The following is a 57,671-nucleotide window of genomic DNA, read 5'->3' as shown; positions in this document are numbered from 1 at the left end:
CAAATAAAACTTTATAACCAAATTCCTTCTTATTCTTAGATTTCTTAATTAAGAAAATAATTAGTACTTGGCACAAAATAGCCACATATGATATGCGCGTTAAAGTTAATATAACAAATACAATATTTAATAATAAAACTAACAGATTTAAAGAGTTTTTCCTTTTCAAAAAATTGAATACTAGAATAGGAAATAAGATAACCCCTAAATTCCCAGCACCATTACTAGCCCCTATTACTCCAACAACTCTTTTAACAACTTCTAATCCTTCTGTGTAATTAATACTAGCCCCATTTGAAAATAACAAAAAAGACCGATTAAATATGTATTGAATTACTGATAAAATAGAATTAAATAGAGAGAAAAAGCCTACTACCTGAAAAAATTGCATTGATTGTAAGCTAAAACCCCTAACTTGATTAAAGAAGAATCCCATTAACAAAATGTTACAGTACACAGTCAGATGGAATACAAATAAGTTAATATCAAATATTTGTAATGTTAAAAACTGCAAAGGGAAGCAGGAAATAATTACCAACAAACATACAGCATACGTTGTAATACTGTATGTTTTCCTATCAAAACTAGAAAATGTTTGTTTTTGAATTAACTTATATATTGCTAATGTACAATTCAAAATAACTAAAACAAATAGTAATAACTGTACTCGAATATCTTGAAATTCAACAACAAACATAGTCGGTGAAATATTTAAAGTTATGACCACTAGAATTATAGACATAAAAATAATAATGGTATTTTTTTTATTCTTCCTCATAAGAATTAAACATAAAGAAGAAAAATAAAGAAATAAAAATAGACTTAAAATAAATATTAATTTCATATGTAGTAACCTCATGGATTTAAATTACTTATTACTTAAAATCAGCAATATGTCCCTAAATAATTTGATAAGTTCCTGACATTATTGGAACATTAACAATGCCATTCCTTACTTTTTTAATTGTTTGATTCGGTAATAACAATTTTCTTTTTTCACAACCAGAAATAGACAGGGTTACTTCCCCTAATTCTACGTCTCGATTATTATCCTTGGTTTGTACGAAATAAAAAGTACCTTCAGATGTAGACTTAATTAAAAAATTATCCCTTAAATATACATAACTCGCCAATTCAGTACCTGTACAATACCATACATTCTTATTACGAAGATATCTAAATATGGTTTGTAAACTTTTAGTATCATCAAAAATATTAGGCATTTGTCTTCTTCCATCATCCCTAGAAGGTGCAATATGCTCCTGGATACTAATGACTAATTTCCTCTTTAGTAAATATTCAATTTGTTGTAACCTTTTTTGTACTAAATAGTTTTTCAATAATTTTTTTAATATACCCTTAATAGATATAAAATTGCTATTTAATACACTTGTCAATAAACCACCGTTTACTGTTGATGGTATGTCAATAACATTATTATCTCCAAACTTTTTGATATCATAATTAGATAATAAATTTTTATCCCTTCCAGAAACTTTATCTACTTCTCCCTCCTCTATGCCTCTATTCCAATATCTACACCACCATAAAAAATCTGTTTTATCTATACTAAGATCTGAAAACTCATTACTAGCATAACCACAATATTTTCCACCTAAAGGATTAACACCTATTGCATCTTTGTAGATTCTTTTTCCTTCCTCAACAACATCCACAGCTTTTTCTAAACTCGAAAAAAGTTCCCATTCTTGTTTGAAATCCAAATTAGTTTCTCCCACTTTACCATGAGTAGTTCCATGATATGCAATTTCAAATCTGGGGTTTTGATGAATGTCTCTAAAAAATTTTTTCGTCGCTTCATCATGGTTAATCTTTTTTGATATTGAGGGCGCTACCGGTTCTTTTATCATTCCCACTCTAACACCTACTGGAACAAAGAATGTAGCTTTAACCTCTGGAAATTCCTTTAAAATAACTTCGTTTAAATATCGAAAAGATGATTTTTCTTCGTTTTTCCAATAACCCCAATCTTCACCTAATTCTAATTCCCCACTTTTAGTTGTATCTACCCAAACGTTTGCTAAATCGTCTATCATAAACATAACTGGAGAATCTGAATTATTAAACCACTTACATATTTCAATATTCATCATATCTTCTCCTTATTAAAATATTTAATACTTTAAATTACTTTTCATTTAATCTTTATTATACATTAGCTCAAAAAATTAAATAGTTTTGAATATTATCTATTTCTTTTTTACTATTGACAACAGAAATTCCCTAATTTCTTGAATATTAGTAAATTTGAAAACAATCAATAATAAAACATATACTATACATAGAAATACATTACAAATAAATTCAATGTATAAATTTTGAATTGGAGAAATCAGCATCCAATATACCCCATATAATAAAACGAAAATGGTAAAATATTTATATGGATATAGTAAGCCTAATCCTAAACTATAGTATTTTTCACTAAAATAATAATAAAGAATATTAGCCACTATATAAGATACAATTGTCGCTAAAGCTGCACCATTTATCCCAAGATGAGGAATTAGTAATATATTTAGCACTATATTTATAAGAGCACTAATTACAACAATTAGGGAATTTAACATCATTTTATTTGCTACATGTAAACCTAAAGAATAAAATTGTCCAATTCCCCATATAAAATGAGAAATAGCAATTAATGGAATAATCTTATAAGCCTCTAAATATTCATTTGTAGCTAAAATACTAATCGCTATCTTACCAAATATAGCTAATCCAAAAATACAAAAACAACCTACAATATTGTAGATTCGAAACATATTTTGGATTTTTTGTTGACCGCCTTCTTCTTTATAAACCTTAAATTTATAAGCTGTAAATACTTGAGCAAATGGCGTGATAAAAACTGGATTGATTAACATTCCAATTTTTGAGGATATTGAATACACCGCAACTGCTGAATAATTGATTAATTCTTTAATAAAAAAGCGATCTATCAAATTTAATATCCATGCCGAAATTTGTCCTAACAATAAACCTCCACCATAATACAGTATGTTTTTAAGATATGGTACATGAATAGTAATTTTATAATTTTTAAAGTCTAATATAAACAATACAATAAAAACTAATAGATTCGAAATTAAAGTAGCCTTTAATATACCTATAATTCCATTGCCCAAAATCAAAATATAATATGTGGCTAATAGAAATGTTAAAATTAAGATACTTAATTGTACTATGGCTACCCTAAAAGCTTTAAATTCCATTTCATAATAACTAGTATAAATAGCAATCAAACATGTCAATAAAGAAGTTATTACTATAACTCTAATATAAAGAGTGACCTCATTGTCACCACTAAAAACATAGTCACTTATTAACGGACTAATAAAATATACAAATGAAAAAACAACAATCCCCCATAATACTGAAAAGTTTAATGCTGTATTTTTCAATGTTATTTTATTTTCTACATCATAAAAAAATCTTTTTAATCCCGAATATACCCCAATTGTAATAGCAAGGCCTAACAATTGTTGTATGGTATTTAATAATTCATATTTCCCATAATCATTTTGTGATAAATTACTAGTATATAAAGGGATGAGTAACATATTTATTAGTTGTGTTAGAATTGAAAATATAAAATATACAGTCCCACTAGATATCAACTTATTACTATTTAAACTCATACTTACCACTATTCCTTAACTTAAAATTATTTCTTAACCACACGAGTAAAAGTTTTTTTAAAGTTTAAAATGTGAACATAATAATAAACTAAATTTTTTATAAAGCCTAACCCCTTATAGCTTTTTTCAGAATACAAATTTCCTTTTAATATGTTTACAATAGCTTTTGAATATCCTAGTTTCTTAGCCAACTCTAAACGCGAGTAAACCGAAAATTTATGCACACCTTTACCACGTTTTTCTAAAAAAGTATAATCATCAAATAAATACACTGTATTTTTACTAACTTGAACATCAATATTTATAGTACCATCTCGCGTATCTCCAATGGAGAGGTGGAAATAACCATATAAATCGCCTTCCTTGTCTACTACTACATATGGTATATGTTTATCCTGTTCTGTAATTCTCTTTTTTAGAATTTCATATTTGTAACTACCTACTTGGTTACCATATGACTCAATCATTTTTTTCAAATGATACATTTGCATCGGCATTAATGCGTAAAAATTATATTTTTCCTCATAAGGAACCATATTATAATTATTCAAGTTTAATATATATCCATTGGAAACCGTGAAAAATTTTGTTTTGATTTTTTTAATTATAGTTTTCATACTCCGATTTCTAACTTTATTTACTAAGCTCATCATCTATTACCTTTCATTATTTTCTTAGAATCATATCATTATTCTATCTAGTCATTATCTTTTCTTACTTTAATTAAATGCCTATTATAATGTATAAAGCTTAGCAAAGTATTTCCCTTTTTAGTGTATGTATAGATTTGCTCTACTTCTTTCATAAATTTTAACTTATAAAAATCTGTTCCCGCACCCTCCGAATGTAATTTAATATTCTTCTTAAAGCTATCCTTAATACTTTCTTCTACTGATAGAGTGCCTAATTCTAGATTTCTAAATTCCCTATCATAAGCTGCGTCAAAGCAAAATTTTATATCATTAAAAAATAAATTCAGTCTGTACGCAACACAATCATTGTTAATCCTTCCAAATATAACCTCGCTTGGTAAACTATCGATAATTGTTTTTACAAATTTCTTCTTATCTTCATCTAAATAAATACTACCTTTGCCGTCCTCAAGTTTTGAGCGGGAAATCCTTACAATGTCTTCAAAGTTTTGATTATTTATTCTTTCAATTACTGAATCATAAATTAATCCTTTTTTCTTCATTTTATTAAATGCTGTTCTAATATTTTGCTTTAATTTTTTTGAATATACCTGATTTTTGTATTCATCGAACTCATTGAAATCCTCAATTACCAGATATGGACATCCTGATAAAACTTCTGCATCTTTACTATTCAAATCAAAATTCTCAGTAGATTTTCTAATATATTTAAAGTGTAATAAATCAAATTTATAATTACTATAAACATATCCCATAATATAATCTACATCCTCTTTACTTAAACCTCTACCAATAATATCAATAAAGGTTCCACCCCATTGTTGGCCTATAAATTCTATCATTTTTAATTTAATTCCATATTTTCTATGGACTACTTGTATTAATGGAGCTATTGCGATTAACTCTCCTTCTTTATACAGAAAGATTACAATGATTTCTTTTTTATAACCAAATTGATTATCTTCTCTTGGAAAAAATACCTTTAGAAAGCTTTCTATCCAATAATACGAAGTGGTTATATTTTGATTATTTATTTTTTTTTCAAATTTCAACCACTCATTTTTTTTATTTTGTACATCTTCTAATGAGCTACATACATTAATCTGATACATTTTATCCTCCAAACCTTGCTAATTTAATATTTTTACTTAGAGCTTACCTCTCTATAAATACTGAGCAAGTTCTCTGCATAATCTTGATTATTTATCACACTTATCTCATCAACATACTCATTATAATTTTGAATAACCTTAATTACTTTCTCAAATAAATCATCTACGTTCCGGGATTCAAACAATATCGTACCTGTTGGTCTTTCACAGACTTTGCTTGCTATAGAAGGTACCTTATAATGAATTGCTTCTGTAATTGATACTCCCAAACCATCAGTATTAGTAGGCCTTATAAACAGATTTGTTTTTTGGAGAATAGGATAAAACTCTGTATTTTCTACCTCATAAAACATAATGTGATTTTCCAATTTATATCTTATTATTCTTTCTTTTAACTCTTGATAATACGTTTTTTCAAGTTCTGTCTGACTATCTTTATCTAAAACAGCAAATAGTAAACTCGTTTCTATTCTGTTATCTTTTAATTTCTTCATTAATTCAATAAGCATATCAATTCCATACAAGTCCTCATTTTTATAAAAACGTACACATCCGTTTGCACTAATAAGGAAAGGCGTTCTTTTTATGAAATCCCAAACTGTTTCTGGTATGCTAAGGATATCTTTCTTATCCTCTTGCGGATGGATATATCCTGGAACTGTAATTACTTTTTGATGTTTTATTCCAAATTGAATTAGGTCATTTGTAATTGAATTATTTACACAAATAATTTTTTCAAGTTTATTTAGACTTTTTAATAATAAATATCTAGTAATAAAATTAGAACTCTTTAATTGATCAGTTAGACTTTCTCCATGTACTGTTAATATAATTTTTTTTCCAAAAAAATTATATACTCCTAAAAGAATACGAATTTTTATATCTATGGAATGAAAGTGGAACACATCAGCCTTTAAAAAAGGAAGCCTACACATAAAAAATTTATAATTTTTTATAGGATAAATATCATCTTCTTCTCTTCCCCAATTTGCTTCATTGTATACTGCACTTTCTATCTCTCTTTCATCTAAAAACTTTTTTGTCCTTTTTATATGAACAGAAATCCCACCTATAGGGGGTGGGACTGTACCAATTATATTAATTTTCATAATATAAGCTCTCCTTTTAGTTCTTTTTAAGAGCTAGTTATTTCTCTATACTGTTTCTAAACAGCGATTTTGAAAATCTACTATGCGTTTATCTCTAATTATTCCTTTGTCTATAATTAAAGCTCCTAATAATACTTTATTTTCTATATCTTCAACAATAAAATCTATATATTTACAAATCTCTAAACTTAAAGATCTAGAAACAGTTTTATAAAACATAGTTGGAGTGTGATCTACTACATAATGTAAAACCCCATCAATTTCATAGACAGGATTACTTATACTAGTTGGAACACTTGTCTCTACAGCTTTATGTGCATCGCAACTAATATCAATAATCATTGCTCCTTTTTTCATGCGTTTTAAATCTTCCTTATAAATAATATGATCTGTACGATCAACATCCCAAAGAATTGCGTTTACTAACACATCATATTTACCAAGTTCTTCCTGGAATAAAACTTCTGTTCTTCTATCATACATTACAACATCAGCCCCAAGAGCAACTAGCGTTTTATATGCACCTCTTCCTATGTTTCCGCGTCCTAAAATAGCAACCTTTGTCTCGTATGGTAATTTCCCATATAAATTATAAGCGTGTAAAACTGCAGCTTCCCCAGCTATCTCATTATTTCGCCAAAAAACGTGTCTTCCACTTTCAAACATATCTTCCCAAGCAATTGCAGTTAGTTTATTATTTATAAATTGATCTGTTATATCTTTATTTTGAACTGCATGTATCCATCCAAAAACAAGCTGTCCTTCCCTTAAATCTTCTAGATATCCAGCGTCACCAGCTTTAGGATCACATATAACATCCCTAGACATAACAATATCTCTTTCAACTACATTAACTCCCATATCAATATACTGTTTATCTGTAATTCCTAAAATTTCTCCGTATCCCTTTTCAACATATATCATATCTTTATTACTAATGTTTACTATATCTTCAGGCACTAAAGCTCTTCTTTTTTCATTTTTTTTATCACTTATAGGAAATCCAATTGTTTTTTTCAATGTTTAGTCCCTCACTTTATATTAGAGATAATAAATCTATGTTTTTGGTTTAACGGCCTATCTATATGGTTTACTATTCTTACTTCAATATTAATATTAGTATCTATTCTTTTTTGAAGTTCATTACTAAAACGAATCCCCTCAGCTTCTGTATAATATTGGTTTGGTACAATAAGTACTTCCAATTGATTATAATCTTTTTGTACTAACTGTAAATCCCTAAAGTTTTCAACATGACGAATGGCAAATTCCAACATAGTTGGTGAATAATGCTTCCCATCCTCAGTCACTAAAAAGTCCCCTGATCGCCCATCAATTTCTTTTACACTGACATATGGTTTACCACATTTACATTTACAGTCGCTTCCAGATATTGTTGCAATATCTGATGTTTTATAACGAATAAGTGGAAAAGCATAGTTATTAAAACCTGTCCCCACAATTTCGGCCATTTCATTTTCTTGATTGACTGAGGATCCATTGTTATCTAAAAATTCCACAATACCATATTCAGGTAAAACATGGTACCTGCTACATATTGGGCAATATTCCATTAAAGCTAGACGTTCATTATGCCCATAATAATCAATTACTTGAGTATTAAAAGCCTTTTTTATTTCTTCTCTTTGAAAATCGTACATTTTTTCTGAGGAACAAAAAACAGCTTTAAACTTTCCTATTTTTCCTGACAGTTCATTTCTATTAATATATTTAGATAAGAGATAAATCAATGAAGGGTATGCTTGTATAAAAGAGGGTTCATATTTTGAAATGACACCTAATATCCCCTCCATTTTTTCTTCATCTAAATTTCTAGTATTTATAGATATTACTTTATTATAAGGACTATATTTATATAATTGTTCACTATCATTTGCATCTCCTCTTAACACTAAGCATAATTGCCCTTCATAACCATACTTCTTCCATATACGATTAAAAAATGCAGCTTCTCTATTGTTTGTAGTATCTGTATTGTAGAAATGCATTGGGCTAGAAGTCGTGCCACCTGTATTAATAGACTTAATTTTACTTATATCAATATTTTTAGCTATAAATTTTTCTCTATTTTCTTTAACCACGGACTTATCTATAATAGGGATTTTCTTCAAATCTCCAACATCCCTAATATCTTTTACACTAATCCCATATTGATTAAACATTTGAGTATAGAAAGGAACATTTTCATAAGCATGCTTAATTAATAACTGTAATTGTGTATTTTGAAATTCGGCTATCTTTGTAGCATCCCACGAAGAAGAAGATTCTAAGAATCTTACATACTCTTTATACTCTTTGCTTTCTCTCAACTTTTGAGGAATTAATGCAGCCATATATAATAGCGGTAATTTAAATGGGTACGGTAATTTTTTTATAGTATTCTTCAAACTAATCATCCTTATAATTTTTAAATACTAAAGATGTCTCTAGGTGAGAGGCAGAAGTTTTCACCACTAACTTTATACTTTCCTTTTTCCTCCCATAACCATCAGAAACAAAAATAGCTTCATGATCTATTTTCATATTTTTATTTACTTGTAAGACTCCATAAACATGTTTTTTTGAAATATGTACCTTGTTTCCTTCAAATTTGACCTTAACTTCAGGATCTAGAATGAAATTAAATTTACACTGGTCAAAAGTTTTTTCACCTATTACATTATCCTTGATATTTATCTTATTTCCCTCTAAATATATAGCCCTCTCATGAATTACCCCACATTTTTTTAAATACCCTCTATGCTGACCTACAAATTTACTATCTTTAAAATAATTACCTTTTGAGAAACTTTGTTCTGCCATCTCAAATAAATGATATTTCTCAAAATCATTTTGTTCATATGGTGGGATTTCAAGCGTATTATGCACACTCGTGCTTCTAAATAAGTTTCGCATTTTATAATCAGCTGTATACGTAAATGTGCCTGAATCAATAAAAATATCTTCGCCAGTAACGCTTAAAGTAAAGCTTAACTGATCATTATGGCTATGTGCTCCCTGTCCTCTAAACGATAATTCCCCGCATCGAATACAGCAATATACATCCTCATTCCGTAAGATGTAATATCCACCACTGCTAAATGCTTTAGATTCCAATAAGAACTGCTGCTCGATATCAGTCCAGCTTCCCGTACACCATAGGGCATCCTCCCTATAGTCTAAACCAAAATACCGAAAATCATCCCTATTGAAAAATTCACCTGCAATTGCTAGTAAATGTCGAAAGTCATTTTTATTCCAGGAACCATAGTTAGAAAAAATAATAAGTCTTCCGTCATCCGCATCCCCAATTAACGGACTTTTTCCATTAGGTTGATTTAAATACATTAAGAAATCACACATTTTTTCTAAACGCTCAACATACTTTTCAGAAAAGTTAATACTATTTTCCTTACATAATATAGTTGTAATTAAAAATAATTCGGTTACCAATCTATGATACGAGGTGGAGGCTTCATAATTTGTCCCATCTTCATTTACTTGTACAAACATCTCTTTTTCTAGTTCAGCTACTCCATACGCTAACCACTTCTCGGGAGTATTACTATTAAAGACTGAGGAGAGACTAAACTGCTTGAAATATAACCCTAACCAGACTAATCCTACTATATTAGATAAATAATGATTACCAGTATGTTCACCTTTATTCTCTAAATTTTTATAAATAAACTTTCCGTGCATATATAAACTCTTATTGAAAACTTCCCAAAAATCCTTATCTATTTCTCTCGAATCTCTGAAAAGACAATAACCAACTATCCAATTTACAGCCCTAATTGCTACGTCCATTGTACATGTCCAATTCACAGACATCTCAACAGGATTCTTCTCTATCCAATCTATTATCTGTTCTTTAAACTCAACTGCATATTTTTCATCTTCCATTACCCAATATGCTTTCCCTAGTGTAAAAACATGCTGGAATCTTGATAACTCCCATGGCACCTTGACATCAGCTTGATTCTGCAAGTCAATTATTTTAATTTCTTTATAAAACTGATTATCCCAAATAAATCCTGTTTTAAAGTCCTTATTCCATAATATATTCTTCCCTAATTGAGCATCACCAGAACCTAATAAATTAAAGGTATGATTATATATTTTTTCAGCATCCCCAATAAGTTCTGCCTCTCCACCCAATTTTTTTAATTTGCTCATATAATTTAATTTATCTCTTGTTTCAAATAAAAAATTACATAGTGGTTGGAAATTCTTAAAAGCTTCTTGTTCCACATCTATTAAATTTTTCGCAACAACTAATTTACGTCCTTTATAATATATAGCCTCATACGATTTTTGAGCTATCTTGCGAGCAATTATATGGGCTGGTTTTCTCCTTAACTTGCGTACTCTCTGTAAGAACCTTGACATTCTTGCCCTCCAAAATAGTTTATAAATTATTTAATAAATCCTTTTGTATCGATTACAACTTTTTCCTTTAATTGATCGAAGTCAATTGAACCAAAAATTTCATGATCCACTAATACTAAAATAATATCTGACTGCATTACAGCATCCTCAATTGTAAGAAGTGAAATATTCTCATCTTTCAAGGATTTCGGTAATTCATTTACGTGTGGTTCAACAGCAATTACCTTACCAATATTTAGCCCCGCTAATTTTTTCACAATTTCTAACGCTGGACTTTCACGTAAGTCATCAATATTTGCTTTAAACGCTAATCCCAAACAAGCAATGACTGGATTTTTAAATCTATCTGCTTTCTCTTTTACTTTTTCAACTACATACATTGGTTTATAATCATTAACATTTCTCGCAGTATGTATAAGTTTAGCTTCTTCCGGCGCAGCATCTACAATAAACCAAGGATCTACAGCAATACAATGTCCCCCTACACCTGGGCCAGGCTGTAAAATATTCACACGAGGGTGACGATTTGCTAAACGAATTAATTCCCAAACATTAATATTTAACTTGTCACATATTAAGGATAGCTCGTTTGCAAAAGCAATATTTACATCACGGAATGAATTCTCAGTCAATTTCGCCATTTCTGCTGTTCTAGCATTCGTATCTAAAATTTTCCCTTTTACAAATTGTTTATAAAATTCAACCGTACGTTTGGTAGATTCTTTATCCAACCCACCAATAATACGATCGTTTTCTACTAGTTCCTTTAAAATATGCCCTGGTAATACACGTTCTGGGCAATGAGCCACATAAACTCTTCCTTTATCACTATGCATCTCTTCAGAAGTTGTTAAGTCCGAACGCTCCTCTAAAATCCATTCTGCAACTTTTTCGGTTGTGCCGATTGGACTTGTTGATTCAAGAATAATAATATCTCCATTTTTTATAACAGGAGCAATTGTTTTTGCAGCGGCCTCTACATATGCTAAATCTGGTTTATGACCATCTTTAAATGGTGTCGGCACTGCCAAAATGAAAATATCTGCTTCTTCAGGCTGTAATGAAGCTTTTAATTTCCCACTTTGTACCGCTGCTTTAACTAAAATATCTAAATCTGGTTCATAAATATGTACTTTTCCACTATTAATCATTTCAACTGCATTTTTATTTACATCAACACCATGCACTTGAAATCCTTTTGTTGCTAGTAAACTTGCAGTAGGTAAACCAATATATCCCAATCCCATTACACATATCTTTTTATCCATTTTCTTTGACCTCTTTTCTGTCATTAACTACTAAGATGCACCATTAGACCTAATCATAATTTGAATTGTTTTCAAAATAATCTTCAAATCATAGGATAGGCTTCTCTTATTAATATATTCTAAATCTAACTCTACCATTTCTTTAAAACCTACACTATTTCTCTCAGTTACCTGCCACAATCCTGCACATCCAGGAGTAACAAATAATCTTTGTTTATCATACTGTGTATATTCCTCCACTTCTCTTGGAAGTGGTGGACGTGGACCAACTAGACTCATTTCACCTTTTAATACATTTAATAGTTGTGGTAACTCATCAAGACTTGTTTTTCGTATAAATTTACCGATTCTTGTGACACGAGGATCTTCCTTCATTTTAAACATTGCACCAGACACTTCATTATATTTTAATAAATCTTGTAATTTTTCTTCCGCATCTGTTACCATTGAACGAAACTTGTACATATAAAATTCTTTTCCGTTTTTGCCAACACGAACTTGCTTAAAAAACACAGGGCCTTTTGAATCTTCATATTTAATTAAAAATGCTATAACAATAAAAATTGGCGATAATACTATTAATCCACATAATGCCCCAATAAAATCCATACAACGCTTAGATACTAAATATACTTTACGGCTATTTACCTTTTCGAAATCAATTTCTTCATTTTTTTCTTTTGCTACATCTCTACTCGAGACTTTTGCCAGATCCAATCCTTCTCACCTCACATTTATACATGTACACTTTCCTTCATTGCGAGTGCACGTATATAATCTATTAACTCTTCTTTCAATTCAGTCTGCTGTAATGCTACTTCAATGGTTGTTTTAATAAATCCAAGTTTTTCTCCCACATCATAACGTGTTCCTTCAAAATCATAAGCAAACACTCTCTGAATTTCATTTAAACGTTGAATCGCATCTGTTAACTGAATTTCCCCACCAGCACCTGTTTGTTGATTTTCAAGAAACATAAAGATTTCTGGTGTTAATACGTAGCGTCCCATAATTGCTAAATTTGATGGTGCAGTTCCTTGAGCTGGCTTCTCCACAAATTGACGTACTTGATAACGGCGATCGCTTTGTTCAATCGGATCGATAATACCATAGCGATGTGTTTCGTTTTCAGGCACTGTTTGTACACCAATAACTGACGACTGTGTACCTTCATATTGATCCATTAATTGACGTAAACATGGTGTTTTTGCTTGCACAATATCATCACCAAGTAATACTGCAAATGGTTCATTTCCAATAAATTTACGTGCACACCATACTGCGTGTCCCAGCCCTTTTGGTTCCTTTTGTCTTATGTAATGAATATTAATTTTTGAAGAAGCTTGTACTTTTTCTAGCATCTCATGCTTCCCTTTTTCTAAAAGGCTTTGTTCTAATTCGAAAGAATGATCAAAATGATCTTCAATGGCACGTTTACCTTTTCCAGTAACAATAATAATATCTTCAATTCCTGATTCTATCGCTTCTTCTACTATGTATTGAATCGTCGGTTTATCGACAATTGGTAACATTTCTTTCGGCATCGCTTTTGTCGCTGGTAAAAATCTTGTCCCAAGACCAGCAGCTGGGATTATCGCCTTTCTTACTTTTTTCAATTATATTCCCCCTTACATCCTTTTATCTATATGTAACAATAACAAAAACCCTACCTATAAAGTTATTTTTATAACTCTATAGGTAGAGTTTCTATTAGAAATAAATTATGGGCATCTAACCCATCCTCACGTCATACTCCCGACGACAAGCGTCTAAGGTAGGTTCGAAAATAAATTTTCTACCCACAGCACGACCGAGTGCCCCCATTGATAACGGTTAGGAGACATCACCAATTCTTTATTTAAAAAATACCAAACAATTTTTTACGACGAATTTGTTCTGGATCTTCTTTATAAATTGCCTTCCCGCTAATTAATAAGTACGGATTTTCTTTCAAATCACTCATAACATTCATTCCGAATTCTTTCTCAATTAGTTCATAGCTTTCCGCTAAATGAAATCCTCTCGATGTCGTGTTATGTGCATCTGAAGCGACCATATGCGTTAAATTATGTTCTACAAGTTGAAGTGAAAACTTTTTAATTTTTTTACCGAATTTCCCAAGCAAACTCCCTGCTGTCACTTGTGTTAATGCACCTTTATTTACAAGGTTATATAACTTATCTGGCCGCTCGATTAACTCGGCATTACGTTCTGGATGAACGATAATTGGAATCATTCCTTTTACACGTAATTCGTATAATAATTGTTCGGCATAACGTGGTACGTGATTCGATGGAAATTCAATGAATATATATTTATTTGTTTCATTTAAAGTAACGATTTTATCAGCTTCATAGTCTTCTAATAAATCGCCATATAACCTGACCTCTTGCCCAGGTAAAATAGTAAGTGGAATATTATGTTGTTGTAGTTCATCATTTAGTTGTTTTACGTGATGAATAATTGAGGTACGTTCATTTATATATTTACCATTTTGATGATGTGGTGTTGCGACAATAGTATGTATTCCTTCTGACACGGCTTGTTGTGCCATTGCTAAACTATCTGTTACTGTCTGTGCACCGTCATCGATACCAGGTAAAATGTGACAATGTAAATCTATCATTTGTTTCATCCTCCCTCTCTCCTATAAAGATCTTTTTTCCCTTGAATATGAGATATTGCTCATATTCAAGGGAAAAAAGGAGATATGTTTTTACCATATCTCACTTTAAAATTAGTTTGCACCGTAGTAATAATATAAGCCTTCTTCACGTTCACGATCATTCAGAACAACACCCAACAATTTACCTTTAGCCGATTCTAACAATCCTTTTGCTTTTACCGCTGTTTCTTTCTCTGTTGATTCACTACGAACAACAAGAATAGAAGCATCACATACATTTGCCATAATTTGCGCATCCGTTACAGCTAAAATTGGCGGCATATCAAAAATAACTAAATCGTACATACTGTATGCTTGTCCAAGAAGTTCTTTCATTGATTTTGAGCCTAACAATTCGGCCGGGTTTGGTGGGATCGGACCACAAGCTAAAAAGTGTAGATTGTCTACAGATGTCGTCTGTACACATTTTTCTAAACGTTCACTATGTGTTAGTACATTCGTAAGTCCAAAAATGTTGTCTACTTGGAACATTTGATGCATTGCTGGTTTACGCATATCTGCATCAATTAATAATACTTTTTTTCCTTGTTGAGCAAACACAACTGCCATATTCGCTGTCGTTGTCGTTTTCCCTTCACTCGGGTTTGCAGACGTGACCATTAATGAATGTAAATTCGTATCAACAGCTGCAAATTCAATATTCGTTCGAATATTACGATATTGTTCTGAAATTGGTGATTTCGGTTGTTGATGAGCAATTAATTGACGGCGTTGACGATGATTCTTTTTCTTTTTAAATAAATTAAGAGCCAATTGTTTGTCCCCTCACTTTTCTTGATGATGGAGCGTGCGATTTCACGTTCATTGTTTCTTCATCCATACGAGCTACAATCCCTAATACTGGTAACCCAAGTAAGTTTTCTACATCTTCTTCTTTTTTCACTGTGTTATCTAAATATTCTAGTAAGAACGCAAGACCAACTGAAGCCATTAAACCAACAACGAAAGCAATTGCCACATTTAACATTGGACGCGGTTTAATTGGAGATTGATTTTCTGCAACTTCTGCTTTAGATAATACTGTTACGTTATCAACGCTCATAATTTTTGCAACTTCACCTTTAAATACATCTGCAGTTGCATTTGCAATATCACGGGCTAGCTTTGGATCCTTATCTTCAACTGTTAAAGAGATTACTTGTGAATCTTTTTCATTCGCAACATTAATCTTTCCTGTTAAAGCTTGCGCTGTCATATTTAAATTTAATTTTTCATTTACTTGATCTAAGATTACTGGACTTTTAATAATAACCTTATATGTATTCGTTAATTGAATATTTGATTGTATTTCCCCTAATTGAATTGAAGAACCCTCTTGCTTCTTCTGGTTAACAAGAATTTGCGTCGAAGATTGATAGATTGGTGTCATAAAGAAAAAGCTAACGATAGCACTTACAATAGCTGCACCAAAGGCAATTACGAGGATCATTGCTAAACGTTTTTTTAAGATATGAAATAAATCTTTTAGACTAATTGTTTCTTCCATAAGTTCCTCCAACTTTCTAAAATTTACACATAGGAAAAATTATAACATATAAATCTTACATTTTTTATTTTTAATAATTCAGTTCTATATTTGTTCACACGAAACAAGTTTAATCTTACAAAATAATCTTAAATATGACAACACATTCCAATGATTTCCCAAAAATTTTATCATATCATGCTTTTTACATTGTATAACTTGATAAATAATTTTCAGAAAACAAAAAAGCCAACATTTTTTTGTTGGCTTTTTCATATTTTAGTAATAACCATACTGCTCTTTTTCTTCTCTTTTATCATTCAAAACAACACCTAGTAGTTTTCCTGATGCTTTATCTAATATTTGTTTCGCTTTTACGATTTTATCTTTTTCTGTCTTTTCACTTCGTACAACGAGTACGATTCCATCACATTTATTCGCAAGTATTTGTGCATCCGTAACCGCAAGGACAGGTGGTGTGTCGATTAATATAATATCAAACATGTTATATGCTTCTAGCAACACTTCGTCCATTGTCCGGCTCCCTAATAGTTCTGCTGGGTTTGGCGGGATTGGACCTGCTGCCATTAAGTATACGTTCTCTATATCTGTTTTTTGAATGCATTGCATAAGTTTTGCTTGTCCTGATAATAAGTTCGTTAACCCATTTGAATTATGAATGGCAAATAAGTTTTGTATCGTCGGCTTACGCAAATCAGCTCCAATTAATAAAACTTTCTTTCCTTGTTGTCCGAAAACAACTGCTAAGTTTGCGATTGTTGTTGTTTTCCCATCACCTGGATCGGCTGAAGTAACAATAATAGAACGAACATGATTATCTATAGATGTAAACTCAATGTTTGTGCGAATGTTGCGGTATTGTTCTGTAATACGCGATTTAGGCTCTTTATGTGTAATTAATTGTCGTAATGGTTTTCTTTTCTTTCTCCCGAACATATTCATAATCTCCTTTTGTGAAATGCGACATTTCCCTTTTCTCTCTTATGCTCGATTTCATACGTCTAATTAATATTCTTGCTGAGTTCCCCACATTTCATCATAATCAATAACCTTCTACTTTGTCTTATTTAAGTACCTTAACAATATGACAATGCCCTTATTTCTTTATTACCTTTATCACTTATCCTATTTTCTAGATAAATAATAAAGTAAGTATATGGTAATTACCATCTATTTACAAGATATTTTCTGATTAGTTTGTATATTATCGTTTCATCGTTATATAGCAGAAATTAAAAAATCCCCTTGTCTTTTCACAAGGAGATTTTTTAGTACTATCTATTCTTTTTTATCACCAATCGCAAATGTAATTTCTGCCTCACATGCAACTTCACCATCTACTGTTGCGATTGCTTTTCCTTTTCCAATTGGGCCGCGTACGCGTGTCATTTCTACTTCTAGACGAAGCTGATCACCTGGGCGTACTTGTTTTTTGAAACGGCAATTGTCGATACCTGCAAAGAAAGCAAGTCTTCCGCGGTTTTCTTCTTTCTTTAATACTGCAACTGCTCCGACTTGTGCTAATGCTTCTACAATAAGTACACCAGGCATAACTGCATAGTCAGGGAAGTGTCCGTTAAAGAATTCTTCGTTTGCGGATACATTTTTAATCCCAACCGCTCTTTTGCCTTCATCTACTTCTAATATTTTATCAACAAGTAAAAATGGATAGCGGTGAGGAATGATTTCTTTAATTTGTTCTATATTTAGCATGTAACAATCGCCCCTTTCGTAATATTGGTCTTACCACTTGGACATATTGCTATTATCCCATTTTGTTTATTGTTTGTCATTACAAAGTAACATTTTATATTTAGCACAACTTCCTAAAAAAAAATGCACACACTCTATTCCATTAAAATAGTTGCACATTTTTGCAACTGACACGGAGGTAGAAAAGAGTGTATGCCCAAATTAGGGAAAGGCAATATGTATTGAAACATTATTTGCCTTAATGTCGTATTCGACTCATTATATTATAAACGTTTTCAAATAAGGAAATATTAAATTTAACCATATATATGAATATTTTACCTGTTTCCTTCATATTTCTCTATTTTCCTTCCATTTTCGCAAAAAAACAAAATAAAAAAATATAAAAACGAAAAAAGAACTAAGGCATTAGCCTTAGTTCTTTCAAATTATCTCAAAGCACGCTTTGGTAATCTGTCGATATTCTCTAACATAATACCTGTACCAACCGCAACGCAGTGCATTGGGTTTTCAGCAATTAATACCGGTACTTTTAGTTCTTCTGCTAGAAGCATGTCAATACCGTGTAGTAAAGCTCCACCGCCTGTTAGAATAACACCGCGGTCGATGATATCTGCAGATAATTCTGGTGGTGTGCGCTCTAATACGCCTTTTGCAGCTTGTACAATAACAGCTGCATTTTCTTTTAATGCTTCTGTAATTTCTTCAGAGCATACTGTAATTGTACGTGGTAAGCCTGTTACCATGTCACGTCCGCGAATTTCAAGCTCTTCGCTACGTGCACCTGGGAATACTGTACCAACTTTAATTTTAATATCTTCTGAAGTACGTTCTCCAATTAATAGCTTATACTTACGTTTAATATAGTTTAAGATCTCCATATCAAACTTATCGCCAGCCATTTTGATAGAGGAAGAGGTAACAATATCACCCATAGATAGTACAGCGATATCTGTTGTACCTCCACCAATATCAACAACCATGTTACCGCTTGGTTGGAAGATTTCCATACCAGCACCAACTGCGGCTACTTTTGGTTCTTCTTCTAAAAATACTGTTTTACCACCTGAACGTTCAGCAGCTTCACGAATTGCTTTTTGTTCTACTGATGTAATATTTGTTGGACAACAAATTAAAATACGAGGTTTTGAAAAGAAGCTCTTTACGTCCAATTTGTTAATGAAATACTTTAACATTGCTTCTGTAATTTCGAAATCTGCGATTACACCATCTTTAAGCGGACGAATTGCTACAATATTACCAGGCGTACGTCCCACCATACTTCTCGCTTCTTCACCGACTGCTAATACTTTACCACTATTACGATCAATTGCCACAACAGATGGCTCATTTAATACAATACCCTTACCTTTAACATGAATTAATACGTTAGCCGTACCTAGGTCAATTCCGATATCTCGCGCAAACATTCCCGTTTTTTCCTCCTCGATATTCAAAATCAGGTTACACCCGAATTCTTTTCACCTAATTTCTGATTTTATCATAAATTTAACAGAAACGTAATATTCGCAAAAAGAATTCTTCTGAAAAATATTACCGAATGTGAACGGAATGTTTGCTACTGTAACATTATTGACGTACAGGCTTCTCTACATCTTCTTTTCTATACTTTTGTTTTGTTGCTTCTCCCCCTCTTAAATGACGAATAGACTTATGATAATCAAGAATTTCTTTCACTTCATTTGCGAGCTCTGGATTAATTTCTGGTAGACGTTCTGTTAAATCTTTATGGACTGTACTCTTTGATACCCCAAATTCCTTTGCAATGACACGCACTGTCTTTCTTGTCTCCACGATATACTTACCAATCTTGATAGTTCTCTCTTTGATGTAATCGTGCACACCACTCGCCTCCCTAATTTGGATGTGAGAAGGGTGAAATGAGCCTCGCTGCATACGACTAAGAAGTAAGTGTGAGTGCTGTTTGTAAGCGTTAAACATTCTTGGATTTATAATGAAATGATTCACGATTTCTCACCTCAAACACTCTCTTTGCTTTGGTTTATACCATTGTATTGCCCGCACTACTGATATATGCTACATGTTCACTATTTTTGCGGACTAAGTTAAGAAAAATTACATTTTTTTGTGAGAAATACGTTAACAGTGACTATTTTGGCGAAAAAAAATGACACCTTATATATAAGGCATCATTCTTCTCTTTCAAACTCTTCTTCTAATAATTGATGGTGGGGAACCTCTTTCTTACCGGCAATATAATAATATAAAGTGAATAAAACAAACAATAAAATAATAGCAGTCGACAGAACAAATAAAAATGACACAGTATCCCCTCCCTTTTGTAATATATATTCGAGAATCTCGTCATTTTTCCTTGTTATTGCAACTTTTTTCTCGAAATTGAGTATTTTTATATGGAAATAAAAAAATCAGCTCCCCTAGTGGGAACTGATTTTTTCACTTTCTTATTCTTGTGAAGAAGAATCGTTAGATGATTCTGTAGAACCATTTGTTGATTTTTCTTCTTTCTTCGGTTCTTCTTTTTTGTCACTAGTTGAACCGCTTGTTGATTTCTCTTCTTTTTGAGATTTGTCTTCTGTTTTACTTTCTGGTTTCGTGCTCGTTGACTTTTCTTCTTTTTGAGATTTGTCATCAGCTTTTTTACCAGAAGCGTTCGTTGCCTTTGCAGCACCTGCATCAGCTTTAATTTCTGTTACTGATTTATTTAAGTAACGTTCAGGGTTCACAGCCACATTGTCTTTACGTACTTCAAAGTGAACGTGAGAACCTGCCTCTTTATTCATTGCACTTAGACCGGATGTTCCTAATACTTCACCTTGTGCAACTCTTGCACCTTTTTCTACTTTCACACTGCCTAAGCTTTGATAAGATACCGCTACACCATTTCCACTATCAACTGTTACAACATAACCAAGAAGTGAATCTTTTTCAGCTTTCGTTACTGTACCACTTAAAGCAGCAGCAACATTGAATTCTTTTCCATTCTTCGCAGCAATGTCAATTCCTTTGTTTGGGGAATATGTGTTGTTATAAAAGACAAGTGCTTTTTCTTGTTCCGCCTCAGTTGCTGCATCTTCATAGAATTTCTTCTGTACGACTACTTCCGCATTCGCGGCAGCTGGCATTTTCACTACTTCTGAAGATTTTGTTACTGGTACTGCTGGATCTTCCGATTGTGTATACGGTGTTGCTTGATCGTGGTTTGGAGTCTTCTTCGGATTAGCTCCTTGGAACCATAGCGCAACCATTAAGATTACCGCTGCACAAGCAATGTATAGTGCCGGAAACACCCATCTTTTTTGAAATAAATGTACTACCTTTTGCGACTTTTTATTATTTCTTCCTCGCATTCCATCATCACCTCAGCAATCATTTTGAACAATATTCACGTATCCTATACAACGTATAACTAATTACTTTTCGACAAAATCTGTAAAAATATGTATAAGAACTGTAAAATTTCCGAGGAAATGATAGAAAAAAGAAAAAACTGAGCACTTTTGGCTCAGTTTTTAATCTAATTGTTTCTTTTTATATACGATTAAACATACAAAGAGCGATATAATAAGCCAAACTGCAACATTTAATACATGCCCACTAATACTACTAAATCCCGCCCCACCTACTAAACTGTTAAGTGCTTTCACAATATGAGATGTTGGAAGATATCCAATCATCGTCTTAATTACTTTATTTTCAACCATCGGCTCAAACTGTACAGCCAAATACATCGTCATTAATATCGGCATTCCAATTATTGATGTTTGTGGTACAGATGCAGCTAACAATCCAATCATTGTTCCAATCACAATAAATAGAATTGTTCCACATAAGAAAATAAATCCTAGCAATAATAGATTTCCACTAAATTGATCCAAAATAAATAAGTTCACAATACAAATGCCCAATGTCAAACATACTGTTAATATACTTTTTCCAAGTAGAACTTCAACCGAAGATGCCGGTGATAGCATTAATACACGCAATGTATGTTTTTCTTTTTCTTCTGCAATTACCATAGATTGAACAAAGCCTGCGACAAATAGGAAGGCCGTTATAGTAGTAATGCCTAACATTTCCTTTCCCGCTCCAAATCTGCTAAACAAAAATGAAAGTATAATTGGTAAAAATGCCATTAACAACACTTGTGAATTTGTCTTAAAATCTTGTACTTCTTTTCTAAAAATAGCTGATACACGTCTCATTGAAAATGTCATTATAATCCCCTCCCAGTAACTTCAATAAAGATATCGCCTAAAGTTGGTTCGTGTGAATGAATGGATAGTAATTCTCCTTTGTTCATCCATTCTGAAATACGTTTTGCACCTAATTCATCTTTTTGTACCGTTTCTTTCTTCTTATCCTTTAACACGACTTGTATTTGATCTTTCGCGTATTGTAAGCGAAGGTTCTCCGGTGTATCAAGTGCTACAATCTCTCCGCCACACAGGAAGGCAATGCGGTTACAAAGCGTTTCTGCTTCGTCCATGTTGTGAGTCGTTAAGAAAATCGTCGTTCCTTCTTTATTTAAGTCTTTTAAGATTTTATGAATATTTTGTACGTTTACTGGATCAAGTGCAGATGTTGGTTCGTCTAAGAAGAGGATATCTGGTTTATGAAGGATTGCTCTCGCTAGTGTGACGCGTTGCTTCATTCCCTTTGATAATTTTTTTACTGGTGTTTTTTTATCATCTAATAAATTCACTTGTGCTAGTACTTCATCGATTCGTTCTTTTTTGCAATCGTATAAGTCACAAAATAATAGTAAGTTATCATAAATGCTAAGTCTTTCATATAAGCCGCTGTTATCTGTTAAAATACCAATTCGTTTGTAATCGATGCTACTTGGTCCTGTAATATCTTTCCCTAATACTCTTACCGTTCCAACACTATGAAGCAATTGAGAAGTTAAAATTTTTACTATTGTCGTCTTACCAGATCCACTCGGTCCAAGGAATCCGAATATCTCTCCTTGCTTCACCTCAATATTTACATTTCGAAGTGCCGTTTTTTCGTTGAAACTTTTCATTACATCTTTCATTTCAATTGCCAATGTCATTTCTTCATCCCCTTTGTTTTTCTTCTTTATAGATGAAAGTCGCTTTAGCGCTTTTCGTTCGTTTGTTTCGCTTTTCTTGACTCAATCATATGAAAAACAAAGGATAAGCGCATTAAAATACCGGTAAAAGGAGTATTTTTACCGGTGAATGAATCGCATGTTGAGCTTATTGGAGCACTTTTATAGTCCAATAACACCTTTTAATTCATCCATTCGTCCTTTTGAAAGCGGGATTGAACTTTTTCTTTCGTCATCCAAAATTAAACTGAAACTATTACGAGTCCACGTAATCACTTCTCGTACTCTTTGTAAATTTACAAGGTACGAGCGATGACATCTAAAGAAACCAAAACCTGTTAACCTTGCTTCTAGTTCACCTAATGTTAAAGCGCATACGAAATCTCCTTCACGAACGTGAATATGTGTTACTCCGTTTTGTGTTTCAATGAAATGGATTTCCATCGGATCAAGTAAAATGATTTTATCGTTCACTTTCGCAGGTATTCTTTCTAACTTCATTTGCGGAATTATTTGAACAACCTTTTCTTCATCCACCTCTTCCACTTCTTCTTGTTCGATTTCTACTTTTTTCACACCATCATTGTTTAATATGTATACATCTTCTGTTAAAGAAAGGGCATCCGATAGGAATGATGACGTAATAAATATTGCCTTTCCTTGTTCTTTCATTTTCATAATTGCTTTTCGAATAATAACCGTACTCTCTATATCTACATTTTGCTCCGGTTCTTCCAAAATGATTAAATCCGGATTATGAATCATCATTCGTCCAATATGAAGACGACGCTTCTCTGAAAATGATAGTTTTTCTATTTTAACGTTTAGCTTATCTAGGAGACCAACAGACTGCACAACTTCTTCTATACTTATCTTTGATTCATAAAGCCCTATTAAAAACTTAAAGTATTCCTTCACCTTCAAACGATCATATGCTTCATCCTTCAAAAAACAAAAGCCTATGCGGGAATAATTTTTCTTTCCAATTGCTTCCCCTTCAAACAGTACGTTGCCAGTTGAAGCTTCTTCTTCACCAATAATAATGCGGTGTAACACTTTAGCTGTATGATTATTGCATTGCAAAACAATACATTGTCCTTTTTCAACCTTTAGCTCCATTTCCGGTAACTGGTTCGCCTTCCCTAACTGTTTCAGCTCTAGTAACGCCATTTCATTTCCCCCAAATGCCTTTTTATCCTATTATATCAAACAGTTAATGGAAAATTATGATATTTTAAACAAAAAAATAGGTGCCAGAGTTCTGACACCTATTTCTTCACCATCAGTTTTCCTTCATAATCATTCATCGTCTTTATTTCAACGCCTTTATAGTAATGAGCGACGATATCTGTATATTTCTTTCCTTCCGCTGCCATGCCGTTCGCCCCGTATTGACTCATACCAACGCCGTGACCGAAGCCTTTTGTCGTAACGATGATTTTATCTCCTTGTTGTTTCCACGTGAAATCAGAAGAACGTAAATCTAACTTTTCACGAACTTCTTTTCCTGTTAATGTTTTTCCTTGAAAAGCTACATCCTTTACGCGCTTTCCTTCCGTAAGGTCTTTAATATTTCCAACCTTCCCGTCTGCTAATACTTTCACACCGAGACGTTTTTGAAAATCAGCTACTGTAAATGTTTGCTCGCTCGTAAACTTTGGAGAGGCTTGATCCCACGGACTATCTACACTTTTCAAGTACGGATAATCATTTCCCCAATAGTCAGCTGCATTTTCTGTTCGGCCATTACTCGTTGAAAAGAAGGATGCTGAAATTGGTTTTCCATCATACGTTAAAACTTGTCCTGCTGTTTTCGAAACGGCTTCTTCGATTTTCTTCAAATTATTTTCGTAGTTATTACCCCATTGCTTCTTCAATTCATCTTTGCTTTTGTACACTTGATCTTTCACCGTATCTGTCACGTCCGCATTATTTTTCTTTCCTCCGCTTAGCATACGTTGTACTACAAATGTTCTCGCTGCTAATGCCTGCGCCTTTAGTGCCTCTATTTCAAAACTGGCATTCATCTCAGAAGCTACTACACCTGTCACATACTCCTCCATAGGTAATGTTTCTACCTTCTTCTGTTTTTCGCGATATACAGCAACTTGAACAGCTGTATCTACTTTTCCTGGAGCTGGTATGCTTTCTAACGCTGGAGGAGTTTTAGAGGCCGTTTCTTCCCCTACTTTTGCTTTCGCAAATGGAATAACAAGGGCTGCAGGTACAATGATAACGAGCGCTATTAAGAGCGCTACTGTAATAAAAAGTGGCTTTGAAAATTTCATCCTATTTTCCCCCAATATAAAAGCTTTACTCCATTCATTCTTATGGAACAACTCTTTCTTTTAGAACATACTTAAGGGGAAGAGTATAAAACAGAAATTTTCTAAATATTTTTACTGGTACGTGCATAAGTATAGAATTTATTGACTATAACAGTAATAACCAAAAAAATAGCCCCTATGTCAAAAGACATAGAGACTATTTCAATTAAGCGTGAAGATCAGAAACTTCTTGTTCTTTCACTTCTTCTACTTTTTCGTTTACACGTTCAATAGTTGCACCTAATGCAGCTAATTTCTTATGGAAGTTTACATAGCCACGGTCAAGATGTTTTAACTCAGTTACACGAGTATAACCTTCTGATACTAAACCAGCTAAGATTAATGCAGCTGCAGCACGTAAATCAGTTGCTGCTACTTCAGCACCTTGTAAGCTGTTTGGACCGTTCATAATAACAGAACGACCTTCAATTTTAATATCAGCATTCATACGACGGAATTCTTCAACGTGCATAAAGCGGTTTTCGAATACCGTTTCTGTAATCATGCTTGTTCCATCAGCTTGTAGTAATAATGCCATCATTTGTGATTGCATGTCTGTTGGGAAACCTGGGTGAGGCATAGTTTTAATATCAACCGCTTTTAACTTATCTGGGCCGATAACACGTACACCTTCGTTTTCCTCAATAATTTTAACACCCATTTCTTCCATTTTCGCTGTAATTGAGCGTAAATGTTCAGGTACAGCATTTTCAATTAAGATGTCTCCACCAGTAATTGCTGCTGCAACCATGAATGTTCCCGCTTCAATACGGTCAGGAATAATAGAGTGGTTTGCACCATATAATTTATCAACGCCTTCGATACGAATCGTTCCAGTTCCAGCTCCGCGTACTTTCGCTCCCATCGCATTTAAGAAGTTAGCTAAGTCAACGATTTCTGGTTCTTTCGCTGCGTTTTCAAGAATTGTTGTCCCTTTTGCTAATGTAGCTGCAGACATAATGTTTTCTGTCGCGCCTACGCTTGGGAAGTCTAAGTAGATTTTAGCTCCTTTTAGTTCTCCCTCAACATATGCCTCAACAAAACCGTTACCAACCTGTACTTTTGCTCCCATTGCTTCGAAGCCTTTTAAATGTTGGTCAATTGGACGTGAACCAATTGCACATCCACCAGGAAGTGCAATACGAGCACGACCGTTACGTGCTAATAATGGTCCCATTACTTGAACAGATGCACGCATTTTACGTACATATTCAAATGGTGCTTCAATGTTTAGTTCTTTAGAAGAATCGATTGTTACTTGATTATTTTCAAATACGACTTCAGCATTTAAATGACGTAATACCTCATTAATTGTGTATACATCAGACAAAACTGGTACTTCAGATAGTACATTCTTTCCATCACTCGCTAATAGGGCTGCAGCGATTATAGGTAATACAGCATTTTTTGCGCCCTCAACACGCACTGTGCCGTTTAACCGCTTTCCGCCACGGACGATGATCTTTTCCAAATTATTCCCCTCCGTGTCCTTTTTTCAGTATCTATTCACTCAATACTCAGAAGTTATGATCGGTGTGCCAACCACAATTGTATCTTTGTTGTCTGTAGAACGTATTGCTATTTGCACATTTATTTTCTCTCTATTTGTTGAAAGAGCGTCATCCCACTTTTTATTGTATGCGGAGACTGACACAAATGCTCTTTCTTCTACTTGTTCGATCGCTCTTGCTGAAAGATCTTTCAAAACCTGATTGGTTTTATTTTGCAAAACACCTTCAATCTTATCATTCAGTACACCTTGAACACAAGTGTAAATTATAGGTTTTTCACTAAAAATTTTATTCATGTTTTGAACATACTTCGGGTCCCATTTCGCCCCACTCACTTCAAAGATAATGAAAGTGTTTTCTTTAGTATTTTCTTTACTCCAAGTTACTACTACTCGTTCTTCATAAGAAGAAAGCTTTTTATAGGATGTAGCTTTATATCCATCTGGAGATTGCTCTACTTCCCACTTTTGAATATTTGCCTTTTCCTTCACATCGTTTAACAACTTTTGAAACGTATGTATGTTAGAAATTGTTTTTGTTTCTCTCGCTAACCATGACCATTTTTCTACTTTAGCATCATTTTTCTCTAAAGCCTTGATCATGCTCTCCATTTTCTGTTCATCGCTTATCGGTTTCATCTCTCTATATCCAACCAAAAATAAAACAACACTAAGTGCAACAATAAGAATGGCTTTAAGCTTCAATTTCATCCCCTCCTATCCCCATTGTTAACGGAGATTTGAGGTTCTATACACTTACTTTACTAAATACGTTAAACTCTTCGAATAGCCTAAATAATCAAGGAAAAAGTTACTTACAGATGTCCCAATTGCAATTGTAATTAAGATGAGTAATACTCGCGTCTGCAGCACTTTTCCGGACTTCATTAAACGCTCAATGTGAATGCCTTGTAAGGCCCACCACGTAATGGTAATAAACAATAAATGCGAAACAATGGCAATCAGTGCTTGTTGCCCTAAAAGTTGTGCCAAAAAATCGACCCCTTTTTACTCAGCTACTACTTATGAAAGAATATAAAAACGATACCATAATAAGTAGGAGCTACACTTTTTCAAATGCACATAGACATCTTACATTTTACATTTTACATCGTGATTTTCTTTCCAAAAACGTATATCTACATTACAAGTTAACACAAAATAAAAAGCGCAGAGTACTGACTCCACACCTTTTATTTTCACTATTGTACCACGTTCCCTAAGAAGAAGAAATCTTTCATTAATGGAAAATATTCATAAAAGAAATTGTACCCAATCATCGGCATAATCCCTAGTATTACAATCGAAATTGCACAAAGACTCATAACAACCTTTATATTTAACGGTAACCGTATTCTCTCTTCTGTCTCTCCTGTGCGGAAAAACATTTGTTGTAAAATACGGAAATAATATACGAATGAAACAACCGTCGTACCCATCATAATCGAAGCTAGTACGTAATGTGCTGGCTCTACATGAAGCGCGCCTAAAAAGATATTAATCTTTCCAATGAAGCCAGCCGTTCCTGGTATCCCAGCCAACGATAAAATAAAGATTGTCATCATAATCGCTGTAAATGGCGACCTTTTATATAAACCTGTGAAAATCGTTATATTTTCCTCATCATTTTGTAAGATTAAGCCGTGGATGATAGCAAATGCACCTATATTCATAAGCATGTATGCCAGCATATAAAACCACATGCTATCCATCGTAAATGGTGATAATGCCACAAGTGGAACGAGTAAATACCCTGCATGAGCAATGCCCGAATAAGCAAATAAACGCTTTATATTGTATTGTTTTAACGCGACTACATTCCCAACAATCATCGTAATACTTGCTAGCACCGCAATATATATACTCATATGCCCATATAAAGATTGCATATCTCCTTGTATTAATACACTTGCAAAAACCATAAGGAACAAACGAATAATGAGTAGGAAACCAGCAATTTTAGAAATCGTTCCAAGAAAAGCAGTAACTGGTGTAGCCGCTCCTTCATACACATCAGGTGCCCACATATGAAACGGCACTGTGGCAATTTTAAATGAGAGACCAACTAGCAATAAAAGAAATGCGAGAGCTAACAATAACTGAATACCACTAGCGAGTTCCCCAGTGAGTACCTTTTGCATATCTACAATGTTAGTTGAACCTGTAATACCGTATAAATAACTCATTCCGAAGAGCGTAATCGCCGTTCCAATTCCTCCGCTAATGACGTATTTCATTGCCGCTTCATTTGATGCACGGCTCTTTTTTTGTATTCCTACTAAAATATAGGAAGAAAGTGAAAGTAACTCCAAACCAACGAAAAGGGTAATGAAATCAACACTAGAAGCCATGAACATCGCACCAAGAAGTGCAATTAAAAATAAGTAATAATATTCACCCTTATCTTCAATTGGATTCTTCTTATCATCGCTCATTGCGGTGCATAAAATGAGGGCTGAGGCACCTAATAGCAATGTTTTAAACCCTTTTGAAAATCCATCTAACACAAACGATCCATCTAAAATATCTCCTGCCGGTTCGCTATATAGCGTAATTAATGACACGATTGCTAATACGATAGCAGCAATCGCACCAAGAGCTACATATCTATGGTTCAGCTTAAAAAACAAATCACATATGGAAAGGAGGATGGCGGCGCCGAGAATAATAAATTCTGGCACCATTAGATACCACGATAAGCTAAGTAACGTATTCATATCCATCCTATTTCACCCCCAATGTTTTCAATGTATTTTGAAGCGGATCCCCTAGTATCTCTGGCATAACTCCAATTGCAATAATACAAAAGATAAGTAGTAAAACAGGGACATACTCCCATCCGTGTATATCAGATTTTGCTTCCCACTCTTTCTTTCCAAATGTCACTTGAAGTGTCGCCCTTAATACATATACAGCGGTTAAAATGATGCCAATCACACCGACTGCAGCAATGACGGGCTCTCCTTGAAATAAACCGAGAAAGGCAAGAAATTCACTAACAAACCCAGACATCCCTGGTAATCCAAGCGATGCCATTCCTCCTGCTAAAAAGAATCCGCTAAGTATCGGTACACTTTTCGCAAGTCCGCCTAGCACCGTAATATCCGAAGTTCCAAATCGTTGTTCTATAACACCCAGTAGAAAGAATAGCAAGGCTGCAATTAAACCATGTGATACAACTTGGAATAGCGCTCCTTGTGTACCAGGTGCATTAAGTGACGCAAGCCCCATTAACACAATTCCCATATGCGAAATACTAGAGTAAGCCAGTACTTTCCTAAAGTCCGTTTGGATGAGCGCTAAAAAGGCACCGTATAGTAGATTAATTACGCCTAATATCGCAATTAGCGTTGCAACATCGTGAAAATATTCCGGGAATAGCCCTTTCCCGAAGCGAATAATACCGTACGCTCCAATCTTCAGCAAAACACCCGCATGAAGCATAACTACAGCTGGATGCGCTTCTATGTGTACATTGACCATCCAGCGGTGCAACGGAAAAACAGGTAGTTTAATTGCAAAAGCAATCATTATGGCAATAAATACACTAAGCTGCAAACTACTTGGGATGACGAGTGCTCCCTCTGCGTTTACGCTTCTTAATATCTCTTTCAGCTCCACAATATTTGTTGTACCTGTTTTCGCGAACAAAATTGAGAAAACAATGAGCAAAATAGCTGAGCCAATACCGTTATATATTAAATAACTATACGCAGCCTTTTCACTCGACAATTTTCCCCACTTTCCAATTAATAAGAACATTGGTGGCAACGTAATTTCAAAGAAGATAAAAAACAACATTAAGTTTTGAGCAGCAAAGACGCCGAGCATTCCTATTTCTAGCATGAGTAATAGCATATAAAATGCTTTTAAATTTCTTTTAATAGAAAAGGCTGCAATTGCTGCAAGCATCGCTAGAAGAGCCGTCAATACCATCATGACAAGCGACAAACCATCAATACCGAGCTCGTAATAAATAGAAAACCACCTTTTATCTACCGCTGTAAAATCTCCGAACTTAATCCATTTCACCTTTTCATCAAATAGTGACAAATTCTTTCCAGAAGCATATGTACAAGCGAGGACGATAGCGATTCCAAATGGAAGTGCCGTCCCAAATAAGCCAAGCGCTCGCACTGTACGCAATTCCTTTTTCGGTGTTAATACAAGCAATAAAATTCCTAAAAGCGGGGAAAAAATGAAGAACGTTAACAACAAATCATTCATCGTAAATCCCCTCCCGTATAGAGCAAAATAATGACGAGTACAGCGAGCGAAACCGCCGTTACAGTACCGTACACTTGTACATTCCCGTTTTGAAGTTTCGATCCAAGATTACTTGTGCCTTTCACTACACTTGCAATTAAAACTGCAATTCCTTCAACTACATACACTTCAAATAAGCGAAGCACATGAGCGATTCCTTTCGTAATAGGAATCACCGTCATGTTGTATAGTTCATCCACATAATATTTTTCTTTCAAAAGATTATAAAGCGATGTTTCCGTACCCCCAGCCCAATTTCTGGAAATTGATTTCTTGCCATATATGAAATATGCAAGAGCAATTCCCGCAAATGAAACGAGTGTCGCAACAATCATAATCCAAACTGGTCCATGCGCTTCTTCAACCTTAAACCCTACATCTTTCGTCAACCAATCTCCGAGAAACGTCCCAAACCATGGTGTATTTATATATCCTGCCACTACTGCGAGAACGCCGAGAACAATCATTGGATACGTCATAACGCGAGGCGATTCATGCACTTCTTCCTTCGTCTTCGTTTCTCTAGTAAAGACAAGAAAGTATAGGCGGAACATATAGAACGCTGTTAAAAACGCCGCAATTACCGCTAAAGTAAATAAAACGTAATTGCCATTCATCCACGTCGCCGCTAAAATTTCATCTTTGCTGAAAAAACCGGAAAGGAGCGGAACACCGCTAATGGCAAGAGTACCTATTAAAAATAGCGTACCAGTTACTTTCATCTTCTTCTGTAAACCGCCCATTTTATTAATGTTTTGCGTATGCACAGCATGAATTACACTTCCTGCCGCCAAAAATAGTAGTGCTTTAAAAAAAGCGTGTGTCGTTAAATGGAATATACCAGCTACATAACCGGCAGAACCTAACGCGAGCATCATGTACCCGAGCTGGCTAACTGTAGAATAAGCAAGCACCCTCTTTATATCTGTTTGCACAAGACCGATAGAGGCCGCAAAGATTGCAGTGAAAGCTCCAACGATTGCCACTGTCTGCATCGCCACTGTACTTGCTGAAAACAGAGGAAACATCGTCGCTACTAAATATACGCCAGCTGCGACCATCGTCGCCGCGTGAATAAGTGCCGAAACGGGCGTTGGCCCCTCCATTGCATCTGGCAACCACGTATAAAGCGGGAACTGACCTGATTTCCCCATCGCCCCGATAAAAATTAATATCGCTGTTATTGTAATCATGTAAGGAGGTAGATCCCCTGTATAAATCGCCCTAAATATTGCGTCATATTCAAAACTACCTGCGTACCAAAAAATTAAAATCATCCCGATAAATAAACCAACATCCCCAATACGGGTCATAATAAAAGCCTTTTTTGCAGCAGCCTTTGCTTCTTCTTTAAAGAAATAAAAACCGATAAGTAAAAATGAACCAAGACCAACTAATTCCCAAAATATATAAAGTTGTAATAAATTCGTTGATATAACAAGCCCTAACATCGCAAATGTAAAGAGTCCTAAATATGCGTAAAAGGTTGGTAATCGTTCATCACCTTTCATATAACCTTTCGAATACACATGTACAAGTAGACTCACAAGCGTCACGATAAATAACATTAAAGCTCCTAATGCAGTCACTTCAAAGCCGAATGATATATCCACATCTCCAGCTCTAAGCCACACCCACTTATGCTTCACGCTTGCTTCTGAAAATCTTTCTATTAACACAAGTACCGCAAGTATAAAGGAGAGAAAGACGAAAAAAATACTAAGTACGCTGCTTCCTTCTCTAATTTTCTTCCCGAATATAATAAGTAACAAAAACGAAACGAGTGGGAAAAGCGGTATGAGCCATGCATAATCGATCATTGTTTCCTTCCCCCTTTTTCGGTCACAATGCTATCCTTTAAGCGTATCCATTTCATCCACCTGAACTGTCGTACGATTACGATATAAAGCAATTAAAATGGCGAGTCCTACCGCCGCTTCCGCTGCCGCTACAGCCATCGTAAACAGTGAGAAAATTTGACCTGTTAAATTCGGAAATAAGCCTAATTTACTAAACGCCACTAAGTTTAAATTGGCAGCATTCAGCATTAATTCGATACAAACTAATACGATTACTGTATTCCGCTTTGTTAAAGCTCCAAATAGACCGATGCAAAACAAAATAATCGCAAGTGTTAAATATGCAGAAGCTGGAACGCTACTCATTGGATTCCTCCTCTTTCTCGTCCTTTTTCGCAAGTATAATCGCGCCAACGAGTGCTACAAGTAAAATAACTGAAGTTAGTTCAAATGGGATAATATATTTTGAATAGAGAAGCGTACCGATTTGAAGTGTGTTGTTTTCATGGAGAGGTAAACTTCCTTGTGTGCTTTCATTTGCAAAATCAACATTATTAACAGCGAAATACATAACTGCTCCAAATGCTACAACTGCAAAGAAGATAATCCATTTTCGAAGAGTAAGACGCGATTCATTTTCCGCGTTATGTTTCGTTAACATAATGCCGAAAATCATAATAATTGTGATTGCACCAGAGTAAAGTAAAATTTGTGCAACGCCTATAAATTCGGCTGATAAAAGAAAATACAAACCTGCAATGCTGAGGAATGTTAGAACGAGAGCTAGCATCATGTGCATAACTTTCGTTAAGTTCAACATAAGAACACCGCCGATAATTGCAGACAAGGATAGTATAAAGAATGCTACAAACTCGCCATTCATGCCTTATTCTCCTTCCTGACGTTTTCGTCGTTTTCGTCAAGCCACTGCAAATTTTTAAATAAATCATCACGTGAATATTCCGCGAGTTCAAAGTTATTTGTCATGACAATTGCCTCTGTCGGACAAACTTCTGTACATAAGTCACAAAGAATACAAATTTCAAAATTAATATCGTACGTGTCGATAATTTTCCCTTTTTTCGTAGGATCCGGATGTTTCTTTCCTGTTAACTGAATACAGTCTGTCGGACAAATGTTAGAGCATTGATTACAAACAATACATTTCTCCGGATAAAATTTTTGAATCCCCCGAAAACGGTCTGGCAACGGCAACGGTTGATTTGGATAATCATACGTTACCTTCTTCTTACTCAAATTACTTAATGTATATTTTAACCCTTTAAATAGTCCTTTCATCTCTTACTGGCACCCCCCTCATAGATTAGAAGAATAACTCCTTAATCAATGCCGTTAAGAAAATATTTGCAAGTGCAATCGGCAATAATACTTTCCATCCAAATTCCATTAACTGGTCACCTCTTATACGCGGAAACGTAACGCGGAACCAAATTAATAGAAAGACTACACTGCTAAATTTCAAAGCAAACCATACGGCACCTGGGATAAATCCAAGAAACATGACTGGATTCCATCCTCCTAAAAAGAGCACTGTAATTAACGATGCCATCCCGAAGAAATATACGTACTCTGAAAGCATGAAAAACGCCCAGCGAAACCCTGAGTATTCCGTATGATATCCAGAAACAAGTTCTGACTCCGCTTCTGGCAAATCGAACGGCGTCCTATTTAACTCTGCAACTGCTGCGATTAAGAAAACGACGAAGCCAATTGGCTGTACGAAAATGTACCAAACCTTCTCCTGCGCCGCTACAATCTCATTTAAATTCAGGCTACCAGCTAACAAAACGATACCAATTACACTCATTACGAGCGGAATCTCATAAGAAATCATTTGCGCCGCCGCACGCATCCCTCCTAAAAGGGAATATTTATTATTCGATGCCCATCCCCCAGTTACAACACCTATCGTCGTAATACCGGAAACAGCAATATAATAAAGTAACCCGACTCCAATATCTGCAAATTGAAATTTATCAGTGAACGGGATAACTGCAAGCACCATAAATGCTGGTGCAAATGCAATGACAGGCGCTAATATAAACAGCGGTTTATCTGCTGCTTTCGGAATACTATCTTCTTTCAATAATAGTTTTAAAACATCAGCTACCGTTTGCAGTAAACCGAATCGGCCTCCAACCTGGTTTGGTCCAATCCGCCCTTGCATAAACCCCATCACTTTCCGTTCTGCCAAAATTCCATATGTAACGAAGCCAAGGACTGCAAATAGTAGAAGTACCGCTAATCCGAAAAAAATGAAGAAATTCGTCCAGCTTGAAGGTGATTGTAAGAGCGTCTCAATCATTAGCCATCAACCTCCCCAAGTACAATATCAACTCCACCTAAAATCGTAATTAAATTAGCGATGTTTTCACCTTTTAATAACTTCGGTAAAATTTGCAAGTTATAAAAAGATGGCCTACGAAACTTCAAACGGTACGGCTCTTTCTTTCCGTCACTAGCGATATAACAACCAATCTCTCCGCGCGGCGATTCGATACGTACAAACGCTTCTCCCTTAGGTGCCTTAATAATTTTCGGTACTTTTGCCAGCACAGCTCCATCTTTCGGGAACTGCTGAACCGCTTGCTCAACAATCTTTAAAGACTCCTCGATTTCTTGCATTCGGCAAACGTAGCGATCCCAAGCATCTCCCACGCTTCCAACAGGAATATCAAAATCAAAACGATCATAAATCGAATACGGCTCATCTTTGCGGAGATCCCAGTTTACTCCAGTGCACCGCAAATTTGCTCCGCTTAAAGAATACGAAATCGCTTCTTCCGCGCTATATATACCAACGCCTTTCACACGATTTAAGAAAATCTCATTACCGCTAACAAGATCATGATAACCTGCCAGTTGCTCTCTCATATACGGAACAAACTCTTCCACCTTTTCAATCCAACCATCTGGCGCATCCCACTTCACACCACCAACTCTCATATAGTTAAAAGTAAGCCGTGCCCCGCATAATTCATTTAATAAATTTATAATCATCTCTCGTTCACGAAACGCGTACAGAAACGGGCTGACCGCTCCTATATCAAGAAGATTCGTCCCCCAACAAACGAGATGGCTCGCAATTCTTCCTAGCTCCATCGCAAGTACTCGCAAGTATTCGGCACGCTCCGGAATTTCAAGCCCCATCATCGTCTCTACAGCATGGCAAATGACGTAATTATTCGTCATGGCTGATAAATAGTCCATTCGATCTGTATAAGGGATAATTTGCGTATACTGTAAGCTCTCAGCAATCTTTTCCGTCCCGCGATGCAAATACCCAATAACCGGTGTAGCTTCTTTAATAATTTCCCCGTCAATCTTAATTACGAGCCTGAACACACCATGTGTACTCGGATGCTGAGGTCCTACATTCAAAAGCATCTCTTCCGTGCGGATCATAGCTACACCTCCACATCATACGGTTCATAGTCTTTTCTAAGCGGATATCCTACCCAATCATCTGGCATTAAAATACGCGTTAAATTCGGATGCCCTTTAAATACAATACCGAGCAAATCGTACGCTTCTCTCTCCGGCCAGTCAGCCCCTTTCCAAAGCGCTGTCACAGATTCGACTTGCGGCGCTTCCCGGTCTAGCTTTACCTTCACCGCTACCGATTGTTTCTTACCATATGAAAACAAATGAACATACACTTCCATATGTGTCACAAAATCCGTCGCATGTAGCTCTGACATATAATCAAAAGCAAGTCCCTCATGGAATCGCAGTAACTCCATCACTTCATAATATTTTTCGGGATCCACCACAAGAGTTGGCACATCCTTTGACAGTTTATTAATATAGGAATCTACTAATGCACCCTCTCCTAACTTCTCCCTAATAGCCTCAACATACTGATTTAAATACGGCTGATTTACGGACAGTTCTTCCTGCTTCGGCTCATCCTCTTTCTTACCTTCAGCCCCCTTTGTCTTCGCTCTTGCAGCCGCTGCTGCTTTCGCTTTTGCCGCTGCAATTGCCTTTGCCTTTTCATCTCCCGAATCCCCATCACCTTGCGAGGCTTTCTGCTTCGCCAATGCTGCCGCTTTTGCCTTGGCCGCTGCCACCGCCTTCGCTTTTTCTTCTTCCGTTACTTCCTCGGTTCCTTCTCTTTTCTGCTTCGCTAACACCGCCGCTTTTGCCTTGGCCGCTGCCGCTGCCTTCGCTTTTTCTTCTTCCGTTACTTCTTCTGTTCCTTCTCTTTTCTGCTTCGCTAACGCCGCCGCTTTTGCTTTGGCAGCCGCTGCTGCCTTCGCCTTCGCTTTTTCTTCTTCCGTTACTTCTTCTGTTCCTTCTCTTTTCTGCTTCGCTAACGCTGCCGCTTTTGCCTTGGCCGCTGCCACCGCCTTCGCCTTGCCTTTCGCTTTTTCTTCTTCCGTTACTTCTTCTGTTCCTTCTCTTTTCTGCTTCGCTAACGCCGCCGCTTTTGCTTTGGCAGCTGCTGCTGCACGTCGTTTTGCTTCTTCTATAGTAATATCATTATTTTTTGGTAGCGCTTTCTCTTTTTCTTGACCTTCTTCCTCAAGCTTACTTATTTCCGCCTCGTGTTTCGCTACAAGGCGTTTTCTCGCCTCTTCTTTTGCACGCCTAGCTGCTTCTTTTTTCAACTCCTCTAAATCTTTATTTGGATTACTCATTTATTCGTCACCTGCTTCCCGGTCTTTGCTTCGTAACGAATTTTTTCTTTTAATTTATTAATTCCATAAATTAAAGCAGCTGGATTTGGGGGACAACCAGGAATATACACATCAACTGGTACAATTTGGTCTACACCTTTTACAACAGCATATGAATTTACATACGGACCACCTGCTGTCGCACAAGATCCCATCGCAATAACCCATTTCGGTTCGGGCATTTGATCATATAAGCGCCGAACAATAGGAGCCATCTTCTTCGTTACCGTTCCCGATACAATCATGACGTCCGATTGCCTTGGTGAAGTCCGAAAAAATGACCCAAATCGATCTAAATCATAATGTGATGAGCCTACTCCCATCATTTCAATTGCACAGCACGCCAGTCCGAATGTCATCGGCCATAAAGAATTGCTCCTCGCCCATCCTTTCAACTGTTCCAATGTAGAAAAAAAGATATTTCGTTCTAATTCTGCTCGTTCATTTGGATGTAATTCCTCAAAATTTATAACCATTGTAACACCTTCTTTTTCCAAGCATACGCTAATCCAACTAGCAACATTACAACAAAGATGAGCATTTCAATTAATGCAAATAAACCTAGCTTGTCATACGCAACAGCCCAAGGATATAAAAATAAAGTTTCTACATCAAAGATCACAAACAATAAAGCGAAAATATAATAACGAGCATGAAACCGAATGTTTGCATCATGAAAAGGCTCAATTCCACTCTCATACGTCGTCGCCTTTGCTGCACTTGGTTTATTTGGGCGCAGCATCCTGCCTAATATAAGAGCCACTACCGGCAGCAATATACCTAATAGCAAGAAAATCAAAACGATCATATAACTATTTTCATATACACTTGCCATTGTGAAACCCTCCCCCCTAAATTAAGAACAAGTTCACATAGTAAACAATATGTCCTAGTTGCAGTAATTATTATTTTTAAATTTTTCTAAATAATTCAACTATTCTAATCATTATAGCAAACTTCAAATTCCTATGTCGATATGTTAGGAGACAGAAACAAGAATTATTAAAATCTATCTTTACAACTTGCTATAATTGTGCAAAATAAATATAAAACTTATATATGCTTTTCAAGAAACCGTAGGTGATATAAATGAAAAAACAAACACATGTAAGTATTCTTATAAGCATTGTATTGCTGTCTATAACGCTTCACTATGTAGCGATGCCTTTTCTGTATGAATACTCATTTCCTTTTCAGCTATTAATCGGAACGAGTACCCTATTAATTGATATTATCGCTTGTAGTTATATACTTTATTTTTCAAACATGAAAGAAGGGCTATCTCGTTTATTTTGGATCATATTATCTGTTGGAGCTCTCTCTTATTTTATCGGTGATATAGTCGTTGCCTATCAGCGTTTAATTGTAAAAGACTTCTATACGTTCGTTGATCCATCTGACTTTTTTTACTTACTTTTTTTAGTTAGCTTTACGTTTGCCTTTCTATACGAAATCATTTACAACCGAGATTTATTAGAAAAACTTTTTATGCTATGTGATATTTGTATTATCGTTACAGCCCAATTTACTTTAAGTTACTACTTACTTATTGAACGAACTATTCACATCTTTACAACATCCTATATCGACATATTTGTTCAACTTACCTATCCAATGGCTGATTTACTCTTTCTCTTAATAGGAATCAACCTTTTATTTAAACCACTATCCTTATTACCTAAAAAGGTCGGTGCACTTCTTGGCAGTGCTTTAATTTTATATGCTACTACAGATGCGATTTATGCTTATATAAAATACTTCATACCAGAGTATTCTATGTTTACAGTTACTCCTTTCTATCAAGTAACCTTAGCACTAGTAGCAATCGCCTGTATTCTCCATACAAAAGAGCCTGAAAAACAAGAACAAGTACTACTAACACCTAAAATTGGTGAATCAATCCGATTATCATTACCGTATATTTCGGTAGTAATGCTTATTGTTTTTATATTAGTTGAATACGTTTTTGCGCCTATTATAGTAATCGGACTTATAATAACTTTCTCTTTCGTTCTCATACGTCATAGTTTAGTTCGAAAACAAAATAAAATATTATTGCTAGCTCAAATGCAATTCAACTCAGAACTCGAGAAACAAATTAAACTACGTACAGAAGATTTAGTAGAACAGAAAAATGAACTTTATCATAATCAACAAATGTTTAAATCTTTATACGAGCATCATCCAGATCCAATCTTCACATTAGATTTGTACGGCAATTTTCTCAAAGTAAATAACGCTGGTACTACTTTACTCGGTTATCAAACGAATGAATTATTAAACCAGCCTTACTACTCACTCATATACGAAGAAGATTTAGAAGAAATGATTAACGCCTTTCATCGTGTGAAAAAGGGATATTCTATCTCTTTAGAAATACGGGCATACCATAAAAACAGAGATATTTACTACTTGCACGTTACCGCCGTACCGATCTTTTTAAAGGAGAAAATTTCTGGGGTTTATTTAATGATTAAAGATATTACGGAAAGCAAACAACAACAAGAACAAATCAACTTCCTAGCATACCATGATACTTTAACAGAGCTTGCAAATCGTCGTGCATTTCATCAACATTTAGAACAAGCAATTGCACGAGCAAAAATATCGAAAAAGCCTTTTGCTGTTATGTTTCTCGACCTAGACCGTTTTAAAGTTATTAATGATACCCTCGGTCATCGAGTAGGAGACCTATTACTCATCGCAGTAGCAAAAAGGCTCGAAAAAATAGCAACATCAAATATGAAACTCGCACGGCTAGCTGGGGATGAGTTCACAATCCTTATCGAGAATTACAAAAAAAAGCCAGATGTCCAAAAAATAGCTGATAGGATTGTGGCGGCCATGAATGAGCCATTTGAAATCGAAAATCAACATTTACAAATCTCACCGAGCATCGGAATTGCAATATATCCTGAAGCAGGTGAAGATCCGCTATCCATTTTGCAGCATGCTGATATGGCCATGTACGAAGCAAAGAATAAAGGAAAAAACGGTAGCTCTCTTTACACGAAAGAACTATATAAAAAAATGGAACGAAAAGCTCGAATTGAAAAAGATTTGCCAATCGCTTTAGTAAACAAAGAATTTTATCTCGTTTATCAACCACAAATTGATACGACAACAAATAAAATTATCGGTGCTGAAGCTTTAATACGTTGGAAACACCCACTATTAGGTGACATTTCACCATGTGAGTTTATTCCAATTGTAGAAGAGACGCCACAAGTAGTCCCACTTGGACATTGGGTATTACAAGAAGCTTGTCTCCAATTAAAAATATGGCATACCTTTGGCTACCAAAATTTAAAAATAAGTGTTAATCTATCCGCAAAAGAGTTCCGGCAAGATCAATTAATCGAAAGCATTTCACAAATATTAAACGACGTGCAAGTCGATCCAAAATATGTAACCCTTGAGTTAACAGAAAGAATTGCAATGATTGACGAGAAAGAAACGTTATTAAGACTGAAGCAATTAAAAGAGTACGGTATCCAAACTTCCATTGATGACTTCGGTACTGGGTATTCTTCTCTTGCTTATTTATCAATTTTTCCAATCGACACATTAAAAGTACCGAGAGAATTTACACAATTAGCTGATCATCGTCCTGAAGAACGAGCCATCGTTTCTACAATACTTTCCCTCGCAAATACTTTAAATCTTTCAGTCGTTGCCGAAGGAATTGAAACCGAAAAACAACTTAAGTTTCTGCAAAAACATAACTGTAAATATATGCAAGGTTACTATTTCAGTAAACCACTTACTAGTAATGAGTTTATAAAGTTTCTACAAAAAACCCCCAGTATGAACAAATAATTCATACCGGGGGTTTTTTAGTGCTAAATATTTTTCTCATAATATTCTTCTGCGATCTCTTCGTAAAAAGCTGCAGATGTTGTATAGAAATATGGAATTAACCATAAGAATCCAATCCCTAATGTAATACAACTTAATATAAACCAGCCAATAAAACTTAAACATAAAATGAAATACTCCATCTTATGTCCATCCATCATACGACGACTTTCTGTAATAGCCTGGTTCAGTGAATACTCAGGATGATCGTTTATAATAAAGTATGTCATCGCATAAGAAAATGATTTAATAATACCTGGAATAATGAACAATAACATCCATAAGAAAAGATAAAGATTTACTAATAAATATAATAAAAATGATTTTAGAAATCTCTTTCCCTCTGAAAACCAAACGAATACATTACCAATACTAGCTTGCTTTTCACGAAGGATATTTAAACCAAGATAATATCCACCTAAAGTTAACGGTCCAGTAACAAAAAATGTAAGAATATTCGTTGAAAGTGAACCATTTGTTTTTTGCCAACCGAAAATTAAAGAAAATCCCCAATCAACACTAAAACTAAAAGCCGTGATAAGAATTGAAATGAGTAGTGTAGCTCCAACAGCTAATCCCCATTTTCCCTCTAATGAATCTAGTGCTTCTCCTTTTAAATCACTAATCATGCGTAGCCTCGCCTCCTATACACAATAATTCTATTAGTATAGCATGTTCCTATTGAAATTCACCTTTTGAAATATAGCGATAAAAGTGTGCTGTCGTCGTACTCATATACGGACTAAGCCAAAGAAATCCTATTCCAAAAGTAAAAAGCGCTAAAATAGCCCATCCTATGAAGCTCAGCCATAAAAGAAACAAATCTAACTTATGACCCTTCATAAGATTCTTACTTTCCTTCATCGCCTGCGAAACACTATATTCTGGATTTTCAATCATCACATAATACGTCAGTGCATAAGAAAAATACATCACAATCATACCAACAATTGAAATTGCTAATAGTACGAAGAAAGCTATTGCAAATGACGTATTCCCTTCTTCACCTAACAATGCAAATAAGCCTATTAACAGCATCGGAATCCATGTACCTGTATATAACAAAATAGCAAGCATTGCCCACATTGTTTTCATCATTCTTTTAAAGCCACGAAATCCTTCAAATAAGTAATCTACTTTAGCATCTTCTCGTTTACTAATCTGTAAAAATACATTTGTATAACCATATGACGTAATCCCATACGATGCGTTACTCAAAATTATCATAATGAAATAAAAAATCCCAAAGGTAATACCTGCTCCAATTGACATCGTTTCCTCTTCAAATGATCCAGTTAAGCTTGCAACTGAGAGAAATATAATAATTCCTGGAATTAATAGTATAAGCATTGCAGCCATCGAAACGACATAACTTAAAATAAAATATAAAATTGTTGATCCAACACCTAGTCCCCATTTTCCCTTTAAAGAGTACAATGCTTCTCGCTTCATTTCACCAATCATTGATTCATCCCCTTTATGAAATATAAATTGTTGTACACTTCTACTTATACAAGCATCAATATAATTATACCAGTTTTGTAAAATTATCCATAAAACAAACAAAAAAAAATCCGTAAAGGCAAAGCCCTTACGGATTTTTTTACTTCATATCGGAAACGTTTAAACGGTTCACGGCACGTTGTAATGCCATTTCTGCACGTTTAAAGTCAACATGTGCTTGTTTATCTTGCAGACGTTGCTCAGCGCGACGCTTCGCTTCATTTGCGCGATGGATATCGATATGGTTTGCTTCTTCAGCAGATGATGATAATACAGTCACTTTATCTGGACGAACTTCGATAAAGCCACCGCTTACTGCTACATAATCAGTGTGTCCACCATTTTTCAGACGAACTGCACTAATTTTTAATGGTGCAACAGTTGGAATGTGACCTGGTAAGATCCCCATTTCCCCACTCTCTGCTTTTACACTTACCATTTCTACTTCTTTTTCGTAAACCGGTCCATCAGGAGTTACAATACTGACTGGAAATGTCTTCATACTTCGTCCCTCCTAAGGCCTTACGCCATCATTTTCTTCGCGTTTTCAATAACTTCTTCAATGCCACCTACTAAGCGGAATGCATCTTCTGGAAGGTCATCATATTTTCCTTCTAGAATTTCTTTGAAACCACTAACTGTATTTTTTACAGGTACGTAAGAACCTTTTTGACCTGTAAACTGCTCAGCTACGTGGAAGTTTTGAGATAAGAAGAATTGAATACGACGAGCACGATGTACAACTAACTTATCTTCTTCAGATAACTCATCCATACCTAAGATAGCGATGATATCTTGAAGCTCTTTATAACGTTGTAAAGTTTGCTGTACTTGACGAGCTACTTCATAATGTTCTTCTCCTACAATTTCTGGAGAAAGTGCACGAGATGTAGATGCTAATGGATCTACGGCTGGGTAAATACCCATTTGTGTTAAACGACGCTCTAAGTTTGTTGTTGCATCTAAGTGAGCGAACGTTGTAGCTGGTGCTGGGTCAGTATAGTCATCGGCTGGTACATATACCGCTTGGATAGACGTGATAGACCCTTTATTTGTAGATGTAATACGCTCTTGTAATTGACCCATTTCTGTTGCAAGTGTTGGTTGGTAACCTACCGCAGATGGCATACGACCAAGAAGGGCAGATACTTCAGAACCCGCTTGCGTGAAACGGAAGATGTTATCGATGAACAGAAGTACGTCTTGTCCTTGCTCATCACGGAAATGCTCAGCCATTGTTAAACCTGTTAATGCAACACGTTGACGTGCTCCAGGTGGCTCGTTCATTTGTCCGAATACCATCGCAGTTTTCTTGATTACGCCAGAATCGCTCATTTCGTGGTATAAGTCATTACCCTCACGAGTACGCTCACCTACACCAGCGAATACAGAGATACCACCGTGCTCTTGTGCGATGTTGTTAATTAATTCCTGAATTAATACTGTTTTACCTACGCCGGCACCACCGAATAGGCCGATCTTACCACCCTTAATGTAAGGAGCAAGTAAGTCTACTACTTTAATACCAGTTTCAAGAATTTCTACTTTAGTAGATAATTCTTCGAATGCAGGTGCTTGACGGTGAATTGGATCACGATGTACATCTGCAGGAACCTCACCATCTAAGTCAATTGCATCACCTAATACGTTAAATACGCGACCAAGTGTTACATCACCAACTGGTACAGAGATTGGTTTACCAGTATCTTCTACTTCTGTGCCACGAACAAGTCCATCTGTGGAAGACATTGCAACTGTACGAACTGTATCATCACCTAAATGAAGTGCAACTTCAAATGTTAAGTTAATACTTCCGTTTTCGTTGCTTTGTTTTACCGTAAGGGCGTTGTAGATTTCTGGTAGCTTTCCGCCATCAAACTTAACGTCTACAACCGGACCCATGATTTGCGTAACGCGCCCTTTATTCATCGGGTTCCCTCCTAGCTTTCTTTTAATTAGCCAACTTTCTACGAGCAGCTAGCTTTTAATTTTTTATTGGTTTATAGCTTACGCGACTCTTTTGACAGAGCCGCTTCCACTTTTTAATACTATTCTAACGCTGCTGCTCCACCAACGATTTCCGTAATTTCTTGCGTAATCGCTGCCTGACGCGCACGGTTGAATGAAAGTGTAAGTGAATCGATAACTTCCATTGCGTTGTCTGTAGCACTCTTCATTGCTGTCATACGCGCTGCGTGTTCACTTGCTTTACCATCTAGTAATGCACCGTACACTAAGCTTTCTGCGTATTGTGGCAATAGTACTTTTAAAATTTCTTCTTCAGAAGGTTCGAATTCATAAGCTGTCGTTGGTTTGTCAGACGCCACATCAGTAAGCGGTAAAATTTTATTTTCCGTTACCTCTTGTGAAATTTTACTTACGTAATGGTTGTAGTAAATGTACAGCTCATCATAAGCACCATCTGCGAACATCGCAATTGCTCGAGAAGCAAGGTCTTTAATATCAGTAAATGATGGATGGTCAGATAATCCAACTACTTCATCAATAATGTTAAAGCCGCGACGTTTTAAATAATCACGTCCTAGTCGTCCAAGCACAATAATAGAATATTGGTTTGAATCCATATTATGACGTTCACGAATTACGTTACTTACTGTACGTAATACGTTACTGTTATAACCACCTGCTAGTCCGCGATCAGACGTAATAACGATGTATCCTGTACGCTTTACAGGACGCGCATTTAGCATTGGATGATTAATCCCTTTGCTTCCTTGCGCAATGCTCGCTACTACTTCTTGAATCTTTTCCATATACGGAACGAAAGATTTAGCATTTTGCTCTGCACGGTTTAACTTAGATGCAGATACCATCTCCATCGCTTTCGTAATTTGACTCGTTTTCTTTGTCGAGTTAATCTTCGCTTTTATATCGCGTAAAGATGCCACAGGTTTTCACCACCTTTTTTCCGGAAGTTGGCACGATTAGTAAGAATCCTCTTCCTAATCTACGTTGCAAGATATTCTTGCTCATGATTGAAGGAAAAGAATAGGTGCACCTACTCTTTTCCTTTACATGACCTTTAGCAATCTCAGAGCCCGAGATGCCTTTTATATATACTATCTAGCTCCAGCGGCTTGAATGCTCGGTGGCTTCACTTCTTCCTACGAGGCAAACACCGCCTCTTCGTCAGAAGCTCCATCCCCCTCACATTCAGAACGAGCCGCTTCCGCTTTTATTATTCAGAAGCTACAAATACTTTTTTAAATCCATTGATTGCTGCTGCAAATTTGTCGTCATCCGCAAGTTTCTTAGTTGTGCGGATTTCTTCTAATAAGTCAGTCGCATTAGAATCTAACCAAGCATGGAATTCTTCTTCAAAACGAGTGATATCTACTACTGGGATATCATCTAGGAATCCACGTGTTAAAGCGTAAAGAATGATAACTTGTTTCTCTACACGTAATGGTTTGTGTAATCCTTGTTTTAATACCTCAACAGTACGAGCACCACGGTTTAATTTCGCTTGAGTTGCTTTATCAAGGTCAGAACCGAACTGAGCGAACGCTTCTAACTCACGGTAAGATGCAAGGTCAAGACGAAGTGTACCTGATACTTTACTCATCGCTTTAATCTGAGCAGATCCACCTACACGAGATACAGAAGTACCCGCATCGATCGCTGGACGTACGCCAGAGAAGAATAGATCAGATTGTAAGAAGATTTGTCCATCCGTAATAGAAATTACGTTTGTTGGGATGTATGCAGATACGTCCCCTGCTTGTGTTTCGATGAAAGGTAGTGCAGTTAAAGAACCGCCGCCTCTTGCATCACTTAATTTTGCTGCACGCTCTAATAAGCGAGAATGTAAGTAGAATACATCCCCTGGGTAAGCTTCACGACCTGGAGGACGACGTAATAGTAATGACAGCTCACGGTAAGCCGCTGCTTGTTTTGATAAGTCATCATATACTACTAATACGTGTTTACCATTGTACATGAACTCTTCACCCATTGTTACACCAGCGTAAGGAGCTAGGTATAATAATGGAGCTGGTTGAGAAGCAGATGCAGTTACAACGATTGTGTACTCTAATGCACCGTGCTTACGTAGTGTTTCTACTACGTTACGTACAGTTGATTCTTTTTGTCCAATTGCTACGTAGATACAAATCATGTCTTCATCTTTTTGGTTAATGATTGTATCAAGTGCAACTGCTGTTTTACCAGTTTGACGGTCACCGATGATTAACTCACGTTGACCACGACCAATTGGTACAAGGGCATCGATCGCTTTAATACCTGTTTGAAGTGGCTCATGAACAGATTTACGATCCATTACACCTGGTGCTGGACTTTCGATTGGACGAGTGTTTGTTGTATTGATTGGGCCTAAACCATCAACTGGTTGACCTAATGGGTTTACAACACGACCAATTAGTTCTTTTCCTACTGGTACTTGCATGATGCGACCAGTACGACGAACTTCGTCACCTTCACGGATTTCTGTGTAAGGTCCTAAAATGATAATACCTACGTTGTTTTCCTCTAAGTTTTGTGCTAGTCCCATAACGCCGTTAGAGAACTCTACAAGTTCACCAGCCATAACGTTATCAAGACCATGAGCACGCGCGATACCGTCACCAACTTGGATAACTGTACCAACATCACTAACTTCGATTTCAGACTGATAGTTCTCGATTTGTTGCTTTATCAGTGCGCTAATTTCTTCAGCTCTGATGCTCATGTGCTTCACCCCTATCTATTCTTCATTAATTCACGCTGAATACGTGCTAATTTTCCTTGTAAACTTCCGTCATAAATGCGATTTCCAATACGTACTTTAATTCCGCCTAGTAAATCTTCATCTACAACATTTTTCACGCGAATTGCATCTTTTCCCGTTCTCTTTGCAAATGCTTCAGCAATGTTAAGCTTCTCTTCTTCTGATAGAAGACGAGTAGAATATACAGTTGCATCCGCTACGTTACGTTCTTCATTAGCAAGAACAACATATTCATCTGCAATTTCAGGTAAGATATCAATGCGTTTGTTATCAATTAAAATATATAACGTATTTAAAATAGATTCAGAAACAGATCCGAATACGTTTGCAAGAAACGTTTTCTTTTGTTCCTTTGAAATGTTCGGTTGCGTTAAAAAGCTATGTAGTTCTCCGTTCTTTACATAAACGTTTTGTACAAGGCGTAATTCCTCTTCAAACATTTCTAATACGTGTTTTTCTTTAGCAATTTTAAAAAGAGCGACAGCATAACGTTTTGCTACAATCCCATTGCTCATCGCGCTTCTCCTACTTCTTTAATATAATCGCGAATTAACTTCACTTGATCTTCTTCTTTTAATTCTTTTTCAATTACTTTAGAAGCAATTTGAACAGATAAAGAAGCAACTTGTTCTTGTAAAGCAGCAATTGCTTGCTCTTTTTCGCGTTGAATTTCTTGTACAGCAGATGCTTTAATTGATTCTGCTTCTTCTTTCGCAGCAGCAACAATAACATCTTTCTGATCTACAGCTTGTTTTTTCGCTCTTTCAATTAACTCTTGTGCTTCAACACGTGATTGTTTTAACATTTCACGTTGTTCTTCTACTAACTTCTTCGCTTCAGCGTTACTTCTTTCTGCAGCGTCGATTTCATTAGTAACATGCTCTTCACGTTCTTTCATAATCCCCATTAAAGGACCCCACGCAAATTTGCGTAGCATCACTAACAGAAGTAAGAAAATGAACAATGTATAAGCAATCGTTCCAAATGGAATGGCAGCCCCTAATAATAAAGTTGGCACAAGGATTCACTCCCTTCAAAATATCTAGATTGATCATATGAAAAAAAAAGACATACGTTTCGTTCATAAAGCAATGGCGAAGAAAGTTCGGAAAAACACTCTTCGCCATCTATGTAAGGGGAGTCTCCCTTATTTGTTCATTACGATGAATGCAATAACTACACCGATGATTGGAAGTGCCTCAACTAAAGCAACCCCGATGAACATAATTGTTTGAAGTGCGCCTTTTAATTCTGGTTGACGAGCAACACCTTCGATTGTACGTGATACGATAAGACCGTTACCAATACCTGCACCTAATGCTGATAAACCAATTGCAATTGCAGCTGCGATTACACCTAAACTCATTTAATTTGTCCTCCTTTGTATTATAAAAAAATAAATTTTTTCTTACTTAAATTATATTAATGGTCATGGCTTACTTTATGAGCCATATAAACCATCGTTAACATAACGAAAATAAATGCTTGGATTGATCCAACGAATACACTGAATCCCATCCATGCTAACATTGGTACAAGCGCACCTACTGCCCCAAGGACTGATGCTCCGCCCAACTTAGCAAGTAATCCTAATAAGATCTCACCTGCATAAATGTTACCAAATAAACGAAGACCTAACGTTAATGTGTTAGCAAACTCCTCAATAACCTTTAATGGGAATAAGAATTTCATAGGTTGGAAATAACCTTTTACGTACTCTTTCGTACCCTTCATCTTAATTCCATAATAATGGGTGAGGGTAACTACCATCACGGCTAATGTTAATGTAACTGCTGGATCAGACGTTGGTGATCTCCACCATGCAATATGTTCGCCAGCTTCAGTTGCTGAATACATGAATGGTAAACCAAGGAAGTTCGATACGATGATAAACATGATAAGCGTAACGCCAAGCGTTAAGAAACGTCCACCTGTTTTCCAGTCCATCGTACTATTGATAATCCCTTTCACGAAGTCAAACACCCATTCCATGAAGTTTTGCATCCCGGTTGGGCGAAGAGCTAAGCTGCGAGTTCCGATAACAGCGATTAAGAAAACAATAACTGCTGCTACAGTAACCATCATAACTGATGACAAATCGAACGTTAAACCTAGAAATTCAACTAATTTACCGTGTTCCACTAGTAATTCACCTCTCTTCCCTGCTCTTATACTCTAAATAAAGAAAATCTATGATCATGACAAGGTATCCTGTCAGCAATCCTACACCTAGGCCCCACATCGCGATTAACTCTTGATATTTGGCTGCAAATAAAATTAATAACCCAATCGTGGCGAATCTTGAATATGTACTTACCGCTGTTGCCTTGAACTTCACGTTTTCTCCATTTGTTACGCGATCTAGCAGCTTGTCTGTTCTACGTGCAATGATGCGCAAACTAAGAAAACTGAAAATCGTACCGATAATCAGTCCAAGAAATACATCCTTGTAAGAGGTAAATCCCCATCCTAGCACTAGAAGCGCAAGCAAGTAGTACATATATTTCTTTTGTCTTTGGACAAGTCCATGTACGTCTATCATCATTGCTCTCCCGAATAGTAATGTCGAATGAGTCGAATCATTGCGTATACCCCTGTTCCTAGTCCGAGTAATAACCCTATAATAAGAAACAACGGAAACGTTCCAACCTTATTATCAATCCACTGCCCACCAAAGATTCCAACAAGAATAGAACCGACTAACTGAGCGAGAATACCTGACATTAAAGCATAAGCTTTTATATGGCTGCGATCGTTTTTTTGCAAGGATTCATCCCTCCAATATGTAACCCTCATTCACGATGTGTTAATAATAACTCATTTTTTTGCATAAATCCTATACAAAACAAAAAGTTTACATTTTCGTCACGGAATAGATGTAATTTTGTCACTGAAAGCCCTACCATCTATCCCCGTTGTTAGCATACAATAGGGTATTAACAGTGTCAACGAGAAATCGTAAAAAATCTAAAAATTTGAGTATTAGGCATTTCCTCCCAAAAATGAAAACGTTCCCCTTCTAAATACTGGTTACATATATGCAATTTCTAACAGTTTTCTCTTTATAATAGAAGGAAATGTTCACAAGTTTGTCACTATTATATTTTCGAGATATAACGCTTTTCTTCCATAATATAGTGTTCCTCAGACGTAAGACTTCTATATTATATGTGAGGTGTATGCAACTTATGTTGTATATACGATGTATATTTATCCTCTCCCCCTCCCCTACTTGCTTACAGCAAAAAAAGACGAGCTGGGGAATCTCCCCTGCTCGTCAGTTGTCTTACTTCGTTCCGAATAAACGGTCACCAGCATCACCAAGACCTGGTACTACATATCCGTGGTCATTTAATTTCTCATCTAATGCTGCTACATAAATATCAACATCAGGATGTTCTTCTTGTACTACTTTTACCCCTTCTGGAGCTGCAACGATACACATTAATTTAATTTGTTTCGCACCGCGCTTTTTCAGAGAGTTAATTGCTTCAGCCGCAGAACCACCTGTTGCTAGCATCGGATCTAGTACGATAAAGTCACGCTCTTCTACATCCGTTGGAAGTTTCACATAGTATTCTACCGGTTGCAATGTTTTAGGGTCACGGTATAAACCAACGTGTCCTACTTTTGCTGCTGGAATTAATTTCAGAATTCCATCAACCATTCCTAAACCTGCACGTAAAATCGGAATTAAACCAAGTTTTTTACCAGCGATCACTTTTGTTGTCGCTTTGCTTACAGGTGTTTCAATTTCAATGTCCTTAAGTGGAAGGTCGCGAGTAATTTCGAAAGCCATTAAGCTTGCTACTTCGTCCACTAATTCACGAAAATCTTTCGTACCTGTATTCTTATCGCGAATATATGTAATCTTATGTTGAATTAACGGGTGATCAAATACATACAGTTTTCCCATGTGAATCTCTCCTTTAGATGATATTCATGCGTTTGCACGCTTTTTTACACTATTTACGATTGTAAAGAAAACGCTACTAATATTCAAGGGCAAATTTGGCAAAATCATGATTTTACGATGAATCTATCTAGTATCTTTACCAATTATGGGAGCTGTATCCTTCATTATATCGCCAAAATTTATTCATCATTTGTATACATACTTTAAAAATAATATATGTCCACAAAAAAGACCGCCAAAACAATTAAGTCTCGGCAGTCTTCTTCAATCTATTATAGATTTGGATACATTGGGAATTTGCTAGTTAACGCTTCTACACGCTTACGTACTTCTTCTAATGCAGCTTCATTGTCATGATTTTTTAATGTATAGGCAATAAGTGACGCAATTTCATCCATTTCTTCTAAACCGAAACCACGAGATGTTACAGCTGCTGTACCGATACGTACACCACTTGTTACAAATGGGCTTGCTGTTTCAAATGGAATTGTATTTTTGTTCACTGTAATACCAACTTCATCTAATACGTGCTCTGCTACTTTACCTGTGATTTCTAAGTTACGAACATCAATCAAGATTAAGTGATTGTCTGTTCCGCCAGAAACAAGTGTAAGTCCTTCTTTTTGGAGACCTTCAGCTAAGCGGTTCGCATTGTTAATGATATTTTGTGCATATGTTTTGAAATCATCTTGAAGTGCCTCACCAAATGCAACAGCTTTCGCAGCGATTACGTGCATAAGTGGACCACCTTGAATACCAGGGAAGATTGATTTATCAATTTGTTTTGCAAATTGCTCTTCACATAAAATCATACCACCACGCGGGCCACGTAACGTTTTATGTGTTGTCGTTGTAACGAAATGTGCATGTGGTACTGGATTTGGATGTAAACCAGCAGCTACTAAACCAGCGATATGTGCCATATCAACCATTAAATAAGCGCCCACTTCATCTGCAATCTCACGGAATCGCTTGAAATCGATAACACGAGGGTATGCACTTGCACCTGCAACGATTAATTTTGGTTTATGTTCTTTCGCTTTTGCTAATACATCATCGTAATTAATACGGTGAGAGTCAGCATCCACGCCATATTCTACGAAATTATATTGTACTCCACTGAAGTTAACAGGGCTTCCGTGTGTTAAGTGACCACCATGAGATAAATTCATACCAAGTACTGTATCGCCTTGCTCTAAAATCGTGAAGTATACTGCCATGTTCGCTTGTGCACCAGAGTGTGGTTGAACATTGACGTGCTCTGCGCCGAAAATTTCTTTCACACGATCACGTGCGATATCTTCTACTACGTCTACGTGTTCACAGCCACCATAGTAACGTTTTCCAGGATATCCTTCAGCATACTTATTCGTTAAAACAGAACCTTGTGCCTCCATTACTGCTTCACTTACGAAGTTTTCCGAAGCAATTAACTCAATCTTTGAACGCTGTCTTCCTAGTTCTGCCTCAATTGCAGCAAATACCTTTTCATCTTGACGTTTTAAATGATCCACCAAAATCCCCCTTTTCTGAACGAATTACATCGATTCCCAATAGTTTTTTCTCATTTATTCAGAAAAAACGAAAATTCAGGTTGTAATTCTTTCGAACCTTCATGTTTTCAACTACATTCTAACATGACTTTCTATATCATAAAAGAAAAAAAAGACCGAAAATCGGTCTTTTCTTTCTTCTATTATAAAGTCAGACAACATACCTTTTATCTTATGATAAACAGTTACTATATGACTTCCTAATTTCTCATATTTAACGGCAAGTGGTAGTCTCTTCCGCTGCCGCATAGACAGCACGTGCCCCACCAATTAGTTTTCCACGTGTTTTGGCCATCGTTACATGCGCACTTCCAATTTCCTTCACACTTGTACGAACCGGAACAGCTACATGCTTTAAATGCATACCGATAAATGTATCACCAATATCCATTCCTGCATCAGCTTTAATAAACTCAACTACTACCGGATCTTTCAAATTGTGATACGCGTATGTCCCCAATGCACCACCTGCTGATCTAACAGGCGTAACTGTTACAATTTCAAATTGATATTTTATCGCTACTTCTCTCTCAACTACTAAAGCACGGTTTAAATGCTCACAACATTGAAACGCTAATTCAATACCTGTTTGCTCTTGAAATTGTTTTAACTCAGAGAAAATCGCCTCTGCTACTTCCATCGTTCCTGATGTTCCAATTCTTTCGCCTAGCACTTCGCTCGTGCTACAACCCACTACAAAAATTTGACCGCTTTGTAATGAAGCTTGTTCTTGGAAATCAGAAAGCAACATTTGTAGCTGTTCTCTTACCTTTACGATTTCTGTCATTACGCCTCTTCCTTTCACAGGTTGGTTCACCAAATTATATTGCACACTACTGATAGTTAGAATCTATTACTTTGTTTCGTATGTTTTAATTTTTCCTACGCGGTTTTCGTGACGACCACCTTCATAGTCAGTTGTTAACCAGATTTTCGCAATATCACGCGCTAGACCAGCACCAATTACACGCTCGCCCATTGCTAGCATGTTAGTGTCATTATGCTCTCTCGTTGCTTTCGCGCTGAAAGTATCATGAACTAACGCACAACGGATACCATTCACTTTGTTTGCTGCGATTGACATACCAATGCCTGTCCCACAAACTAAAATACCACGATCTACTTGACCATTCGCTACCATTTCAGCTGCTGGAAACGCAAAGTCAGGGTAATCAACAGAACCAGCTTCACATTCGCAACCTAAATCAATATATTCAATATTTAACTCTTCTAATAAACTTACAAGTTCTTTGCGGATATTCATACCGCCGTGATCAGATGCTATTACTACTTTCATTTTTACCCCTCCAAAATTTCAATCCATTATCTTCATTTCTCACTCGATCCTTTAATGGGACGAAGTGATCTCCAATATCGTATTATACACGAAACATCAACCTTCTGAATGGTTTTTCAGTAAAGTTTGTACAAGTTTTTCCATCTCTTCTAACGTTTCTTTATAAATAGAAAGTGATCCGCCAAATGGATCTGAAATATCCTTACTTATTCCCTCAGCTACTCCATATAATGTATCTACTTTCTCTTCGACACTCGGATAATGCCCAAGGACAATTTGCTTATGGTTTTCCGTCATTGTTACTACAATATCTGCCCAACCAATCAAAGTTTCGTTTACCTGCTGCGCGGCATGATCGATTGCAATTCCCTTTTCAGCTAAAGCTTCCTTCGCATGTACCGATGCATCGCTCCCAGGATAGGCGAAAACACCAGCAGATTGCACTTCAAACTTATCTCCTCCGTGATGACGAAGCAACGCCTCAGCCATTGGACTACGACATGTATTGCCAGTACAAACAAATAACACTCGTTTCATTCAAACCCACCCCTATATTCCATCTCTTATCACTCATCATAACTTACATTAGAATAGAACAAAAGAAATGTGAATATACAAAAGGCGCATTTCTCTTATATTTTTTCTAAGAAAAATGCGCCTTATCCACATATATGTGAAGCCCTATTTCCAAGTGCCTAGAGTATTTTAACATACCTGCTGAACATACAACAAAAATAAGGAATCCATTTCATACGAAACGGATTCCTCTTATATAGCAATTATTTCATTGTAACTTTCATTACTTCTGTTGAACCTTTTGTAGCTGCTACGCCTACAGTTGTCTTAATAGACTCAGCTGCATCTGTGTTTGTAATAACAATTGGAGTAATTGTGCTTTTCGCTTTTTCACGGATTAATTCTAGGTCGAATGAGATTAATTTATCTCCAGCTTTTACAGCTTGGCCTTCAGAAACGTGAGCTTCGAAACCTTCGCCTTCCATTTTTACAGTTTCTAATCCAACGTGGATTAAAATTTCTGTACCGTTTTTCGCTTTAATTCCGATAGCATGTTTTGTGTGGAATAATTGTACGATTTCACCATCAACTGGAGATACAACTACACCTTCAGTAGGATCGATTGCAACACCGTCACCCATCATACGACCAGCAAATACTGGATCTGGTACTTCTTCAATATTTTTCACTGCTCCAGTTAATGGAGCTACGATTGTTTCTTCATTTGTTTTTGAACCAAGACCGAATAATTTTTTAAACATAGGATAGTCCTCCTTATAATTTACCTAAAAGTTTATAGGGCAATCCCTAGTAAAGCTCGGGATACATGTAAGACTTCATACTTCGAATATTATACTGTAAAAACGCTTTCGAAATAAATTACGTCATTACTAATAGACTCTTATTGTAGCGCTTCACAAAATTCCAGTCAATTCTGATTGTCTGAATAACAATTAGAAGTTAACTTCTATTTATATTTTCTCTTTTTTTGCCCAACTTGTCTAGAGGTCTTTACTACATTTTATTTTTTGTTGTTAATTTGTAAAATTTAATTCAAACTTTTTTCAAAATCCACTTGACTAAAGTAAGTAACTATTTTATTATTACTTACGTAAGGTAAGTTAATAACTTTTTAGGAGGTTTTGAAAAATGATGGATTTCGGTCTACTTATTATTCGTCTTATTATAGGAATTACATTCATGGGTCATGGTGCTCAAAAATTATTTGGTTGGTTCGGCGGTTACGGTTTAAAAGGAACAGGTGGCTGGATGGAGTCAATCGGTTTACGCCCTGGTGTATTTATGGCATTTATGGCTGGCGCAACTGAATTACTAGGTGGTTTCTTATTCGCATCAGGTATTTTCATTGTAGTTGGTTCATTATTTATCGTTGGAACAATGTTAATGGCTATCTTCACTGTTCACGGAAAAAATGGTTACTGGGTAACACAAAACGGATATGAATATAACTTAATGTTAATCGCTGTCGCTGTTGGTGTAGCTTTAATCGGACCTGGGGCATACGTTTTACTTTAATTTTTATCTCAAATTTGAGATTCTTGAAAAAAGAACTTACTTCATTACAATTGAAGTAAGTTCTTTTTATGAAACAAAATATTATTTCCAGCAGGATTTTCTCATCGTTATCTTGTAAACAAACAATAAGTATTCATATTTAGAAAGGGGATTACAAGCATGTTATCCATTAATCCAGATGAACAAACTGAAAAAGATAATTACAAATTACTTACTGGAAGTATCATCCCTCGTCCTGTAGCATTCGTTACTTCTGTAACAAAAGACGGTGTATTAAACGGAGCGCCATATAGTTATTTCAATATTGTCGCTGCTAATCCACCACTTATCTCAGTATCTGTACAACGAAAAGCTGGAGAAAGAAAGGACACTTCCCGAAACGCAATTGAAAAAGGAGAATTTGTTGTACATATTTCTGACGAATCATATGTAGCAGCAATTAATGAAACAGCAGCTAACCTCCCGCCAAATGAAAGTGAAATTGAACTAGCAAAACTAACACCAATCAAAAGTGAAGTCATCTCTGTTCCAGGTGTAAAAGAAGCAAATATTCGAATGGAATGCGTATTAGAACGTGCAATTCCACTTGGCGGAACGGAAGACTCACCAGCTTGTGATCTACTAATTGGACGCGTCGTTCGTTTCCACATTGCCGAACATCTATATGAAAAAGGGCGCATTCACGCCGAAGGACTCAAACCAATAAGCCGCTTAGCAGGACACAACTATGCAAAATTAGGAGAACAATTTGAATTGGTTAGGCCAGTTTAAAAGTGGAAGTGGCCCGTTTAGCTCTGACCAGCTAAGGTTCTCTCGCACAAAAGGTGCTTTTTACCTTGAGTAGCAGAGGTTCTTAGATGCGAAGAGCTGGCCACTGGAACTGGATAATATCTAAAAGCGGAAGCGGCTCGCTCAGAATGGGAGGGGGATGGAGCTTCTGACGTAGAGGCGCTTTTTGCCTCGCAGGAAGACGCGAAGC

Annotated in this window: 61 protein-coding genes (1 of these 61 running past the window's edge); 3 read left to right on the top strand and 58 right to left on the bottom strand. The window is 35.8% G+C overall.

Annotated elements, in window-relative coordinates:
- The 39 genes from MR143_RS06340 to nuoA all read right to left on the bottom strand — a co-directional run.
- A protein-coding gene (locus MR143_RS06340) for an O-antigen ligase family protein (RefSeq protein ID WP_105434370.1) crosses the window boundary here: on the bottom strand, window positions 1–844 show its 5' portion. 479 nt of this gene lie to the left of the window's left edge; 844 of the gene's 1,323 nt are visible here — the first part of the coding sequence; its start codon is at window positions 842–844; its stop codon lies beyond the left edge, outside the window.
- A 55-nt stretch (window positions 845–899) separates the two neighbouring features.
- Window positions 900–2,111: a polysaccharide deacetylase family protein gene (locus tag MR143_RS06335; protein WP_242280639.1), complete on the bottom strand. Its 1,212-nt coding sequence runs from the start codon at window positions 2,109–2,111 to the stop codon at window positions 900–902.
- Window positions 2,112–2,210: 99 nt separating this feature from the next.
- Window positions 2,211–3,662, bottom strand: coding sequence for a lipopolysaccharide biosynthesis protein (locus MR143_RS06330; RefSeq protein WP_199696925.1), 1,452 nt, complete (start codon window positions 3,660–3,662; stop codon window positions 2,211–2,213).
- Between the two features lie 26 nt (window positions 3,663–3,688).
- On the bottom strand, window positions 3,689–4,279 hold the full coding sequence (locus tag MR143_RS06325; protein ID WP_242280638.1) for a GNAT family N-acetyltransferase: 591 nt from the start codon (window positions 4,277–4,279) through the stop codon (window positions 3,689–3,691).
- Window positions 4,280–4,359: 80 nt separating this feature from the next.
- Window positions 4,360–5,427, bottom strand: coding sequence for a GNAT family N-acetyltransferase (locus tag MR143_RS06320; RefSeq protein WP_098902555.1), 1,068 nt, complete (start codon window positions 5,425–5,427; stop codon window positions 4,360–4,362).
- Between the two features lie 32 nt (window positions 5,428–5,459).
- A complete protein-coding gene (locus MR143_RS06315; RefSeq protein WP_000700166.1) occupies window positions 5,460–6,536 on the bottom strand; it encodes a glycosyltransferase family 4 protein in 1,077 nt (358 codons plus the stop codon).
- A gap of 45 nt (window positions 6,537–6,581) precedes the next feature.
- Window positions 6,582–7,556, bottom strand: coding sequence for a N(5)-(carboxyethyl)ornithine synthase (locus tag MR143_RS06310; RefSeq protein ID WP_000750924.1), 975 nt, complete (start codon window positions 7,554–7,556; stop codon window positions 6,582–6,584).
- 11 nt (window positions 7,557–7,567) lie between these two features.
- Window positions 7,568–8,953: an acyl-CoA synthetase family protein gene (locus MR143_RS06305; RefSeq protein WP_228494169.1), complete on the bottom strand. Its 1,386-nt coding sequence runs from the start codon at window positions 8,951–8,953 to the stop codon at window positions 7,568–7,570.
- Complete coding sequence (locus MR143_RS06300) at window positions 8,946–10,928, bottom strand: alginate lyase family protein (protein WP_199696923.1); 1,983 nt, start codon at window positions 10,926–10,928, stop codon at window positions 8,946–8,948. Before MR143_RS06300 ends, MR143_RS06305 begins: the two co-directional genes overlap by 8 nt.
- A 26-nt stretch (window positions 10,929–10,954) precedes the next feature.
- Complete coding sequence (wecC, locus tag MR143_RS06295) at window positions 10,955–12,196, bottom strand: UDP-N-acetyl-D-mannosamine dehydrogenase (RefSeq protein ID WP_000358344.1); 1,242 nt, start codon at window positions 12,194–12,196, stop codon at window positions 10,955–10,957.
- Window positions 12,197–12,226: 30 nt separating this feature from the next.
- Window positions 12,227–12,913: a sugar transferase gene (locus MR143_RS06290; protein ID WP_000362293.1), complete on the bottom strand. Its 687-nt coding sequence runs from the start codon at window positions 12,911–12,913 to the stop codon at window positions 12,227–12,229.
- A gap of 17 nt (window positions 12,914–12,930) precedes the next feature.
- Complete coding sequence (gene bpsC, locus MR143_RS06285) at window positions 12,931–13,812, bottom strand: UTP--glucose-1-phosphate uridylyltransferase BpsC (RefSeq protein WP_050822177.1); 882 nt, start codon at window positions 13,810–13,812, stop codon at window positions 12,931–12,933.
- A gap of 242 nt (window positions 13,813–14,054) precedes the next feature.
- A complete protein-coding gene (locus tag MR143_RS06280) occupies window positions 14,055–14,822 on the bottom strand; it encodes a tyrosine-protein phosphatase (RefSeq protein WP_002097926.1) in 768 nt (255 codons plus the stop codon).
- A 111-nt stretch (window positions 14,823–14,933) separates the two neighbouring features.
- Window positions 14,934–15,635, bottom strand: a complete 702-nt coding sequence (locus MR143_RS06275) for a CpsD/CapB family tyrosine-protein kinase (protein ID WP_001207164.1) — start codon at window positions 15,633–15,635, stop codon at window positions 14,934–14,936.
- The gene (locus MR143_RS06270; protein WP_000393110.1) at window positions 15,625–16,368 is read right to left on the bottom strand and encodes a YveK family protein; all 744 of its coding nucleotides are present in this window, start codon (window positions 16,366–16,368) and stop codon (window positions 15,625–15,627) included. The genes MR143_RS06275 and MR143_RS06270 overlap by 11 nt, the downstream gene beginning before the upstream one ends.
- A gap of 258 nt (window positions 16,369–16,626) precedes the next feature.
- Window positions 16,627–17,304 carry a CpsD/CapB family tyrosine-protein kinase gene (locus MR143_RS06265; protein WP_242280637.1) on the bottom strand — a complete coding sequence of 226 codons (678 nt, stop codon included), beginning with the start codon at window positions 17,302–17,304 and terminating at the stop codon, window positions 16,627–16,629.
- A gap of 342 nt (window positions 17,305–17,646) precedes the next feature.
- Window positions 17,647–18,081, bottom strand: a complete 435-nt coding sequence (fabZ, locus tag MR143_RS06260) for a 3-hydroxyacyl-ACP dehydratase FabZ (protein ID WP_000931959.1) — start codon at window positions 18,079–18,081, stop codon at window positions 17,647–17,649.
- Window positions 18,082–18,509: 428 nt separating this feature from the next.
- Window positions 18,510–19,511: a rod shape-determining protein gene (gene mreB / locus MR143_RS06255; RefSeq protein ID WP_000457978.1), complete on the bottom strand. Its 1,002-nt coding sequence runs from the start codon at window positions 19,509–19,511 to the stop codon at window positions 18,510–18,512.
- A gap of 160 nt (window positions 19,512–19,671) precedes the next feature.
- Entirely contained in the window at window positions 19,672–19,944 is a 273-nt protein-coding gene (gene spoIIID, locus MR143_RS06250; RefSeq protein WP_000544012.1) for a sporulation transcriptional regulator SpoIIID, read from the bottom strand.
- Between the two features lie 308 nt (window positions 19,945–20,252).
- On the bottom strand, window positions 20,253–20,387 hold the full coding sequence (locus tag MR143_RS06245; protein WP_000008901.1) for a hypothetical protein: 135 nt from the start codon (window positions 20,385–20,387) through the stop codon (window positions 20,253–20,255).
- A gap of 141 nt (window positions 20,388–20,528) precedes the next feature.
- Window positions 20,529–21,434: a stage II sporulation protein SpoIIQ gene (locus MR143_RS06240; RefSeq protein WP_001214926.1), complete on the bottom strand. Its 906-nt coding sequence runs from the start codon at window positions 21,432–21,434 to the stop codon at window positions 20,529–20,531.
- 162 nt (window positions 21,435–21,596) lie between these two features.
- Entirely contained in the window at window positions 21,597–22,301 is a 705-nt protein-coding gene (locus tag MR143_RS06235) for an ABC transporter permease (protein ID WP_086408408.1), read from the bottom strand.
- Window positions 22,301–23,143, bottom strand: a complete 843-nt coding sequence (locus MR143_RS06230; protein ID WP_242280636.1) for an ABC transporter ATP-binding protein — start codon at window positions 23,141–23,143, stop codon at window positions 22,301–22,303. Before MR143_RS06230 ends, MR143_RS06235 begins: the two co-directional genes overlap by 1 nt.
- Before the next feature lie 180 nt (window positions 23,144–23,323).
- The gene (locus tag MR143_RS06225) at window positions 23,324–24,331 is read right to left on the bottom strand and encodes a LytTR family transcriptional regulator DNA-binding domain-containing protein (RefSeq protein ID WP_242280635.1); all 1,008 of its coding nucleotides are present in this window, start codon (window positions 24,329–24,331) and stop codon (window positions 23,324–23,326) included.
- A 98-nt stretch (window positions 24,332–24,429) separates the two neighbouring features.
- Complete coding sequence (spoIID, locus tag MR143_RS06220) at window positions 24,430–25,449, bottom strand: stage II sporulation protein D (protein WP_242280634.1); 1,020 nt, start codon at window positions 25,447–25,449, stop codon at window positions 24,430–24,432.
- A 205-nt stretch (window positions 25,450–25,654) separates the two neighbouring features.
- Window positions 25,655–26,959, bottom strand: a complete 1,305-nt coding sequence (gene murA / locus MR143_RS06215) for a UDP-N-acetylglucosamine 1-carboxyvinyltransferase (RefSeq protein WP_000411274.1) — start codon at window positions 26,957–26,959, stop codon at window positions 25,655–25,657.
- A 39-nt stretch (window positions 26,960–26,998) separates the two neighbouring features.
- Window positions 26,999–27,703, bottom strand: coding sequence for a YwmB family TATA-box binding protein (locus MR143_RS06210; RefSeq protein WP_000767916.1), 705 nt, complete (start codon window positions 27,701–27,703; stop codon window positions 26,999–27,001).
- A gap of 51 nt (window positions 27,704–27,754) precedes the next feature.
- The gene (locus MR143_RS06205; RefSeq protein WP_000057889.1) at window positions 27,755–27,991 is read right to left on the bottom strand and encodes a DUF1146 family protein; all 237 of its coding nucleotides are present in this window, start codon (window positions 27,989–27,991) and stop codon (window positions 27,755–27,757) included.
- A 209-nt stretch (window positions 27,992–28,200) separates the two neighbouring features.
- Window positions 28,201–29,715 carry an NADH-quinone oxidoreductase subunit NuoN gene (gene nuoN, locus MR143_RS06200; RefSeq protein ID WP_374265087.1) on the bottom strand — a complete coding sequence of 505 codons (1,515 nt, stop codon included), beginning with the start codon at window positions 29,713–29,715 and terminating at the stop codon, window positions 28,201–28,203.
- A 7-nt stretch (window positions 29,716–29,722) separates the two neighbouring features.
- Window positions 29,723–31,225 (bottom strand): NADH-quinone oxidoreductase subunit M, encoded by a 1,503-nt coding sequence (locus tag MR143_RS06195; RefSeq protein WP_242280632.1) that lies wholly within the window; start codon window positions 31,223–31,225, stop codon window positions 29,723–29,725.
- Entirely contained in the window at window positions 31,222–33,084 is a 1,863-nt protein-coding gene (gene nuoL, locus MR143_RS06190) for an NADH-quinone oxidoreductase subunit L (protein ID WP_242280631.1), read from the bottom strand. Before nuoL ends, MR143_RS06195 begins: the two co-directional genes overlap by 4 nt.
- A 30-nt stretch (window positions 33,085–33,114) precedes the next feature.
- Window positions 33,115–33,429 carry an NADH-quinone oxidoreductase subunit NuoK gene (nuoK, locus tag MR143_RS06185; RefSeq protein ID WP_000100079.1) on the bottom strand — a complete coding sequence of 105 codons (315 nt, stop codon included), beginning with the start codon at window positions 33,427–33,429 and terminating at the stop codon, window positions 33,115–33,117.
- A complete protein-coding gene (locus tag MR143_RS06180) occupies window positions 33,422–33,946 on the bottom strand; it encodes an NADH-quinone oxidoreductase subunit J (protein WP_001012813.1) in 525 nt (174 codons plus the stop codon). Before MR143_RS06180 ends, nuoK begins: the two co-directional genes overlap by 8 nt.
- The gene (gene nuoI / locus MR143_RS06175; protein ID WP_000677191.1) at window positions 33,943–34,362 is read right to left on the bottom strand and encodes an NADH-quinone oxidoreductase subunit NuoI; all 420 of its coding nucleotides are present in this window, start codon (window positions 34,360–34,362) and stop codon (window positions 33,943–33,945) included. Before nuoI ends, MR143_RS06180 begins: the two co-directional genes overlap by 4 nt.
- A gap of 25 nt (window positions 34,363–34,387) precedes the next feature.
- Entirely contained in the window at window positions 34,388–35,389 is a 1,002-nt protein-coding gene (nuoH, locus tag MR143_RS06170) for an NADH-quinone oxidoreductase subunit NuoH (protein ID WP_000573426.1), read from the bottom strand.
- Complete coding sequence (nuoD, locus tag MR143_RS06165) at window positions 35,389–36,489, bottom strand: NADH-quinone oxidoreductase subunit NuoD (protein WP_242280630.1); 1,101 nt, start codon at window positions 36,487–36,489, stop codon at window positions 35,389–35,391. Before nuoD ends, nuoH begins: the two co-directional genes overlap by 1 nt.
- 2 nt (window positions 36,490–36,491) lie before the next feature.
- Complete coding sequence (locus MR143_RS06160) at window positions 36,492–37,727, bottom strand: NADH-quinone oxidoreductase subunit C (RefSeq protein ID WP_242280629.1); 1,236 nt, start codon at window positions 37,725–37,727, stop codon at window positions 36,492–36,494.
- Window positions 37,724–38,242, bottom strand: coding sequence for an NADH-quinone oxidoreductase subunit NuoB (gene nuoB / locus MR143_RS06155; protein WP_000236331.1), 519 nt, complete (start codon window positions 38,240–38,242; stop codon window positions 37,724–37,726). The genes MR143_RS06160 and nuoB overlap by 4 nt, the downstream gene beginning before the upstream one ends.
- Window positions 38,233–38,601: an NADH-quinone oxidoreductase subunit NuoA gene (nuoA, locus tag MR143_RS06150; protein WP_242280628.1), complete on the bottom strand. Its 369-nt coding sequence runs from the start codon at window positions 38,599–38,601 to the stop codon at window positions 38,233–38,235. Before nuoA ends, nuoB begins: the two co-directional genes overlap by 10 nt.
- Before the next feature lie 254 nt (window positions 38,602–38,855).
- Between nuoA and MR143_RS06145 the strand changes: the two genes are divergently transcribed.
- Window positions 38,856–41,585, top strand: coding sequence for an EAL domain-containing protein (locus MR143_RS06145; RefSeq protein WP_000744999.1), 2,730 nt, complete (start codon window positions 38,856–38,858; stop codon window positions 41,583–41,585).
- Window positions 41,586–41,608: 23 nt separating this feature from the next.
- On the opposite strand, the gene MR143_RS06140 is transcribed toward MR143_RS06145, so the two are convergent.
- The 19 genes from MR143_RS06140 to MR143_RS06050 all read right to left on the bottom strand — a co-directional run bounded on the left by MR143_RS06140 (window position 41,609) and on the right by MR143_RS06050 (window position 55,917).
- Window positions 41,609–42,253 carry a DUF975 family protein gene (locus MR143_RS06140; RefSeq protein ID WP_046946594.1) on the bottom strand — a complete coding sequence of 215 codons (645 nt, stop codon included), beginning with the start codon at window positions 42,251–42,253 and terminating at the stop codon, window positions 41,609–41,611.
- A 49-nt stretch (window positions 42,254–42,302) separates the two neighbouring features.
- The gene (locus MR143_RS06135; protein ID WP_000578832.1) at window positions 42,303–43,088 is read right to left on the bottom strand and encodes a DUF975 family protein; all 786 of its coding nucleotides are present in this window, start codon (window positions 43,086–43,088) and stop codon (window positions 42,303–42,305) included.
- A 139-nt stretch (window positions 43,089–43,227) separates the two neighbouring features.
- Complete coding sequence (atpC, locus tag MR143_RS06130) at window positions 43,228–43,629, bottom strand: F0F1 ATP synthase subunit epsilon (protein WP_000847211.1); 402 nt, start codon at window positions 43,627–43,629, stop codon at window positions 43,228–43,230.
- A gap of 20 nt (window positions 43,630–43,649) precedes the next feature.
- Entirely contained in the window at window positions 43,650–45,056 is a 1,407-nt protein-coding gene (gene atpD / locus MR143_RS06125; protein WP_001032593.1) for a F0F1 ATP synthase subunit beta, read from the bottom strand.
- A 119-nt stretch (window positions 45,057–45,175) separates the two neighbouring features.
- Window positions 45,176–46,036, bottom strand: a complete 861-nt coding sequence (atpG, locus tag MR143_RS06120; protein ID WP_000157696.1) for a F0F1 ATP synthase subunit gamma — start codon at window positions 46,034–46,036, stop codon at window positions 45,176–45,178.
- A 290-nt stretch (window positions 46,037–46,326) separates the two neighbouring features.
- The gene (atpA, locus tag MR143_RS06115; protein ID WP_000027521.1) at window positions 46,327–47,835 is read right to left on the bottom strand and encodes a F0F1 ATP synthase subunit alpha; all 1,509 of its coding nucleotides are present in this window, start codon (window positions 47,833–47,835) and stop codon (window positions 46,327–46,329) included.
- An 11-nt stretch (window positions 47,836–47,846) separates the two neighbouring features.
- Window positions 47,847–48,389 (bottom strand): F0F1 ATP synthase subunit delta, encoded by a 543-nt coding sequence (atpH, locus tag MR143_RS06110; protein ID WP_000064683.1) that lies wholly within the window; start codon window positions 48,387–48,389, stop codon window positions 47,847–47,849.
- A complete protein-coding gene (gene atpF, locus MR143_RS06105; RefSeq protein ID WP_001142618.1) occupies window positions 48,386–48,892 on the bottom strand; it encodes a F0F1 ATP synthase subunit B in 507 nt (168 codons plus the stop codon). Before atpF ends, atpH begins: the two co-directional genes overlap by 4 nt.
- 129 nt (window positions 48,893–49,021) lie before the next feature.
- On the bottom strand, window positions 49,022–49,240 hold the full coding sequence (atpE, locus tag MR143_RS06100) for a F0F1 ATP synthase subunit C (RefSeq protein WP_000052064.1): 219 nt from the start codon (window positions 49,238–49,240) through the stop codon (window positions 49,022–49,024).
- 56 nt (window positions 49,241–49,296) lie between these two features.
- Window positions 49,297–50,016, bottom strand: coding sequence for a F0F1 ATP synthase subunit A (atpB, locus tag MR143_RS06095; RefSeq protein WP_000399872.1), 720 nt, complete (start codon window positions 50,014–50,016; stop codon window positions 49,297–49,299).
- Window positions 50,017–50,023: 7 nt separating this feature from the next.
- Entirely contained in the window at window positions 50,024–50,416 is a 393-nt protein-coding gene (locus MR143_RS06090) for an ATP synthase subunit I (RefSeq protein WP_000567600.1), read from the bottom strand.
- Window positions 50,416–50,640: an AtpZ/AtpI family protein gene (locus tag MR143_RS06085; protein WP_001171223.1), complete on the bottom strand. Its 225-nt coding sequence runs from the start codon at window positions 50,638–50,640 to the stop codon at window positions 50,416–50,418. Before MR143_RS06085 ends, MR143_RS06090 begins: the two co-directional genes overlap by 1 nt.
- A 26-nt stretch (window positions 50,641–50,666) precedes the next feature.
- Entirely contained in the window at window positions 50,667–50,780 is a 114-nt protein-coding gene (locus tag MR143_RS06080; RefSeq protein ID WP_000232962.1) for a DUF4024 domain-containing protein, read from the bottom strand.
- 380 nt (window positions 50,781–51,160) lie between these two features.
- Window positions 51,161–51,790: a uracil phosphoribosyltransferase gene (gene upp / locus MR143_RS06075; RefSeq protein ID WP_000517539.1), complete on the bottom strand. Its 630-nt coding sequence runs from the start codon at window positions 51,788–51,790 to the stop codon at window positions 51,161–51,163.
- 272 nt (window positions 51,791–52,062) lie between these two features.
- A complete protein-coding gene (gene glyA, locus MR143_RS06070; protein WP_000349804.1) occupies window positions 52,063–53,304 on the bottom strand; it encodes a serine hydroxymethyltransferase in 1,242 nt (413 codons plus the stop codon).
- Between the two features lie 253 nt (window positions 53,305–53,557).
- Window positions 53,558–54,130, bottom strand: coding sequence for a TIGR01440 family protein (locus MR143_RS06065; RefSeq protein WP_000136371.1), 573 nt, complete (start codon window positions 54,128–54,130; stop codon window positions 53,558–53,560).
- A gap of 66 nt (window positions 54,131–54,196) precedes the next feature.
- The gene (gene rpiB, locus MR143_RS06060) at window positions 54,197–54,640 is read right to left on the bottom strand and encodes a ribose 5-phosphate isomerase B (protein WP_000869545.1); all 444 of its coding nucleotides are present in this window, start codon (window positions 54,638–54,640) and stop codon (window positions 54,197–54,199) included.
- Between the two features lie 96 nt (window positions 54,641–54,736).
- The gene (locus MR143_RS06055; RefSeq protein ID WP_000832367.1) at window positions 54,737–55,177 is read right to left on the bottom strand and encodes a low molecular weight protein arginine phosphatase; all 441 of its coding nucleotides are present in this window, start codon (window positions 55,175–55,177) and stop codon (window positions 54,737–54,739) included.
- A 242-nt stretch (window positions 55,178–55,419) separates the two neighbouring features.
- Window positions 55,420–55,917 carry a PTS sugar transporter subunit IIA gene (locus MR143_RS06050; protein ID WP_000473665.1) on the bottom strand — a complete coding sequence of 166 codons (498 nt, stop codon included), beginning with the start codon at window positions 55,915–55,917 and terminating at the stop codon, window positions 55,420–55,422.
- Window positions 55,918–56,305: 388 nt separating this feature from the next.
- On the opposite strand from MR143_RS06050, the gene MR143_RS06045 reads away from it, so the two are divergent.
- Window positions 56,306–56,692, top strand: coding sequence for a DoxX family protein (locus tag MR143_RS06045; protein WP_000968616.1), 387 nt, complete (start codon window positions 56,306–56,308; stop codon window positions 56,690–56,692).
- 159 nt (window positions 56,693–56,851) lie between these two features.
- Window positions 56,852–57,463 (top strand): flavin reductase family protein, encoded by a 612-nt coding sequence (locus tag MR143_RS06040; RefSeq protein WP_000949038.1) that lies wholly within the window; start codon window positions 56,852–56,854, stop codon window positions 57,461–57,463.
- The last annotated feature ends 208 nt before the right edge of the window (window positions 57,464–57,671 follow it).

Source organism: Bacillus cereus group sp. BfR-BA-01347, from assembly GCF_022663835.1.
GTDB lineage: Bacteria > Bacillota > Bacilli > Bacillales > Bacillaceae_G > Bacillus_A > Bacillus_A thuringiensis_K.
The sequence above is the reverse complement of the archived record's forward strand: the minus strand, read 5'-3'. Positions and strand labels throughout refer to the sequence as shown.

Coding starts and splice junctions, on each gene's coding strand:
- MR143_RS06235 (WP_086408408.1), bottom strand. CDS start 22,301: ATGACATTTTCAATGAGACGTGTATCAGCTATTTTTAGAAAAGAAGTA.
- MR143_RS06040 (WP_000949038.1), top strand. CDS start 56,852: ATGTTATCCATTAATCCAGATGAACAAACTGAAAAAGATAATTACAAA.
- atpH (WP_000064683.1), bottom strand. CDS start 48,389: ATGAGCAATGGGATTGTAGCAAAACGTTATGCTGTCGCTCTTTTTAAA.
- nuoN (WP_374265087.1), bottom strand. CDS start 29,715: ATGAATACGTTACTTAGCTTATCGTGGTATCTAATGGTGCCAGAATTT.
- wecC (WP_000358344.1), bottom strand. CDS start 12,196: ATGGATAAAAAGATATGTGTAATGGGATTGGGATATATTGGTTTACCT.
- nuoD (WP_242280630.1), bottom strand. CDS start 36,489: ATGATCCGCACGGAAGAGATGCTTTTGAATGTAGGACCTCAGCATCCG.
- MR143_RS06300 (WP_199696923.1), bottom strand. CDS start 10,928: ATGTCAAGGTTCTTACAGAGAGTACGCAAGTTAAGGAGAAAACCAGCC.
- nuoH (WP_000573426.1), bottom strand. CDS start 35,389: ATGATTGAGACGCTCTTACAATCACCTTCAAGCTGGACGAATTTCTTC.
- nuoA (WP_242280628.1), bottom strand. CDS start 38,601: ATGGCAAGTGTATATGAAAATAGTTATATGATCGTTTTGATTTTCTTG.
- nuoL (WP_242280631.1), bottom strand. CDS start 33,084: ATGATCGATTATGCATGGCTCATACCGCTTTTCCCACTCGTTTCGTTT.
- MR143_RS06335 (WP_242280639.1), bottom strand. CDS start 2,111: ATGAATATTGAAATATGTAAGTGGTTTAATAATTCAGATTCTCCAGTT.
- MR143_RS06320 (WP_098902555.1), bottom strand. CDS start 5,427: ATGTATCAGATTAATGTATGTAGCTCATTAGAAGATGTACAAAATAAA.
- atpE (WP_000052064.1), bottom strand. CDS start 49,240: ATGAGTTTAGGTGTAATCGCAGCTGCAATTGCAATTGGTTTATCAGCA.
- rpiB (WP_000869545.1), bottom strand. CDS start 54,640: ATGAAAGTAGTAATAGCATCTGATCACGGCGGTATGAATATCCGCAAA.
- fabZ (WP_000931959.1), bottom strand. CDS start 18,081: ATGCTAAATATAGAACAAATTAAAGAAATCATTCCTCACCGCTATCCA.
- MR143_RS06160 (WP_242280629.1), bottom strand. CDS start 37,727: ATGAGTAATCCAAATAAAGATTTAGAGGAGTTGAAAAAAGAAGCAGCT.
- nuoB (WP_000236331.1), bottom strand. CDS start 38,242: ATGGTTATAAATTTTGAGGAATTACATCCAAATGAACGAGCAGAATTA.
- MR143_RS06315 (WP_000700166.1), bottom strand. CDS start 6,536: ATGAAAATTAATATAATTGGTACAGTCCCACCCCCTATAGGTGGGATT.
- MR143_RS06050 (WP_000473665.1), bottom strand. CDS start 55,917: ATGTTTAAAAAATTATTCGGTCTTGGTTCAAAAACAAATGAAGAAACA.
- mreB (WP_000457978.1), bottom strand. CDS start 19,511: ATGTTTGCGCGAGATATCGGAATTGACCTAGGTACGGCTAACGTATTA.
- MR143_RS06055 (WP_000832367.1), bottom strand. CDS start 55,177: ATGAAACGAGTGTTATTTGTTTGTACTGGCAATACATGTCGTAGTCCA.
- MR143_RS06180 (WP_001012813.1), bottom strand. CDS start 33,946: ATGAATGGCGAGTTTGTAGCATTCTTTATACTATCCTTGTCTGCAATT.
- MR143_RS06330 (WP_199696925.1), bottom strand. CDS start 3,662: ATGAGTTTAAATAGTAATAAGTTGATATCTAGTGGGACTGTATATTTT.
- upp (WP_000517539.1), bottom strand. CDS start 51,790: ATGGGAAAACTGTATGTATTTGATCACCCGTTAATTCAACATAAGATT.
- MR143_RS06325 (WP_242280638.1), bottom strand. CDS start 4,279: ATGAAAACTATAATTAAAAAAATCAAAACAAAATTTTTCACGGTTTCC.
- atpC (WP_000847211.1), bottom strand. CDS start 43,629: ATGAAGACATTTCCAGTCAGTATTGTAACTCCTGATGGACCGGTTTAC.
- nuoI (WP_000677191.1), bottom strand. CDS start 34,362: ATGAAAGGACTATTTAAAGGGTTAAAATATACATTAAGTAATTTGAGT.
- MR143_RS06225 (WP_242280635.1), bottom strand. CDS start 24,331: ATGGCGTTACTAGAGCTGAAACAGTTAGGGAAGGCGAACCAGTTACCG.
- MR143_RS06145 (WP_000744999.1), top strand. CDS start 38,856: ATGAAAAAACAAACACATGTAAGTATTCTTATAAGCATTGTATTGCTG.
- MR143_RS06230 (WP_242280636.1), bottom strand. CDS start 23,143: ATGACATTGGCAATTGAAATGAAAGATGTAATGAAAAGTTTCAACGAA.
- MR143_RS06140 (WP_046946594.1), bottom strand. CDS start 42,253: ATGATTAGTGATTTAAAAGGAGAAGCACTAGATTCATTAGAGGGAAAA.
- MR143_RS06065 (WP_000136371.1), bottom strand. CDS start 54,130: ATGACAGAAATCGTAAAGGTAAGAGAACAGCTACAAATGTTGCTTTCT.
- MR143_RS06045 (WP_000968616.1), top strand. CDS start 56,306: ATGATGGATTTCGGTCTACTTATTATTCGTCTTATTATAGGAATTACA.
- spoIID (WP_242280634.1), bottom strand. CDS start 25,449: ATGAAATTTTCAAAGCCACTTTTTATTACAGTAGCGCTCTTAATAGCG.
- MR143_RS06080 (WP_000232962.1), bottom strand. CDS start 50,780: ATGGTAGGGCTTTCAGTGACAAAATTACATCTATTCCGTGACGAAAAT.
- MR143_RS06240 (WP_001214926.1), bottom strand. CDS start 21,434: ATGCGAGGAAGAAATAATAAAAAGTCGCAAAAGGTAGTACATTTATTT.
- MR143_RS06270 (WP_000393110.1), bottom strand. CDS start 16,368: ATGGAAGAAACAATTAGTCTAAAAGATTTATTTCATATCTTAAAAAAA.
- atpD (WP_001032593.1), bottom strand. CDS start 45,056: ATGAATAAAGGGCGCGTTACGCAAATCATGGGTCCGGTTGTAGACGTT.
- nuoK (WP_000100079.1), bottom strand. CDS start 33,429: ATGAGTAGCGTTCCAGCTTCTGCATATTTAACACTTGCGATTATTTTG.
- atpA (WP_000027521.1), bottom strand. CDS start 47,835: ATGAGCATCAGAGCTGAAGAAATTAGCGCACTGATAAAGCAACAAATC.
- MR143_RS06135 (WP_000578832.1), bottom strand. CDS start 43,088: ATGATTGGTGAAATGAAGCGAGAAGCATTGTACTCTTTAAAGGGAAAA.
- MR143_RS06280 (WP_002097926.1), bottom strand. CDS start 14,822: ATGATAGATTTACATTGTCACATTTTACCTGGTATCGATGACGGTGCA.
- MR143_RS06305 (WP_228494169.1), bottom strand. CDS start 8,953: ATGATTAGTTTGAAGAATACTATAAAAAAATTACCGTACCCATTTAAA.
- MR143_RS06265 (WP_242280637.1), bottom strand. CDS start 17,304: ATGTTCGGGAGAAAGAAAAGAAAACCATTACGACAATTAATTACACAT.
- MR143_RS06195 (WP_242280632.1), bottom strand. CDS start 31,225: ATGAATGATTTGTTGTTAACGTTCTTCATTTTTTCCCCGCTTTTAGGA.
- MR143_RS06090 (WP_000567600.1), bottom strand. CDS start 50,416: ATGATAGACGTACATGGACTTGTCCAAAGACAAAAGAAATATATGTAC.